The organism is Streptomyces sp. NPDC056061 (assembly GCF_042266885.1).
GTDB lineage: Bacteria > Actinomycetota > Actinomycetes > Streptomycetales > Streptomycetaceae > Streptomyces.
Window position 1 is genome coordinate 158900 of record NZ_JBHJWQ010000010.1, and the last position, 57671, is coordinate 216570.

Below are 57671 nucleotides of genomic sequence, written 5' to 3' on the forward strand. Positions count from 1 at the left end.
GTGTCGGTTTATCGTGGTGTTTGCTATCCGGGCCAACACACTTTTGACCACCGCCCGCCCCGCGGGTGGTTCCCCCGCCCGCCCGGGGGGCGGCGCGGCCCCGAGCACTCGGGGCCGCGCCGACGGGACGCCCGCAGCGCCGGACGGGACGGCAGGTGCGAGAAGCCGGACGCCGGCCGGCGGGCGACCGTCGCGGGCAGCCGTCATTCCATCGGGTAGATGTCCCCGCTCGCCATACCGCTGACCTGTTCGCTCTCCGCCTCGATCCTGCGGGCCTTGTCCTTCAGCCGCTGACGTTCCCTGGGATCGGTGGTGCGCTCGGCCGCCTCCTGGAGGTCCTTCGCCTTGGCGCGCATCTCCCTCACCCGACCACGGTACGCATCCGACTCGCTCATGATCACTCCTCGGGCCTGTGGGTGGAGCCGCCTCCGTCGCGGAACTGGGTTTCCCGGGGCACCGCACTCCGGACGACCACCCGCCGCCGCTCCGGTCGGAACGGGGGCGGGGCGGTCGTCGGCCCCGCGTCCCGGGCGGTCGGCGTCGCCCACACCCGGATTCCCCCTCCCAGCGTAATGACCCGGGGAGCGACAGGGGGCGGATCGGTGAGCGGTGTCATGCGGCATCGCATCCACGGCCGCCCGGGCGGCGGCACCCGGGCCTCCGGCCCCGCCCGTGCCGGAGGCCCCACGCCGGCCGCGTCGCCGCGCACCGGTCCGCCGGGGAGCGGTGATCACCCCCGGCACCGGCGCCACCGGCACCGCGGTCCTCGGGTGCCGGCCCGGCGAACACCCGCGCTCAGGAATCCGAGCCCGATCCCCAGCATCCAGGAATCCTTGGCCATCGGGATGCCGTTCTGCGTGGGCCGCAGACTGCGGGGCTCCCGCATTCCCGGTACCCGCAGGTAGAGGCCGAGCAGGCCACCGGAGAACCCCGTGAGCGCCAGTCCGGCCAGTGGGGTCGGCACGAAGGGGGCGAGCAGGGCCCCACCGACCGCAATCTCCGAGCAGGCGAGCATCCGGGTGAACCGGCGGGGTTCGATCCCCTTCAGGAACGGGTACGCGATGCAGGCCATCTCGTGCACGCCGCGCGCGGTCTCCTCGTCCGCCTTCAGCTTGCCCAGACCGGAGTTCAGGATGAACGCGCCGGTCGCGAGCCGTGGGGCCACGTCGCGCAGTTCGCATGTCGTTGTCATCGGAGCCTCCGTCGAGTCTGATGCCCGGGCCCCTCGTCGAGCTTAGCCAGAAGGGGCAGGTGCCGCTTCACGGAGAGTCCGGACGGACGCACGGCACGCTCGTCCGAGCCGCCCGCGCGAACGAAGTCGGACACGAAACGGCCGATGTTCGACTTCTGTTGTTCATGGAGCAACCTCCGGCGCCCGACCGCCGTCTTGATCCACAACAAGGCGGTTCGCCGCCGGTGACACCCTGTCCGACCCCCACGAGCGCCCGGCTGCGACCACCAGGCAACTATGCATGGAATGTATACATGGCATGTATAGCCGACCTGTCGCTGGACTGCCCGGCCGCGCGAAAGGCTTCCATGCACAGCAAGGCACTGGCGCCCGAGTACCAGGGCGCCCTCACCAAGATGTCGGTGAACTCCTCACTCACGGACGTACTGGCGGAAGGTGTACGGCACTTGAGAGAGGCAGAGCTCTCCGGATCGCCGCAGGAAGTGGCTCGGTGCGGACTCGCGGTCGCCGAGGCGCACCGCCGGCTCGGCAATGTCGAGGATGCCGACCGGGCGTGGAAGGCCAGTTACCGGTCCGCCCGTTCGGTGGACGACGAGGGGGCGATGGCATGGGCGCTGTGGAGCGGCGGGACGCTCGCCCGGCAGCGCGGTCGACTCAGGCTCGCCTTCCGCCTGTTGGAGCTCGCGGCCGACATGGGCAAGCGCGGCGGGGACGTCGTCGCCCGCGGGTACTCCCTCGCGGGCCTCGCGGAGACCGGCCGAATACAGGGCGACTACCGGACCGTCGCCGTGCTGCACGAGCAATTGCTGGCCGAGGCACGCGCCCGCGGCGAGGCGCGCCACACCGTGTGGGCCCTGGAGGGCATCGCCCAGATCCACCGCAACACCGGATCGCTCGACAGCGCACTGGCCATGTTCGAGGAAGCGGCCGAGCTCGCCGGGAACGCGGACGACCGGCGGGGCCGGGCGTGGGCCCTGCGCGGCATGGCCGACATCATCTCCCTGCGGGACGACCCGGAACGCGCCCTCGCCCTGCTCTCGGAGGCCGAACTCACCTGCCGCGAGATGAAGTTGTCCAGCGCGCTGGCGTACAACCACAAGATGCGCGCCAATGTGCTCTTCCGCGCCCACCGGTACGAGGAGGCCCGCCGGGGCTACGAGGAGGCGCTCGCCGAGTTCCGCGCCATGACGGAGCCCCGGGGCGAGGCCCTGGCCCGGCTCGGCCTGGTCAAGTCGCTCGCCCGGCTCGGCCGCGACCGGGACGAGACGGCCGCCGATCTCGACGAACTGCGCCACACCCTGGACCGGATCGGCCTGCTCAACGCCCGCGAGATGGTGGAGAAGGCGTACGCCGAACTCGGCGTGGCACCGGTCGGCACAGCAGCGGACGAGCGGAGCGGGCGACGATGACACCCCCGTCCGTGACCCGACGGTCCACCGCACCGCAGGTGCTCGCCCGCTGCCGCGACCTGGTCCGCCCGGCGCTCGTGCGGGCCGTGCAGCAACTCCACCCGTGGCATGCGGAGATGTCCGCCTTCTCGCTCGGCTGGTGCGCGGCGGACGGCAGTCCCGTCCAGGGCTCGCAGGGCAAGGGGGTCCGTCAGGCGCTGACCCTGCTCGCGGCCGAGGCCGCGGGCGCGCCCGCCGAGGACGCCGTGGTCGGCGCGGTCGCCGTCGAACTGATCCACGTCTTCTCGCTCCTCCACGACGACATCATGGACGGCGACGAGACCCGCAGGCAGCGCGCCACCGTCTGGAAGGCGTACGGCACCGGCCCGGCGATTCTGGCGGGGGACGCGCTGTTCGCACTGGCCGTGCGGACCCTCGCCGACGCGCCGGGCGCGCACAGCGCCGAGGCGGTGCGGCATCTCGGCGCGGCGCTGACCGACCTGGTGCACGGCCAGGCAGAGGACCTGCTGTTCGAGAAACGGCCGTGGACCGGCCCGGAGGCCGTGCGTCCGCACGAGTACCGATGGATGGCCGAGCACAAGACCGGCGCGCTGCTCGGTTGCGCCGCGGGGCTGGGCGGCGTGCTCGCCGGTGCCCCGCCCGCGACCGTCGACGCCCTCACCGACGCCGGACGCCATCTCGGCGTCGCCTTCCAGGCCGTGGACGACGTCCTCGGGATCTGGGGCGATCCGGAGCTCACGGGCAAGCCCGTCCACAGTGACCTGCGCCGGCTGAAGAAGACGTACCCGGTGCTGGCGGCCCTGGCCGCGGACGGTCCCGCCGCCGGGCGGCTGGCCGCACTGCTCGGCACCGGCGTCCCGCTCGACGACGGCGCGGCACGGCGCGCCGCCGATCTCGTCGAGGAGGCCGGCGGGCGGGCCGCGACCCTGGCCGAGGCCCACCGGCAGCTGGACAGCGCCCGCCGCAGTCTGGAAGGCGTTCCGCTGGCCCCCGCCGCGCTCGACGAGATCCTGGCGCTGCTGCCGTTCCTCGTCGACCGCACGGGGTGAATCCGGCACTCAGCACCGTTCGCGCCACCGCTTCGCGGCCCGTCACCCGAACGTCGAGGGCGGGCCCGGGCCGGTCGGAGCGCAGCCGGGCCGGCCGCTCGGCGACGGCGGGGGTCGGCGCGGAGTGCCGGTTCCGGACGGCCCGGGCCACGTCGGCCCTTGCCGCGTCGAGGCGGCGCAGCAGTGGCGACGCGTGTTCCATCAGCCGTTCCCCGGCTGCCGTCGGGCCGACCGGGCGGCGCTCCACGAGGCGGGCACCGAGATCGTTCTCCAGGGTCGCGATGTGCTGCGACACGGCGGACCGGGTGAAGCCGAGGACCCGGGCGGCGGCCGAGATGCCGTCGGTCGCCCGGAGGGGTCCGCCGGGCGCGGGCCGTACGGGCCTACCAGTAGTACCGGCGGCCGCCCACCGCGTGCCCCGCGGCGCCCAGGACCCAGAGGACCAGGCCGATCACCATCAGCGCGATGCCGATGGTCCACAGAATGGAGATGCCCGTCACCAGGCCGAGGATGAGGAGAATGACACCAAGGATGATCATGGATTCCTCCCATCACGCGTCTCGCTCCAGTATGCGGCCGCCCCTGCCGGGTGGCGCGGAACGCGCGGCGGGACGGTGAGCGGCCTCCCACCGCAGGTTCCCGCCGGGGCCGGCGTCACGGGATTCGGCCGTGTCCGGAATCCGCCCGTAGGGTGACTTCCCGCGCATGTCGCCGCAGGAGCTCCGCACGAGCGGGCCCGTGCTGGTACCAGCGGGGAATGCCCAGGCCATCGCATCCGCAGCCCGACCGCACGGACCCCGGAGTGCCGCCCGAGGGACAACGGGCGCGGGTTCGTGCCGTGCCGCGCCGGACACCGCGCGGCACGCGCCGACGCCCGCCGCGGAACCGGGGTGCGTACCGAGCCCGGTCCGCCGCCCGGCACGGCTCCGGCGTGAATCCCACGCTGCGGACGGCCGCCGCCTACGCCTGGCGCGTCCTGGTCGTGGGAGCCGTCGTGTACGCGCTCTTCTCGGTGCTGGGAAGGTTCCACGAGGTGGCGGCGGCCGTCTTCCTCGGTCTTGTCGGCACGGCGATGCTGCGCCCCGTCGCCGATCTCCTCGCCCGGCTGGTGCCGCGGCCGTTCGCCGTCGCCGCCGCGCTGGTCGGCAGCATCGTGCTGGTGCTCGGCGTCCTGAGTCTCGTCGGCGAAACGGTCGCCGGGCAACGTGCCGGGCTGGGGCGGGAGTTCGGGGACGGCATCGACAGGATCAAGCAGTGGCTGGAGACGTCGCCGTTCCGCCTGGATCCGCACACGCTCGACGATCTCCAGTCCCGCATCGGCGAGTTCCTCTCCAGCCACCGCGCCGCGCTCATCAGTACGGCGGTCAGCGGGGCCGGCCGGCTCGTCGAGGTGGTGACGGTCCTCGCTCTCGCCCTGTTCTGCGCGGTCTTCTTCATCCACTCGGGGGACCGGCACTGGGGCTGGTTCTGCGCGCAGCTTCCCGAGGCGGCCCGGGGCCGGGTGGAGGTGGCGGGTCGTGCGGCGTGGCGGACGTTCACCGGGTACACCCACGGCATCGTCCTGGTGGCGGCGACGAACGCCGTACTCGTCGGGCTGGCCCTGTTCGCACTCGGCGTCCCGCTGGTGCTTCCGCTGGCCCTGCTGGAGTTCCTCGCCGCGTTCGTTCCGCTGATCGGCTCACCGATCGCGCTCGCGATCGCCGCCGTGGTGGCCCTTGCTGCGAAGGGCCCCGTCGTGGCGGGCGTCGTCATCGCGCTGATCGTGGTGATCGGCCAGATCGAGGGCCACCTCCTCCACCCCCTCGTGATGAGCTGGGCGGTCCGGCTGCATCCCGTCGTGGTCGCGGTGGCGGTGATCGCCGGCGCCATCGCGGCGGGGGTGCTGGGTGCCGTGGTGGCGGTGCCCCTCGTGTCCGTCCTCTGGTCGGCCCATCAGGCCCTGCGCCGGGCACACGCTCCCGCGCGGGTGAAGGGGTGACCGACGACGACGCGGGAGGCGGAGTCGCAGGGCCTGTGGAGCCCACCCTCTCGTGCTCCCCAGGTCGTTAGACTCGGCGGATGGCGAAGTACTTCGACGTACACCCCGAAAACCCGCAGGCCCGCACCATCCGTACCGTGGCCGACAGCATCCGGTCGGGGGCGCTCGTCGCGTACCCGACGGACTCCTGCTACGCGCTGGGATGCCGAATCGGAAGTCGGGACGGCATCGACCGCATCCGCTCGATCCGGAACCTCGACGACCGTCACCATTTCACCCTGGTGTGCCAGAACTTCGCCCAGTTGGGCCAGTTCGTGCACATCGACAACGACGTGTTCCGTGCGATCAAGGCGGCGACACCCGGCAGCTACACCTTCATCCTCCCGGCGACGAAGGAGGTGCCGCGTCAACTGCTGCATCCCAAGAAGAAGACGGTCGGCGTCCGGATCCCCGACCACGTGGTCACCCAGGCGCTGCTCACCGAACTCGGTGAGCCGCTGCTCTCCAGCACGCTGCTCCTGCCCGACGAGGACGAGCCGCTGACGCAGGGCTGGGAGATCAAGGAACGGCTCGACCACGTGGTGGACATCGTGGTCGACTCGGGAGAGTGCGGTACCGAGCCGACGACGGTCGTCGACTTCTCGGGCGGCGAGGCCGACGTCGTCCGTCGAGGGGCCGGCGACATCACTCGCTTCGCGTAGCAACCCCCGCTTCCGCGGCGGGCGCCGGTGGCGCGGGATCGACCGACGACCGCCCGGCGGCCCGGCACCGGCGCGGCGGCGCGCCCGTTGCGGCGCGGACCGCTTCGCCGGTGCGACCCGGTCGCCGCTCTCCGTGACCGGGCGGGTCAGACGGGGCGCGGGAGCCGGTCCGACTGCTCCCAGAGCGCACCCAGATGCGCATGAAGAATGCCCTGCGCCTCCTTCGGGGTGAGTCGGCCGATGAGGACATGCGTGGTGAGGCCGTCCGCGAGGGCGAGCAGGGTACGGGCCTCCCGGCGCGGATCGATGACCGTGCCCCGGTCCGCTTCGTCGGCCGCCTCCGCCACCAGACGGACGACCGCCTCCTCCAGCTCCGCGTAGTTCGCCCTCAGCGTCCGGGCGAGCGGCTCGCCGACGGCGGCCTGCGCGACGAAGGCCAGCCATACCCTGGCCTCGGCACGGTGCTCGTCCCGCAGCAGCGAGATCTCGGTGGCCGCATGGCCGACGGCGGTACGGGCCGACTGGGCCGGGCTCCGGACGAGGCGGGCCCGCACACGCTCGTTGACGCGCTCGCCGATGTGTCCGAGGGCGAAGACGAGCATCTCCTGCTTGGTGCGGAAGCACCGCTGGACCGCCCCCATCGACACCTCCGCGGCGGCGGCGACGTCGCGCAGGGTCGCGCCCTCCAGTCCGCGTTCGTCGACGAGCCGGCAGACGGCCTCGGCGATGCGACGGCGGCGGTCCGCGTGATCCACCTGTCTCGGCATTCGGGTCGGCCCCCCTGGTTCCACGGCGCTCCTGTGCGCAGCGCACTCCGTTCCGTCCTCGTCGCACTGTATCCGCCGCACCGCAAAATTCGATGCACCTGCATCGCTTCCCGGCTACCGTTCCGATACGCATGCATCGGAACGCTCCCGGAGAGGACATGAACAGGTGCAAAGCCCCTTGTGGAGGATGACGGCCGCCGCGCAGGCCGAGGCCGTGCGCAGTGCACGGGTCTCGGCCGTCGAACTCGTCGACAGCCATCTGGAACGCATCGCCGAGGTCAACCCGCACGTGAACGCGGTCACGCAGCTCCTTGCCGAGCGCGCACGGGACGCCGCGGCCCGGACGGACCGCCGACGGGCGGCCGGCGAAACCCTCGGGCCGCTCGCGGGCGTGCCGTTCACGGTGAAGGAGAGCACCCCCGTGGAAGGCGTGCCGACGACGTTCGGCACCGCGCGCTTCCGCGATCTCGTCGCGTCGGCCGACGCGCCCCCGGTGGCCCGGCTGCGCGCGGCCGGGGCCATCCCCCTCGGACACAGCAATATGCCCACGCTGATCCTGGCGGGCATGCACACCCGCAGCGAACTGTTCGGCGACACGGTCAACCCGTGGAATCCCGCCCGGACCCCGGGCGGCACCAGTGGCGGCGACGGGGTGGCCGTCGCCACGGGCATGGCCCCGCTCGGCCTCGGCAACGACTCCGGTGGATCGGTGCGCATCCCCGCCCAGTTCTGCGGCGTGGCGGGGCTGAAGCCGACGAGCGGGCGCTTCGCCTCGGACCACCGCGTCATCGGCCCGGACGACCCGGGGCCCGCGTCGCAGATGCTGGTCACCGACGGGCCGTTGGCACGGAGCGTCGCCGACCTCCGGCTGGCGTACGAGGTACTGGCGGGGGCCGATCCGCGGGACCCGCGGGCCGTGCCGGTGCCCGTGTACGGACCGCCCGTGCCCGGACCCGTCGAGGTCGCGGTGGTCGCGGACCCGGGCGGGCACGGCGTCCATCCCACGGTGCGCAGTGCCGTCGAGGCCGCGGCGGAAGCGCTGCTCGACGCCGGGTACGCGGTACGGGAGGTGCGGGACGTGCCGCGGCTGGACGAGGCGCTCGACGCGTACGGCCGGATCACGGTGACGGAGTTCGCCGCGAACTGGCCCGCCGTGCGACAACTGCTCGGGGCCGGCGGGGACCGCTACATCGCCATGTCGATGGCCCGGACACCGCCCGCGAACGCGGACGAGTTCATGAAGCTCATGGGAACCTGGCTCAACATCCGCCGCTCGTGGGCCGAATTCCTGGACACCTACCCGCTGCTGCTCGGCCCGGTGTTCACCGAACCGCCGGTCGAACCGCGGCTGGAGTCGCGCGACGAGGCAGGACGGGACCGGGTCGCCTCGGCCATGCGCCTGTGCACCGTCACCAGCTTCGTGGGTGTGCCCGGCGTGGCCGTCCCGACCGCGGTGGTCGACGGGTTGCCTACCGGGGTCCAGATCGTCGGCCGGGCGTTCCGTGAGGATCTGTGCCTGGCCGCCGCCCAGGCGGTCGAGGACCGGGTCGGGGTGTTCGCGCCGATCGATCCGCGCGGGCACCGCTGAGGGCCGGGCGGCGTCGGCCCGCCATGGGACCGTCCGCCGCCCGCCCCGCCCCGCCCCGGGTTCCCGCCCCGCCCCGGGTCGGGAACCCGGGGCGGGAGCCGTCTACCGGGCCGGAAGGGACTCGTTCACCGCCTGCCGCGCGGCCGAGACGAAGGCGAGCTTCGCCTCGACGACGTCGTCCGGCGCCTCGTGACGGCGCAGGCGGTCGGCGAGGACCTGGGCCGCGGAGGCGACCTCGGCCGGCCCCTCCAGGAGAACCGTGCCCAGCGCACGTTCCAGGAGGCCCTCGTCTCCCCCGCCGCCCGCTCCGGACCGTTCGGCCAGGATCCTGGTCTCCGCTGCTTCGAGGAACCGCACGTACGTCTGGCGCCGGAGGTCGAGCACGCGCACGGCCGCCTGTTCCCGAAGCGTCATCCGAACCGTTTCCAGCAGTGCGTCCGCCTGCCGCTCGCCCGCCCGTCGTGCCGCCTCGGCCTGCCGGAGACCCGCACTGCGGGTGTACCAGCCGGTGGCGATGCTGCCCACGATCGCGGCCCCCGCGGCGATCAGCGCGATTCCCAGCTCACTCATTCCGCCATCCTCCGGCCGGACGGCCGCCCGCGCACCGCACTTGCCGAATGTGCGATGCGGATCACCGGGCCTCGGCCGGAACCGGCGCGCGGTACCATCGCCGCATGGCGCCCGGCGAAGCGGAGGATCCTCCCGGCCTGCGGGAACGCCGGATTCCAGCAACCCTCCCGGCTAGGACGGATGCTTGTGGGCGACGGGCGACGCACCGTACTGTTGGCCGCGCGTTCGGCGGTGGCCCTGTACCGGCTCCTGGACACACTCCCGGTCTTCTCCGGTGACGACCGCATCACACGCCTCTTCACCCTGGTTCCCGGATCCGACTTCGGCGTCGACGCGCTGTCCGTGATCGATGCCGTCGGCGGCCGGACCGTGCCGTGGGACGAAGCGTGCCGGCAGCGCCACGATCTGGTTCTCGCGGCGAGCCCGAAGGGCGAACTGAGCCTGCTCCGGGGCGCGCATGTGCTGCTCCCGCACGGGGCCGGGTTCAACAAGTCGATTCCGGGCGAGGGCTCGGCCGACTCCGCCTCCGGGCTGGATCCCCAGTACCTGCTGTCGGCCCACGGCGACGCACCCGCCGCCCTGCACGCGCTGGCCCACCGCACCCAGATCGCCCGGCTCGCCGCCACCAGCCCGCGCGCCGCCGCACGCGCCAAGGTCGTCGGGGATCCCACGCTGGAACGCGTCCTCGCCTCGCTGCCGCTGCGCGACCGCTACCGCACGGCGCTGGGCACCGGACCGCGCACGCTGCTCGTCCTCGCCTCGACGTGGGGGCCGGAGTCCCTGCTGCGGCAGCGCCCCGGGCTCCCCCTGGAGCTGTCGACCCAACTCCCCCACGACGAGTACCAGTTGGCGCTGATCGTGCATCCCAACGAACGGAGTCTGCTCGGCAGTCACGAACTGGCCGAGCGTCTGGCACCGGCCCTCGACGCCGGCCTGGTGCTCGCGGGCCCGTACGAGGAGTGGGCGGCCGTCCTGGTCGCCGCCGACGCCCTGGTCACCGACCACGGCTCCACGGCCCTGTACTACGCCGCGGCCGGGGACCGACCGGTCGTGAGCGTCCATCACGACGGTGTCGAGTTGATCCCCGGCAGCCCGATGGACGCCCTGCTGCGCCGGGTTCCACAGCTCGGCCCCGCGGCGGCGGTGCGGGAGGCGCTCGCCGCGTACCCGCCCGGCAGCGGCCCCGCCGCCGCCCGGGCGGCGTTCGACGAACGCGGCGAGGCCCTGAGCCGGCTGCGCACCGAGGTGTACGCCCTCCTCGGTCTCACACCGCCCTCGTTCGACGCCCCGCCGCGGGTGCTGCCCTCCCCCGCCGCCCCCGCCCGTCGGCCCGTGGCATTCGACGTGCACGCCGAGGTCTCCGGCTCCTGGGTCCGCATCGACCGGCGCCCCGCCGGACTCGGCCCGCCCGGCCATCACCTGGCGGTGGAACACGGTGCCGCCCGCGAACAGCTCTCCCGTTCGGCCGGTCTGCTGTACTGCCGGGTGCTCTCCCCGGTACCCGTCGGGCCGGCCGCCGGGTGGACCGCGTCCGGGTGGATCCGGCACGCCCTGTCCGCGTACCCGGGTTGCCGTACGGCCGCGGCCGTACTGCTCTCGGGGCTGTCCGTACTGGGGGCACGCGGCGACGCGCGCACCCACGCCGTGCTGGTCGAGCCCCGGGAGGAGGGCGGCCGCGTCATGCGTGCCGACCCCGCCGCCGCGCTGTCCGCCGTCCACGCCTGGCTCTCCGGCCGCCGCGCCCTGCCCGAGGGCGAGGTCCGGCTGGCCTGCCGCATCGGCGACCGGTCCTTTTCCGTGCTGGTCCGGCCGGCCACGGACGAGGAGGCCGGACAGACGATCGGGCCCGCGGCGTAGAAACCGCTGTCGGCCTCCGCGCGGCACCGGGCCGCACGACGGATGCCGCACGGCCCGTGAGCAGTCCGGTGGGACGGCCTACCGCCGGTCCTCCGGATCGGGCGGGAGCAGGCCGTTGCGCCGTCGGATGTCCCGCGCGGCGGCCCGGTGCTCCTCGGCCTCCGCGCCCAGCCCCTCGTCCCCGGCCATCTCGGCGAAGGCGTCGTGAATCCGCACCTGGTCGAAGGCGGAGCCACGTCGGCGCGCCCCCTCCAAGGACTGCCGGTACAGGCCACGGGCCTCGTCCGTGCGGCCGAGTCGCCGCAGCACCCCGCCGAGCACGAACCCGGTGCGCGCGCTCATCCTCGCCCGGTGGTCCGCCACGGCCGCCGCATGCGCCTCGGACAGCAGACGCCGCGCCGCGGCCAGATCACCGAGCTCGGCGTGCGCCTCTCCGAGCCGGTACGTCTGCACCAGGACGCCGTACGGGTTGGGGATCGTGAGGTGCATGTCGCGGGAGCGGGCGAAGTCGACGGCCGCTGCGTTCCAGTCACCGCGTGCGGAGTTGAGCATGCCGCGGAACTCGATGGCCGAGGCGTGGAGCTTCCTGTCCCGCTCCGATTCCCCCAGCAGCTCGACGGCCGACAGCGCGCCGTCGAGTTCGCGCCCTGCCTCGTCCAGCCGTCCCGCCTCCCACAGCGGGCGCGCGAGCTGGCATCGCATCCGCACGATCGACGCCAGGTTGCCGGACCGGATCGCGGAGGCCACACCGAGCCGGAAGACCTCGGTCGCGTCGGACTGGTGCGGGTGGTCCAGCGCGTGGGTCCACACCGGTTCGCACAGCGCCACGGCCTCGGCGTCCAGACCTCGCGCATGGGCCCGGCGCACGCACGCGTACAGCGCGTGCCGTTCCGCGTGCAGCCAGCGGGAGGCCCGCGTGGTCCGCGCGGCACGCACCGCGAGGTCGTCGGTGGCCCGCGGGTCCTCCAGGGGAACGTCCGGGGCGCCGGGAACGGGATCGAGGAGTTCCGCAACGACCAGGCGCCGGCCTGCGGTGTACCGGTCGGCGAGCTGGGCCTGCCGCACGTACCAGCGCAGCAGGCGCGTCCGCGCGTCGGCCGACTCCCCTCGCGCATCGTGCGCGCGGGCGCGGCGCCCGGCATGTGCGTGCAGCGGCCCCAGGAGCCGCATCCGGCCGTCCTCCTCCTGCCACGTCGCGGAGAGTTGCAGCAGCCCCGCCCGGTGCAGCTCCTCCAGCGCGTCCTGGCCGGCCTCGGGCCCCTGCCCGAGCAGCGCGGTGGCGGACTCCTGGGTGAAGGTCGGGCCGGGGTGGTCCGGCAGCAGCCGGTAGAGCGCCGCCGCCGGAGCGGAGAGGCCGCGGTAGGCCGCGTCCCAGACGCGTTCCACCCCGGACGACACGCCCTTCTCGTCGAGTTGGGACCGGAGGTCCGCGATCAGGCGCGGGAGCGGCCGCACCCGGTGGGCGCGCACCCATCGTCCCGCGACGTGCAGGGCCGCGGGCAGGCCGTGGCACATCTGCACCATGGTCCGGGCCGCCGCCGGATCGGCGGCCAGCCGCGGGTCGCGGACGACGAGCTCCAGGAGTTCCGTCGCCACGGGGTCCGCCAACGGCGGCAGCGCCATGTCGACGGCGGCGCCGTCCTCCAGGTCGTACAGCGGACCGTGACTCGCGACGATCACCAGGCTGTCGCCCGACGCCGGGAGCAGCGGAACGACCTCCGAGGCGTAGCGCGCGTTGTCGACGACGACGATCAGCCGACGCGCCGACGTCACGTTCCAGTACTGCCGGCACCGTGCGCCGAACTGGCGTTCCAGCAGGTCCGGTGCCACGTCCAGTGACACCAGCAGTCGGGCCAGCACCTCGCCGGGATCGAGTTCGCCGCCCGCCCGGAAGTCGTCGAGGTCGACGGTCCGCACGCCGTCCGGAAACCTGTCGCACAGGGTGCGGGCGATGAGGAAGGCCAGTTCGGTCTTCCCCAGGCCACCCGGCCCGCTCAACGACAGCACCAGGGGCCGGGACCGGCCCTGCCACTCCTCCACCGCGCGCACAGCGCGCCGCCTCTCCTCGTCGCGGTTGACGAAGTGCACTGGCTCCGGCGGCAGTTCGACCCTCATACAGGCTCCGATCCGATGTCGTCACCCGACATTACCCCGATCCGCCCATGAGGATCCGTCACCCGGAGAGCGGGCACGGCGACCTGCTCAGCGCTCGTCCTCGGTGCGCCGGACGGGGGTCGCGGCGGGCATCGGGAAGAGGGCGGCCCAGCGCGACTCCGCCTCGCGCCGCTCCTCGCGGCGCCGCAGCCACGCCCGGCCCGCCAGGGTGAGGGTGGCGGCGAGCCCTGCGGACCCCACCCCCGCCACCACGTGACCGGCGACCGGTGCCAGCAGCAGGAGCATCGTGGCGGCGGCGGACACCCACCCGGTCAGCACGGCGGCCGCGGCGGGCCGGCGGGAGCCGGGGCGGTCCTGGGACGCACGCAGGTCGATGCACGCGGGCAGGTACCAGACGTGCCCCGATACGCAGATCGCGGCGACGCCGAGGGCCAGGACACCATGGGACATCGGGCAGCTCTCCTTCTCGGTGACGGGGGGGCACGGACCGGTCGTCGACGGGGTCAGTGCTGCGGTGCGGCGTGGTCCAGCGCGGCGATCTCCGGATGGTGAAGATCGAAGGCCGGGGACTCGCTGCGGATGCGCGGCAGCGAGGCGAAGTTGTGCCGGGGAGGCGGACAGGACGTCACCCATTCCAGGGAGCGGCCGTAGCCCCAGGGGTCGTCGGCGGTGACCCGCTTGCCGTACTGGGAGGTCTTCCAGACGTTGTAGAAGAACGGCAGGAAGGACAGTCCGAGCAGGAACGAGCCGATGGTGGAGAGGGTGTTGAGGGTGGTGAACCCGTCGGCGGCCAGGTAGTCGGCGTAGCGCCGGGGCATGCCCTGGGCCCCCAGCCAGTGCTGGACGAGGAAGGTGAGGTGGAAGCCGACCGTGAGCACCCAGAAGGTGATCTTCCCGAGGCGTTCGTCCAGCATCTTGCCGGTGAACTTCGGCCACCAGAAGTGGAACCCGGCGAACATCGCGTAGACGACGGTGCCGAAGAGCGTGTAGTGGAAGTGGGCGACCACGAAGTAGGAGTCGGAGACGTGGAAGTCGAGCGGCGGCGCGGCCAGGATGACGCCGGTCAGTCCGCCGAAGACGAAGGTGACGAGGAATCCGGTGGCCCACAGCATCGGGGTCTCGAAGGAGAGCGACCCCTTCCACATCGTGCCGATCCAGTTGAAGAACTTCACCCCGGTGGGCACGGCGATCAGGAAGGTCATGAACGCGAAGAACGGCAGCAGCACACCGCCGGTGACGTACATGTGGTGGGCCCAGACGGTGACGGACAGTCCGGCGATCGCGATCGTGGCGGCGACCAGGCCGATGTAGCCGAACATGGGCTTCCGGGAGAAGACCGGGACGATCTCCGAGACGATGCCGAAGAACGGCAGTGCCAGCACATAGACCTCCGGGTGCCCGAAGAACCAGAACAGGTGCTGCCACAGCAGGGCGCCCCCGTTGGCGGGGTCGAAGATGTGCGAGCCGAACTTGCGGTCCATCTCCAGGGCGAACAGGGCCGCGGCGAGGACCGGGAAGACGAGCAGGATGAGGACGGCGGTCAGCAGCACGTTCCAGGTGAAGATCGACATCCGGAACATGGTCATGCCCGGTGCCCGCATGCAGATGATGGTGGTGATGAAGTTCACCGCGCCGAGGATGGAGCCGAACCCGGAGAGCGCGACGCCCATGATCCACATGTCGGCGCCGATGCCCGGCGAGTGCGTGGCATCGGACAGCGGGGCGTAGGCGAACCATCCGAAGTCGGCGGCGCCCTGCGGCGTGAGGAAGCCGGCCGCCGCGATCAACGAGCCGAAGAGGAACAGCCAGAAGGCGAGCATGTTCAGCCGAGGGAACGCCACGTCGGGCGCGCCGATCTGAAGCGGCATCAGCCAGTTCGCGAATCCCGTGAACAGCGGCATGGCGAACAGCAGCAGCATCACCGAGCCGTGCATGGTGAACGCCTGGTTGAACTGCTCGTTGGAGATGATCTGCGTTCCCGGGCGGGCGAGTTCGGCCCGCATCACCAGAGCCATCACGCCGCCGATCAGGAAGAAGGCGAACGAGGTGACGAGATAGAGGGTGCCGATCTGCTTGTGGTCGGTCGTGGTGAGCCACGAGACGACCCGGCCGCGTGCGGGGCCGGTACCGGGGAGGGCCGCGTGGGCGTTCCCGGTGCCGGGGCGGTCTGCGCCCGGTGTGGGCTCGGGCGTGGGCCCGGGGGGCTTGGGGCCCTGTGCGGGGATGGCCTCGCTGCCCTGCGATTCCGTTGCTTCCACCGGACTGTTTCCTCCAGTTGTTGCGGTGCACCGAGCGGGCTCCCGGCCGCGCGGGGCGGGCCGGAGCGGTCGGGAAGGTCCGGCGTCTCACGGGGGACGGTCCGGCCGGACCTTCCCGGCGCCGCACCATGGTGGTCCCGGGCCGGGACTCGCCCCAGGGGCCGACGGTCACCTTCCGCGAGGGCCGACCGGCCCTGCCGCGGCCCCCGCCCGGGGCCGGTGGTCCCCGCGCCGCGCCCCGCGCCAACCGCGCACCGCCGAGCCGCGGCGTCACGGGCTGCCGTAGGCTGACAGGTCGTGTACCGGTTCCAGCCCCGCGGTGATCCGGTGAGCAGATCCCGGCGTACGGCACACGCGTACGGCGCACGGCCCCAGAGAACGGCACCCGATGGCAGAGTCAGCACCTTCCGCTCCCCCCTCCCCGGACTCCGCCGTGCCCGTGCCCGGCCCGCGGTCGGCCTCGTGCCCGGGTCGTACCGCGTGGCCGCAGCCGAGTCGGCCGGACCGGATGCGCGGTCTGCTGGACGCCGTGATGAGCCTGGGGCGCGGCCTGGAACTGCCCGAGGTGCTGCGCGGCATCGTCGAGGCGGCGGTGAAGCTGACCGACGCGGAGTACGGGGCGCTCGGCATCGTCGGCGACGGGCAGAAGCTGCTGGAGTTCCTGCCGGTGGGACTGTCGCAGGAGGTCGCCGCCCGGATCGGGCAGTCGCCGTGCGGGCGCGGCATCCTCGGCGAGCTGATACACCATCCGAAACCGCTGCGGCTCACCGATCTGGGCAGTCATCCGCGCAGCTTCGGCTTTCCGCCGCACCACCCTCCGATGCGCACGTTCCTCGGGGTGCCGGTCCGGGTGCGGGACGAGGTGTTCGGCAACCTGTACCTCACCGAGAAGCGGGGCGGAGCGGGGTTCGACGACGACGACGAGGCCGTGCTCACCACCCTGTCGATCGCCGCCGGGGTCGCCATCGACAACGCCAGGATGTACGACGAGAGCCGCCGCAGGGAACGGCGTCTGGAGGCATTGGGCGAGATCACCCGCTCCCTGCTCTCCGGTGCGGACGCCGACGAGGTGCTCCATCTGATCGCCGAACGGGCAATGGAGGTGGCGGGTGCGGACCGTGCGGCGATCCTGCTGCCCCCGAGCCGGCCGGGGACGGCGGCTCAGGCGCAGGCGCCGGGGATGTCGGAGCCCGAGGTGCCGGGGGCCGAGGAACGCCTCACCGTCACCGTCGCCCACGGCAGGGACTGCGACCGTGTGACGGGGTTGTCCGTACCGGCGTCGGGGTCGCTGGCCGGTCTCGCCGCGCGTACCGGAACACCGGCGCACTGCGCCGACGTCCGCACGGATCCGCGGGCGCATCCGTTCGGGGACGGCGCCGAGGACGGTCTGGGCCCGGTCGTCGCGGTGCCGTTGCGGGTCGGCACCGGGGCGATGGGGGCGCTGCGCCTGGGACGCCCGGCGGGCCGTCCGCCGTTCGACGACACCGAGGTGGCGCTCGTGTCCGGCTTCGCCGACCAGGCGGCGATCGCGTTGGAACTGGCCCGGGGGCGGGCCGAGTCCGAAGAACTCGTCGTGATGCACGACCGGGACCGGATCGCCCGCGATCTGCACGACCTGGCGATCCAGCGGCTGTTCGCCACCGGAATGACGCTCCAGAGCACCACCCGGGCCATCGCGGACCGGCCGGGCGCGGCGGAGCGGGTCAGCCGGGCGGTGGACGACCTGGACACCACGATCCGGATCATCCGGTCCACCATCTTCGATCTGCGCACGGCGGACAGTGCGGGCCGCAGCGGACTGCGGCACCGGATGGCGGAGACCGCGCGGACCGCGGCACGCGCCCTCGGCTTCCGGCCCTCGGTGCGGATCGACGGTCCGGTGGACACCACCGTCCCGGACGAACTCGCCGAGCACGTGGTGGCGGTCGCCGCCGAGGCGGTGTCCAACGCCTCGCGCCACGCCGGTGCGAGCCGCATCGACATCGTGCTGTCGGCGGAGGACGCGGTGACGCTGACGGTCACGGACGACGGCATCGGCATTCCGGACGACCGAGCCGTCGCCGGTGCGCACGCAGCGGCCGATGACGGCGCGCGGCGGGCTCGGGGCGGCGGGCTCGCCAATATGCGGACCCGGGCGGAGCTGTGCGGCGGCACTCTGACGGTGGAGCGGCCTGCGGACGGCGGCACCCGGGTCGTCTGGCGCGCCCCGCTCCACGGCTGACGCGCGGACGGAGGCCGGCCGCGGCGGCGGCCCCCGGAGCCGACGCCGGTCCCGGAGCGGGCGCCCGTCCGGGGTGGGACGCGTGCCGTGGGGCCGGTGTCAGTTCCGCCCCGGAGCGTTCCCCTCGCGGTCCTTGATCCGGCCGACGAGCATCGCGGCCTGGATCCGGCGGCCGACTCCCAGCTTCGCCAGGATCGAGGAGATGCGGTTCTTGACGGTCTTCTCGGCCAGGAAGAGGCGTTCGGCGATCTCGCGGTTGGTGAGGCCCTCGCCGATGAGGTCCAGGATCTGACGCTCCCTGGCCGTGAGCCGGTCCAGTTCCGAGAGCTCCGGCTCCTCGGCGGGAGCCGGCTCGGGCCCTCTGAGCCGTGCCATGACCCGAGCGGTCGTCCGCGGGTCCAGCATCGACGTGCCGGCCGCGACCGTGCGTACGGCGGCGATCAGGTCGGCTCCGTTGATCTGCTTCAGCACGTAACCGGCCGCGCCCGCCATGATGGCGTCGAACAACGCCTCGTCGTCGTCGAAGGACGTCAGCATCAGGCAGGCCAGTTCGGGCATCAGGGCACGCAGCTCCCGGCACACCTCGATACCGGCGTGGTCGCCCCGGGGGTCGTCGCCGAGCCGTACGTCCAGGACGGCCACCTGGGGTCTGGTCGCGGGCACCCGGGCCAGTGCCTCCCGGGCGTCCGACGCCTCCCCGACCACCTCGATGCCGTCCTCCGCCTCAAGCAGGTCGCGCACACCGCGTCGTACGACCTCGTGGTCGTCGAGGATGAAGACGCGCACGGGGTCGGTCGGCCGCGGCGGGGTCGTGTGCGGCGGGGTCTTCACTGGATCGTTCACACCATGCTCGATCGGCTCGGGGAAAAGGTGGGCGATCCCCAGTATGTGCGTCCGTCCGCCGACCCGTCCGGCGGGGTTTCGAAGCAGGGAAAACAGCAGATGAACAGGGCCGAAAGTCCCTGTGACCAGGGCCGGTCGGCGAAGTGTCGGCGGTGCCATACTGACGCGGCCGAGATCGTTTCGGGTACCACCGATGTCCCCCCGTCCCGGCCCCCACCCCTCCCACCGCGCCATTTCGAGGAGAAACCCGTCCATGAACACCCCGAGCGAGGACTACCACGCACTGCTCGCCCGGCACGACGCGATGCGGCTGAGACGACGCATCCTGTCACCGGCCGGCGCGGAGAGCGAGCCGTCGTGCGCCCAACCGCCTCGGACGTACGACGGCACGGCGGACCAGCGGCTGATCGGCGACTGTCTGCCGCTGGTCGGCCCGCTGGACGGGCTGATCGCCGAGCTCTACCGGGCCCTGTTCGAGCGGCACCCGTATCTGAGGTCCTTGTTCCCCGAGTCGATGGCCTTCCAGCAGGCGCACCTCGCCGAGATCTTCCGTTACCTGATCGGCAATCTGCACCGGACGGAAGAGATGATCGGCACCCTCACCCAGTTGGGCCGCGACCACCGCAAACTCGGCGTGCGCCCCGCGCACTTCGAGGCATTCGAGGCGGCGTTGATCGAGGCGCTGCGGCTGCGGGCGGGCTCCCGGTGGACCGACGAGCTGGAGGACGCCTGGCTGCGAATGCTGCGCCTTGCCGTCTCGGCGATGGTCAGGGGCGCGGACGAGGCGATCGCCGAACCTTCGAGCTGGGACGCGACGGTGACCTCGCACGAGCTCCGCTCGCCGGATCTCGCGGTGCTGACGGTGCGCCCCCATCAGCCCTACCCCTTCACGGCCGGACAGTACGCGTCCGTGGAGTCGCCGATGCTGGAGCAGGCGTGGCGCCCGTACTACCTGGCCCGTGCGCCGCATCCGGACGGGGAGCTGGAGTTCCACGTGCACGCCCGCGGCGCCGGCGGGGTGAGCGATGCGCTGGTGCACCGCACCCGGGAGGGTGACACCGTACGCATCGGCGCACCGCGCGGCGAACTGTCGCTGCCGCGTCACACCCCGTCCGCCGATGTGCTGTTGATCTCCTCGGGCACGGGCTGGGCCGCTATGAAGGCACTGCTCCAGCAGATCGACGCCGAACGGTCGCGGGCCCACCGGGTGCGGCTGCTGCTGGACGGCGGGCCGGGCGGGGGCATGTACGACGCGGCGTACCTGGAGACGTTCCGGCGCGGACGTCACTGGCTGACCGTGCTCCCCACCGGACCCTTCACGGACCAGGGACTCCGCAACCTGTGCGGCGGGGCGGCGCGGGGCAGCGGGGAGACGTCCCGGCAGCACGTCTTCCTGGCCCTGGCCCCCGAGGTGTCCTCGTCGGACCCGACGGGGGCCGTGGCGGCCCGGCTCGCCGCCGCCGGTGTCCCGGCCGACCGTGTCCATCACGACAGCACCGGCGTCGTGATGGGCGGGGGTGCGGTCGGCGGGGCGGCCGGATGCCCCGCGGCGGTGACGATCGGGGAACCGGTCACAGGAATGACACCCAGTACGACCAGAACCGGGTTGCTATCAGCATGACGATGACCAGGCACCAGGTCACCGGCGGCACCAGCGGGAACTCCAGTACGGCGGCGACCAGCGCCCGGGGTGCGGGCAGCACCCCGTGGCGCAGGTTGTGCACGGTGGTGTGGCAGAACATGAAGACGGTCGTCACCCACACGAGAACGCACCACAGGCAGAGCGCGCCGATCTCGTAGAGCGCCTGCGTCATCAGCCACATGCAGAAGCCGGCGCCGAGGAGGGTGCCCAGGTTCAGGCCCAGCCAGTAACAGCGCCGGTAGCGGGCACCGGCGAGAAGACCGGCTCCGATCCCCATCACCACCCCGAAGCCGATCAGCCCCAGCAACGGGTTCGCGAAGCCGAACACCGAAGCCTGTTCGCTGCGCATCACGTCCGTGCAGGACAGCACCGGGCTCAGGGTGCAGGCGGGGACGAAGCCGGGGTCGGCGAGCAGTTCGAACTTGTCGACGGTGATCATGAAGGAGCCCAGCAGCCCGAGAGCGGCGGTCACGATCAGCAACCACCCGAATCCGGGCCGGGCGCCGATGTGTTCATGGGCTCCGCCCGTGCGCGGCGTGCCGTCGTCCGCGCCTGGCGGGGCCTCGTCCGCCCCGTCGGCCCGCCGGTCGTCCGTCGTCGTCCCGACGCCCCCGTCGTACGGGGTCCGGGAGGGCGGGGCCGCCGTCCGCGGCCCCTGGGCCGACGTCCTCATGCCCTCCTCCACTCGCAGCCCGTCGGCCAGACGACATCCACGTGGATCCCGCGCGCCCGGGCGAAGGCGACCAGGTGCGCGGTGGCGTCCCGGCCGTCCGACGGCGAGCCGTCCCACACGGCCAGTACGGACCGGGACGTCGCCACCACCCGTTCGTCGGCGCCGACACACGCGTTGCGGTCGGCCGGATCGAAGGCGAGCAGCCGTACGTGCTCGGCCAGAACCAGCAGTTCCCCTGCGGCACGCCGGTCCCGCTCCGGCAGCACGGCGGGCACCGCCCCCTGGGCCGGCAGCAGCACCGTCAGTTTCCGCCCGGCCGCCCGGACGGCACGCCCGAACGCCAGGGGCAGGCCCGCCCCGACCCGCACGAGGGCGGCAGCGCCCTCCGCCAGGCCGTCCAGCCGTGCTCTCAGTTCCGCTTCCACCAACTCCAGAGTCCTGCTGTCGAGATCCCTGTGTCCGACGACCGCGATCACCGCGTTCCCCTCCTGCGCACTTCCGCACCACCGATCCGATCGAACGCTCCGCACGCCGGGACTCGGCCCCGGTTGCCGACGTCGGGCCGGGCCGCGGCGTACGGGCCCCCGCAGTGAAACCATCGGGGGCGGCACACCGCTAGGGCCGTTCGGCCCTGGGCCGTTCGGCCCTGGCGGCGGGGAGCGGTACACGATGTACTCGTACCGCAGACGAGCAGATCAGGAGACGAGGCCCGCCCCATGAGCCACGCAGGTCGACAGTCATGAGCAACGCAGGCCGCAGGCCGCCCGGATCATCCGTGCCCGTGGCCCCGGGCAGAACCGTGCGCGGGCGGCAGGAGGGCGGCCGGGACCGCGGGCCGGACGCCGCCCGGCCGCGCCGCACCGTCGAGTTGACGGATGATCAGGCTCTGCGGCTGCTCGCCGGGACGTCGCTCGGGCGGATCGTCTTCACCCAGCACGCGCTGCCCGCGATCCGGCCGGTGAACCACGTGCTGGACCGTGGGCGGATCATCATCCGCACGCACCGGGACTCGGATCTGTTCGCCCAGGCCGGGCTGCACGGCGACCGGGGCGTCGTGGTCGCCTACCAGGCCGACGACATCGATCCACTGACCCATCTGGGCTGGAGCGTCGTCGCGACGGGCTACTGCCGGCCGGTGACCGACCCCGACGCGCTGATGCGCTATCAACGGCTGATCAGGCCCTGGTCGGACCAGGTGATGGAGTGCGCGGTGCACATCCGGCCGCATCTGGTCACCGGCATCCGACTTGACGAGACCGCGGCGAACGAGTGACCGGGAAGCCCGAGGTGCCCCGCTCGGGACGCACGGCTCCGGCCGTGCGAGGAGATGGCCCCGGTACGGACGCCCGGTGTTCTCACCGGGCGGATCGGGCGTGGACGGCGCCCGCGTGTCGTCCCGGTGCCGTGCGGGCCGCGGGACACCGCTCGCCCCGGCCGCCGCGACGGCGGCACGGAGCCGACGGCCGGGGCGGCCGGGCCGATTCCTCGGAGGCCCGGCCACGCACCGGTGCGAGGCTCCTCGTCACTACTTGCTGACGGCGAAGCGCATCAGGGCCTGTTCGTCCCCCTGCTTGATCTTCCCGGTCTCGTTGATCACCTCGAGCTTCCAACCCGTGCCGACCCGCATCGCCTTGGCCACGGCGCACCCGTTGTCGTTGGTGAGCAGGCTCGGCCAGATGTCGGCGACCTGCTGGCTGCTGCCGCCCGTCGCGTCATACACCTTGAAGCTGATGTTGCGCGCGTTCTGGAAGGCGCTGCGCTTCTTGTAGGCGGCGGCGACGAACACGATGGAGGTGATGTTGGACGGTATCCGCGCGAACTCGACGGTCACCGTCTCGTCGTCGCCGTCGCCCTTCCCCGTCTGGTTGTCCCCGCTGTGCACCAGCGAGCCGTTGCCCATCGGGTCCAGGGAGTCCAGCCCGGCCAGCCGGACCGGTTCCGCTCCCTGCATGGCGATGGCGATCAGGTCGAGGTCGGTGCCGACCTTCTGCCGGAGCTTGCCCAGCAGCCCTCCGCTGCTCCCCGCCGTCGGGTCCCAGGACACCCCGATGGACAGATGTGTCACCCCGTCCAGATCGGCCGGGCCGTCTTCCTTCTTCAGCGTGATCATGCGTGATCCCTCTTGGTGGTCAGACTGCTACCCCTGAAGTGTGCCTGGTGCCGTCGCCGCTCAGCCCACCCGGGTGGTTTTCGGCCATGCGTGTACGGTCCCGGAGACCGGCGGACCGTCAGTCCCCGTTGTCCGTCCCGGCCGCGACGAGACCGTGGTCGGCGAGCGGGCCGACGGTCAGCCCTGCGGCCCGGATGTCGTCCACAAGTTCCGGCAGCATGGTGAGCGCAGGGACCCAGCGCCCCGACGCCGACAGGTCCGCGTCGTGCAGGAGGAGCGTGCCACCGCCGCGCAGATCGCGGCGCACCGTCGTCAGCACGCCCTGGGGGGTGGCGTCCTCGTCCCAGTCCCGTCCCCAGGCGGACCACAGGACCGGCCGCAGTCCGCAGCGCCGGGCGGCGGCCCAGCGACCACCCGTCAGAATCCCGAACGGCGGCCGGTACCAGAGCGGTCGGACGCCCGCGACCGTGCGGACCGCCGCCGCGGCGCGGGAGACCTCGCGCGCGTCCCGGACCGCCGCGGGGAACCACGGCCGACTGTGCGTCCACCCGTGCACGGCGAGTTCGTGGCCGCGGCGGACCATGTCCCGGCCGAGCTCCGGATGGCGCAGCAGGCTCTCCCCCAGTACGAAGAACGTGGCACGTGCGGAGAGCCGGTCCAGCGCGTCGAGGAAGAACGGGGTGGAGCCGGGATCCGGCCCGTCGTCGAAGGTCAGGGCGATGTGACGGGGGTGGCCGAGCCCCGCCAGGGCGGGGAGGCAGGTCCGGCGCAGACCCGGCAGCCAGGTGGCGGCGGGCACGACATGGGCGGTCAGTGCCACCGCCGCCGCTGCCAGCGGTGCGCGGAGGACGGCGGGCAGCAGCTCGCGTCGGTCGTTCATCGGTTCTCGTCCCTCCGTCGGTACGACTGTCGGTCCCGGCCCCTCGGGCTCCGGTGCGATGCGGTTCCGGTCGGGTCCCGATGCCCCGCGACCGCCGGGGGACGCGGGAGGCCCGCGGCCCCGGCGGCCACCCGGCGGGGTTTGAGCACGGCCGGCGTCGGACGGGCTCCCGGCGCGACCGGTTCACCGCACAGCGTCGCCCCCGGCGCCACGCTCACCACGACGTCCCCCGGGGTGAGGACGGGCTGCGAGACGGCCGTCGGGCACCGGGGCCGTCGCCCGCCGGCTCGCCCCCGGCCCGGTCCATGGCGGCCCGTCGTTGCGGCACGGAGGCCGCGCCATTGGCGGGAGCGGCCGGCAGCGCCGGGGCCACGGCGAGGACGTCCACGTGGCGGCGGCTCAGCCGAAGCGGGCCGCGAGCCGGTGGTAGAGACCGGGTGCCACGGCACGCACGCATCCCGGCAGCCGCAGCCAGCCGGGGACGAACACCTCGTCGCGGCCCGCCACATAGGCGTCCCAGAGCGCGTCGGCGACCTTCTCCGGCGGCATCGGCCGGGGCCACGAACGGGCGTACGGCATACCACGCCGTTCGAAGAACGGGGTGTCCACGACGCCGGGGACCAGGTGGGTGACGCGCACACCGGTTCCGCGCAGTTCGTGGCGCAGTGCGGCGGCGAAGGTGGCGATCGCCGCCTTCGCCGCCGAGTAGACCGCTTCGCTGCGGACCCCGGTGGATCCCGCCACCGATCCGATCAGCATGACGTGTCCGCGTCCCGCGGCGAGCATCTGCGGGAGCAGGAGCCGCACCAGGTGGACGACGGAGACCAGGTCGACGGTGAGGACCCGGTCGGCGTCGGCGGCCGGCATGGCGTCGAAGGCTCCGGCCCAGCCGACCCCGGCCGCCGCGACCAGCAGGTCCACCCGACCGGCCGTACCGAGCGCCGCTTCGACGAGCCGCTCCGTACCGCCGAGCGACATCAGGTCCGCGTAGAGCGCCGTCGAGGACGTCGCCGCGGCGACGTCCTCCAGCCGCTCGCGGTCCCGGCCGGCGACCAGGAGCCGCCAGCCTCCCTCGGCCGCGATCCGGTGCGAGACCGCGGCTCCGATGCCCGAGGAGGCTCCCGTCACGAGGGCCACGTCGGCCCGGGTGACGCGGCCGTCCGGCACGTCGCCCTCCGGCACGCCCCGGTAGGCGGTCCCCGGACCAGATGACATGGCCTCTCCCCTGTGTCGGCGCGGTGCGGCTGTGTCGGCGCGGTGCGGCGCGATGCCCCCGCCTCCCGGGGTTCGGGTCCGGGAAAGGATCGGTGGCGCGGGGCTTCGCGCCACCGGGTCTGGTTAGGAGTAGCCCGGGGACGCCCGGGCAAAACCGTCGGGGCCCGGACCTCACTGGACCGCACCGCACCGCTCGCGCCCGCAGAATGGGACCGACCACGTTCAGTGCCCGCTGCCGCACGGCCGCCGGGCGCTGCCGGAGCGGAGGTGATCGTGTTGTCCGCTGCTCATGCGCATGGCCCCTCGGGACCGCGCCGCGGCATCGGCCGATCGGCGGAGTCCGCCCCCGTGCCGGGGCGGTCGGCCGAATCGGCACCTGCCCGCCCCCGACGGCGCGGACCGACCGCCCGCGCCGGACGACGGTCCGTGCCCCGACGACGGACGGGAGCGTGCGCCCGGTGAGCACGGCATCCGGACGTTTCCTCGTCCTGAGCGCCGGCATGGGCTCCGGGCACCACGCGGTGGCAGCCGAACTGACCCGTCGGCTGGAAGCGGGCGGGGGGCGGACGACGACGGTGGACGTCCTCGATCTGCTGCCCGCCGGGGTCGGCTCCGGCCTTCGCGCCTTCTACCGGACGGTCATCCGCCGTCTGCCGGCCGTGTACGCGGGTCTGTACGCGGCGTTCTTCCAGGGGTCGGGCGGGCCCCGGCCGGGCAGCTCACCGTTGGCCGCACTCGCCGAGCGCCGGCTGCTGGAGCTGGTCGCGCAGCAGGAGGCGGACGTCGTCGTGCCGGTCTTCCACCTCGCCGCCCAGCTCACCGGCGGACTCCGCGCACGCGGCGCGCTCACGGCCCCGAGCGCCGTCGTGATCACCGACTTCGCCGTTCACCGTCAGTGGCTCCACCCGGGCAACGACCTCCATCTGTGTCTGACGGCCGATGTGGCCCGCCGGGTGCGGCGGGCGGTGCGGCGCCCGGCCGTCGTCTCCGGCGCGCTGGTGGCTCCCCGGTTCCACGTCCCGGCGCCCTCGGCGGCGGACTGGCGACGGCGCATCGGCTCGCCGGGCCGTCCGCCGGTACTCGTCTCGACGGGTGCCTGGGGGGCCGGAGCCCGGGTCGTGGACACGGCGCGGCTGTTGGCCTCGGCGGGGTACGGGCCCGTCGTGCTCTGCGGGAACAACGCCCGGCTGCGCCGCGGTGTCGCCCGCGTCGATCATGCGAGGGCCCTGGGCTGGGTCGACGACGTCCGGGGACTCATGGCCGTCTCCCGCGCCCTCGTCGACAACGCGGCGGGCCAGACGGCGCTGGAGGCGCTGGCCGCCGGGCTGCCGGTGGTCGGCTACCGCGCCATCCCGGGCCACGGGAGCGAGGGCGTGCACCGCATGGCGGCGCACGGGTTCTCGGACCACGCCCGGGATCCGTGGGCGCTGCTGCGGGCCCTGGACGACGTGACCGCTGCGGGCCCGGTCCGCGAGCGGCGCCTGTCCGCGGCCCGCGCCCTGTTCTCCGGTACCGGGGTGCTCCCGCTCGAAGACCTCGCGCGGGGGAAGGGCGACCACTGCGTCCGGTGACGGACGCGCGTCGGCGCGAGCGCACGGAGGCTCTCGTTCCGAGGGCTCCGGCGCCCGCGCCGCACGACGGACGTCAGTAGCGGAGCGTGCCCGCGATGCCGACCCCGTCGGGAAGTGTTCCGTCGGGGACGAATCGCACCTCCGTGTCGGCGTCCAGCGCCTCCTCGATGAGACTGTCGAGGATGTCCGTCTCGACGCCTTCGGGAGCCGGCTCACCGGCCGGTACGTCGACGATGTGCAGTTGATGGTTGGCGTCGGCGCGGCCCGCCGCGCGCAGGCCCTCCTCCACGAGAACAAGGGCGGCGCGGTGCTCCATGACCGTGTGCCACACCTCCGCCGGCCCCGCGACGTACGCCTTGCGGCCGCGCGCCGCGTCCAGGTCCGCGCGGGCCTGTGCGGCCCGGTCCTCGCGGATCTTCCCGAAGACGGGCTCCAGCCGCTGCTCCAGTTGGGGGATGGCGTGCTTGTCCGCGCCGGTCAGGTCGAGCCTGCCCGCGACGGCTCCGGTGTGCCGCAAGACCTTCTCGAAGGCGGTGGTCAGCTCCGGGCTCCCCACCAGGACCAGCGGCAGCCGCCGCTCGGACATGGCCGCGGTGAAGCGCTCCTCGATGTCCGTGACGTACTGGGCGATGCGTTCCGCGCGGTAGCCGGTGCGGTCGCTGCCGTACGCGGGGCCGGGGATCGCGTCCTCGCGGGACGGCACCTGCGGCCGGGCCGGGAATCCGTGGTCGTCGACCTCGGTCAGGTTTCCGGCGTGGGCCAGGTACAGCTTGCACTCCTCCTGGTCGAGGACCAGGACCCAGTACGGCCGTGCGTACAGATGCGCCGCGACCAGGTTGCGCGTGAGAAAGGTGTCCGTGACCTCGATGCGCTCGGGGATGTCGTGCGGGGAGCGGAACTGCCACGCCTGCGGGTCGTCGTCCGGTGCGAGCAGCACCAGCAGTCCGTCCTCGGGGCGCTGGGCGTCGAACAGCCGCCGGACGGCGTCCTCGTCGAGCTGCCGTTCCAGCCGCATGCGGCCCTCGCGGTCGACGGACGGATCCTCCTTGAGGCGCCGTACTGCCTCGCCGAGGAGGTTGCGCAGGCGGATGGGGTCCTGCTCGTTGGCCGGCCTGGTCCGGTGCGTCGGCATGAGGAGCGAGATCGCCGGGAAGGGGCGCGGGCGGCGCAGGTCCTTGAGTACGGCCGGGGTCAGGTCACTCGTGCGCATCCGTGTCCTCCCTGGGGCGGCTGGCAACTGGTGATCGCATTCCAGGGGACCACGGCACGCCACGACCCGCGATCGGGACGGGGCCGCGGGCACGCTGGGGGGGTGCCCGCGCCGCCGCTGCCCGGGGCCGATTGCTCAGCCCACCGCCGCGGGCGACGAGCCGCCGGGCACGGCCAGACGGGGTGTGCCGGTACCGTCGGCGGGAACGGTCCAGATGTCGCTCGTCCGTCCGGCGGCGCCCGGCCGGGCGTACCCGACCGCGGAGTCGTCCAGCCAGGCCGCCTGGTCGTCCACGCTGTGCGTCTCGGCGAGGGGTGTCTCGCGCATGGTCCGCAGGTCGAGAACGTACAACCGCCAGGGCGCGGCCGGGTCGTCGGAGACCTTCTTCTTGAAGGCGAGCCGGGTGTTGTCGGGCGACAGGGACGGGCACTCGACATTCTGCCGCAGTGCCGTGGCCGACCAGTTCCTCATGTCCCCCTCGACCAGGTACGTGCGGCCCTTGGTGGAGACGGTGGCGTAGAAGCGGTTGTCGTCCCGGGCGAAGGAGACACCCCAGTAGTTGACGTCGGGGGCGTGGTAACGCTTGCCGTCGATGGTCAGGGGGATCTCCTCGATGGACTTGATGAGGTAGCCGGTGCGCAGGTCGAGGACGGCGGTCCGGGTGGAGAAGGCGGTGGTGGCATACGAGTCGCCGGTGGCGAACACCGTCCAGGACAGCATCCGTCCGGACGCCGAGACCCGGGCACGGGTGGGAATGCCCGGCACGGTGATCCGGCGCTTCTCCCGCAGGTTCCGGTCGAACACGATCGCCTGGGTCCTCGGCAGCACACCGGGCCGGGTGCGCAGGCAGATGGCGCTGTCACCGGCGGCGTAGAACCGGTCGCAGGCGGGACCACCGGTGGTGCGGGCACCGGCCGTGCGCGTGCCGACCGTCCGGGCCGCGGTCGCGCGGTCGTCGGCGGTTGCGGCGAGCGGCTGGCGCGCGACGCGGCCCGTGTCCGAGTCACGGAAGTAGAGCGCGGGCCCGACGACGGTGAACGAGGCGTCGGCGTCGGCCTGTTGCCCCTGTGAGCGGTGTTGCGCGTGCAGGGCGTAGCCGACGGATCCGCCCGCGAGGAGCAGTACCGCGGCCACCACGACGGCGATGCGGGACCGGGGGCCCAGCGGCGTCGTGGGCTTCGGGAACCTGGTGCTCATGCGGTCGGCCTTTCGGTGGTCGGGGCTTCTGGCCGCCCGGCGGCCGGGTCGGCGGAGGGGTCGCGCGGCAGCAGCGTCCAGCCGACCGCGAGCGCGGCGAGCAGCGCCGACACCGCGGCCCACAGTGCGGGACTCGGCCCCCACACCGTCCAGGCGGCGCCGAAGCCCGCGGCGGCGAGCATCCGGGCCAGCGCCTGGCCGGTCTGGAGCAGGGCGAGTCCGCCGGCCCTGCCGTCGGCGGGCAGCACGGGTGAGGCGAGGGCCATCAGCACGCCGTCGGTGGTGGCGTAGAAGACCCCGAGCAGGACGAGGACGGGGACGACGAGCAGCGGGACCGGGCCGCCCGTCGGGGCGAGGAGTGCGACGTACACGCCGAGCAGGGCGACGTGTCCGTACAGGAACGGCAGCCGTCGGCCGACCCGGTCCGCGATCCGGCCCGCCGGGACCGCGAGCAGCAGGTAGCACGCCGCCGCACCGAGCGGCAGCAGCGGGAACCAGCCGATGGGGAGGTCGAGGCGCTGCTGGAGCAGGAGGTAGACGAAGGCGTCGCCGATGGTGGCGGCACCGAGCAGGGCGGCGGCTCCGAGGATCTTCCTGAAGCCCCGGTCGCGGAGCGCGCCGAACACCTCGCGCCGTCGGGGTGCCGGTCTCGTCGTGGGCACTGCCCGGTGCCCGGGCACGTACAGGACGAGGAGCAGCACGCCGAGCAGGCCGACGCAGAAGCTGACGACGAACACCGCGTCGTAGGCGTCGGCCGTCGCCCAGAGCAGGGCGAACGCGGCGAGCGGGCCGAGCAGGGCGCCGGTGGTGTCCATCGCCCGGTGGACGCCGAAGGATCGGCCGAGCGTCTCGGGCCTGCTGCTCAGCGTGATCATGGCGTCGCGGGGTGCGGTGCGGATGCCCTTGCCGACGCGGTCTGCGGCGAGTGCGGCCGCGATCCCGGCGGTGGCGCCGCCCGCGAGGAGCAGGCCGAGCCGGGAGAGGGCGGAGAGGGTGTAGCCGATCCCGGCGACCCGCTTGTGCCGGTGCCCGCGGTCGGCGGCGTGCCCGCCGACCAGCCGGACGATGGCGGTCGCACCGTTGAACAGGCCGTCCAGGAAGCCGAATTGGAGGGGTGAGAGACCCAGTCCGAGGACCAGGTAGAGCGGCAGCACCGCGGTGACCATCTCGGAGGAGATGTCGGTGACGAGGCTGACCGTGCCGAGTGCGAGGACGGTGCCGGGGACACGGCGGCCCGCCCCGCCATTACGGGGCGGGGCCGACGTGTCCCGGCGGCCTGTGGTCGCCAGGTACATCAGTGGCAGGTGTACTTCGGGCTGGTGTCCTTGGCCTTGCCGTCGGTGCCGACGTAGCTCCAGCTGTACCCGGAGTCGGTGAAGTCCAGTTTCAGGACGCCGTATTGACCGCTGATCCGCTTCTGGCTGTTGGGCTGGACGTCCTCGATGGGGTAGGGCTCGGCACCGCCCATGCCGCCGATGATCTCGGTGATTCCGTCGGCGGTGGCCTTCCCGTCGGGGTTCTGCGGGGCGAAGCGTTCGTAGTGGTGGTCGTGTCCGTTGAGCACGAGGTCGGCCTTGGCCCCGTAGAGGAGTTTCCAGACCGGCCTGCTGACCGGGTCGTTGCCGTGTCCGCCCGAGGAGTACAGCGGGTGGTGCCAGAAGGCGGCGATGCACGCCTTGTCGTTGGCGGCCAGGTCGGCCTTGAGCCAGTCGATCTGGGCGCTCTTGTCGAGGGAGTTGGAGTCGAGGGCGATGAAGTGCCAGTTGCCCTCGTCGAAGCTGTAGTAGGTCTTCCCCTGGGGGTAGGCGATGGCGCCGAAATACGCCTTGTAGCCGGCCAGGGATCCGGCCGGGTCGTAGGTCTCGTGGTTGCCCGGGACCGGGTGCGTCTTGTTCTTGAAGGCGCCCCAGGTCTTGTCGTAGTAGGCACGGTAGTCGGCGATCCGGGCGTCGTCGTACTGGTTGTCGCCCATCGTCAGGTAGAACTTCGGGTTGATCTGCTGGGCCAGCGCGGCGGTCCTGGGGTGGGCGCAGTCGCTGTCGGAGGCGGTGCACTGGGCGGCGATGTCACCGGCGGCGACCACGGTGAAGGCGCCGGTCTCCGGGGGTGTGCCGTCGCCCCTGCCGTACACCTCGGCCTCGTGCAGCGAGTAGCCGTACGAGGTGCCGCGCGCGGTTGCGTACACGCGCAGGTAGCGGCCCCTGCCGGTGAGGTCCGGCCAGTCGTCGGTGCCGCCGTTGCCCGCCTTCTCCTCGGCGAGCCGGGTCCAGGACGTGCCGTCGGCGGAGATCTCGATCCGGTACGCCTTGGCGTACGCGGCCTCCCAGTTCAGCTTCACCCGTGTGACGTCGGCGGTGGCGCCGAGGTCGACGCGGATCCACTGCGGGTCCTTGCCCTCGACGCTCGCCCAGCGGGTGTCCGGGTCGCCGTCGAAGGCGTTCTGCGGGCCGAGGCCGGAATCCTCGCTGGAGGACGCGGTGGCCGGTTTGCCACGGGAGATGAGGGGGTCGGCGGCTGCGTCGGCCCGGTCGGGGTGCGCGAGCAGCAGGGCGCCCACGAGGGCGAGGACGGTGGCGAGGACCATGCCCGCCGTGCGGCGCCGTGTGGGGGTGAGAAGGGGAACTGGGCCGTTCAGGTGCATACCTGGACTCCTGGCCTGGGGGGTGGCGAGAGCTGGGCATCGGTTCGATCGCGCGCCCCTCCCGGACGGGCGGGGGCGCATCCCGGCGGCCGGGGCAGAGCTCTCGCTGAGCGCGTCATGCCCACGGGTCGGGCACCGCGCCAGGCCGCCGCCCGGAATGCTAGCGAACAGTAAAGTTTCCTACCAGTCCTCAACTCGCTTTGTTCCGCGACGCGTTGAAGCACGTGGACAGCTTGCACACACCCGTTCGACAGGGTGTCGCCGCCTTCACACCCGTTCCCGCATCGCTCCCGGTCGCCGCACGGAGCCGTACACGGGCACGACAGGACGGGGCGGATCACCGACGGGCGCGCAGAGCCGGCCGCCGCCTCACCCGGCGGCCTCCTCCTCGTCGTCGCCGACCGTGTAGGCGTCCTTGACCTTGACCTCGGTGACGCCTCGGCCCTCGGGGAACACGCGACGCCAGTCGCCCGTGACGTGGAGTTCGTCGGTGCCCATCGCCCGCACGACGACGAGGCCGCCCTCGTGCGCCCTGAGCGCCTTCGTCCAGAGGTTGGCGAAGGCCTGCGAGCGGATGATGTGCATCCAGTCCGGCCGGTACAGCTCCCGGTTGTAGTTCGACTCCCCCATGGTGGAGACGAACTTCGCGTACATCGCCTTCACGTACTCCAGCGTCACCTCGTCGCCGGAGGCGATCGCCGTGTCCCTGGCGTCCTTGAGCGCGACGCGGAACTTCTCCAGCAGGTTCTCGGTGGCCCCGGAGGTGAAGGACTCGTGGATCCGCGGGGGGGCGCACAGTCCGTACTTCGGACCCGACAGTCGCAGCAGCAGACGCAGCGTCGGCTCGGTCACCCACAGCGGCCCGGCTTCGTCCCGGTTGCCGATCGGATTGGGCAGCACCGCCGCGTGCTCCCACTCGGGCGGGGTGATCAGGTGGACACCGGCGCGGCGGCGGTCGTGGTCGAATCCGGTCGAATGCTCCAGCTGCCCCAGCGGCAGATGGGTCTTGAGCGCGGAGAGGTAGGCACCGTTGATGTCGAGTGCCGTCACCTCGTGGCGGCCGGGCGGGAGTTCCGGGCGGGTCCATTTCGGCCGGGCCTCCCAGATCTGGTCCGCGCCCCGGGACGTCCGCTTCTTCAGGATGTCGGGAATCCAGGGATGGGCGATCACGTCGTAGCGCGCACCCTTGCGGGTCTCGTCCAGCAGTCGCATCGCGTCCGGGATCGCCCGCTTCGACAGGGCGGCGCCGGCCGCCTCGACGTCACCGCCGTGTTCGTCGAGCGCGCTGCGCACCGCCTGGTGAATCAGGCCGACCGGGCCGGACGACTCCTGCGACGCGCGCCGGGCCGCGGTGCGCGGTGCGGCGGACCGTCCCGATGCCTGCCGGGGGGATGCCCCGGCACGATGACCGGCAGGGGTCGGCAAAGGCGCCGCTCCGGCCGTCGCGGCGGGCGGACGGCAGTCGGCCGCGTCCAGGTGCTGGGCGAATCCCGCGACCCGTTGCGCGGCGGGGTGCCCGCACAGCACACACGGCTCGGCGGCGGCGAGGGGCTCCACGTCGTCCGCCTCCTGCCCGGAACCGGGGGCGGCGGCATCGGCGGGCGTGGCGGTGCCGGGTGCCGGGACAGGTGTCCCGTCCGGTGCCGTCGCAGGTGCGGAGCCGGGCTCCGGGTCGGGCCCGGCGTCCGGCTCCGGGTCGGGCTCGGGGCCCAGCTTGGCGCTCAGCCCGTCCAGCAGGTACGCGTACCTGGCACGCGTCTCGCCGGAGGGATCGCGGCCGCTCTCCCATCCGGCCACGGTCGACGGGCCCACGCCGAGCGCCCGGGCCACCTGTGCCCGGGACAGCCTGGCCCGTTCCCGCAACGCGCGCCGCATGTCGGCGGCCGGGAGCCGGGCCTCGGGGCCGACGGCGGCCAGCAGCGAGTCGATCGCGTCGAATTCACTCACCGGAGCGCCCGCCTCGGATGTAGGTGACGGGATTGCGGGACAGGTGCGGGCTGGGGGTGGGGCGGCCGACGCGCGGATCGCCGAGCAGGACCTCGCCCTCGAGCGCGTAGCGGTCGCCGTGCTTGGAGATGCCGGTGATCCGCGCCACCGCGAGCACGGTGCCCGCGGTGTTGATGATCTGCACCTCGCTCTGGGACAGGGCACGGTCGGCGTTGAACTTCCAGATGCCCCGGCCGGCTTCCCACGCCTCGTCCTCGCTCATGCCGGAACGCCAGCCGAGGACGGTGCGCGCCAGGGAGTCACCCTCGCCGGCGGCACGCTCCGCACCGATCCGGATCTGCAGCACCCGTCCACTCCTCCCGAACTCCTCAACTTGTTACGAAGTTAACATCACCACCGCAGCGACCCGAACGCAGCGCGCCCGCCCGGCCGCCGCACCGCACGACCGGACACCCCGACCGGTCCGTCGCGGTGCGGCTCCGGCGTCCGGGATCGCGGCGGGCGGCCGGAGAACCGGCGGAAATCACGGCGGACCGGATGTCGGCGCGTCACGGAGGAACGCCGCCCCCTCACCGGAGAAACTCCCCTTCATGACACACACAGCCAAGGCATACCTCGTGGGCGGCCCCGACGATCTCCCCGAGCGAATCGTCCCGATCGGCGCCCCGGGCGGCGACCTCAAGATCTCGTTCCGTGGCGGATACGAGCACTTCAGAGTCACCACCCGCCGCCAGGAGACCTCGGAGGGCCCCCTGCCCGTCTACGAATGGTGGGAACGCACGGAGTTCCCGGGCTGAGCACCGGCCGCGGCGACCCGCCGCCCCATCGACGCCCCTCGGTCGCCACGCCGGGTGCGAGGCCGGCCGCACCGACCGGTACGGCCTCGCACACCTCACAGGAAACAGCAGGTCAGAGGCCCGATGCCGCGCACCGCGGCAACCGCGCGAGTCACTTTCCCGGCGTGTCAACGACGGACACGCCGTCACCGGGGTGAGCGGGCCTCAGAAAGTCGCCCGGACGGGTCAACGATTTATCAACCCGCCCTCTTTTATGGGCAGTTGAGAATTCATCAGATTATCCGCAAATAGCATTTGGCGTACTTTCTATCCCTCGATCGGCGTTCCGGCGGCACGAGCCAACGTGTCCGATATGACAGCTATGGGGTCCGTCAGTACGTTCAATCTCGGGCCGACTGCTCAGCCGGCCTCACTGAGACAGGAGAAGTGACATGGTTACCCGTTCCACCGTTGTGACCGCCGCCGTGGCGGGTGCCGCGGCCCTGGCGGCCACCGGCATCACCTACGCCTCGGCCGCCACCACCGAGCCGCCGGTCCAGGCGGCCCCTATCGTCCAGCAGGCCCCCGCCCCCACCACGGCCCTCACCGGCGGCGACGCCGGCAAGGGCAACGAGGGCAAGGGCAACGAGGGCAGGGGCAACGAGGGCAGGGGCAACGAGGGCAGGGAATACGGAAAGGGCCGCGACCGCGGACGCGAGCACTACGAGGGCCGCATCCACATCAACGAGCGCACCTACTCCGACGAGCGCGGCGGCTGCATCACCGTCGTCAGCGGGCTCGGCTCCAAGAGCCTCAACATCCGCAACGAGAGCCGCCGGACCATCGAGGTCTTCCGCGGCGCCACCTGCGACAACGGCGCCCCGATCGCCACCGTCGGCCCGCACAGCTCCAGCGACGGGGTCTTCCCCGGCCACGTCAAGGGCGGCGTGCACGTCCACGACGGCGTCGTCGGCAGCTTCCGCGTGATCGGGCACCACGGCGACCGCGAGGACGACCGCGGCGGCGACCGTGGCGGAGACCGCTACTGACCCGACCATCCATCCGACCGCACATCACACACGCAACCCCGGCCCGCCGGAATCGGGCCGGGGTTCCGTGCGCTTCGGGCGCCCGGGGAGGTCCGGGACCCGGCGGTCCCGGACCCGGTCAGCCGACGTTCACGTCGATGCAGGCGTAGAAGGCGTTCGCGGTGTCGGCGATGTTCCACACCGCGAGGACCTTCTGCTTGCCCGTCAGCCCGCCGAAGCTCACCTGGTGGGTGACCGTGGCGCCGGGCTGGGCACCGTTGTCGTTGAATTCCGCGATCTTCCGGCCGCCCGCGAAGTACTGCCAGGTGCTCGTGGCGTGCCGGGCGGTCAGGACCCACTGGAAGGAGGTGGTCCCGCTCACCGGGGTCACCTTCCAGCCCTTGGAGTCGTCGTCGAGTTCGGCGAACCCGGCGTTGCCACCGCTGCAACTGGTCAGCCCCTTGGGGCCTTCCACGCTCTGCGGCTCGTACTTGATCGCTCCGCAGCTCACGGTCCCGGCGGCGCACTGGGCCTGGCGGCTCGGCGGCGACGAGATGTATCCGTGGCCACTGGCGGAACCGGTCGGCAGGCTCAGGGCCAGTACCGGGGCGAGCAGAGCCCCTACGGCGGCGGCCGTCTTCCTTTTCGCGTGCATGTTTCTCCTTCACATGAGGCGTCGCCGCACACAGTCGGATTGTGGGGACCCGGTGATGGCGGACCGGCCTCTCCAGTGTGGGGACCAAGAGGCGCGAAGGGCACGGCAAGATCCACCGGAACGTACGCCCGGCAGTCGCAGGCGTCCGAAGGCGGCCTTGCACTTGGACTAGACCATAGCCAATGGTGAGTCGGCGTCAAGGGTGCCGGCACGGAGGAAGTTCACCGGCACGACATCAGGGCGTCCCCCGCCGTCCGGCCCGCGCGACGCGCCCCTCGTGGCGTCCCCCTCGTGACGCGGCACCGGCCCGTCGCACCGCCGAGGCGCTCGCGCACCGACTCCGCGCGACCGGCTCGCCGCGCCGCATCGCGGGAGGGTCGGCCCGATCGGGCACGGCCGGGCCGACAATGGCGACGTGTCCACCGTTTCCCCCTCCACCGGTCACGACTCCCGGGGCGAATGGACCCCGCTGCTCCTGTCGGCCGCCTCGGGGGCGGCGGACGCGTTCACCTTCCTCTGCATCGGCCAGGTCTTCGCCGGCGTGATGACCGGAAACCTCGTCCTGCTCGGCGCCTCCGCCGTCGGCACCGGCGAGCACGGGGTGGCCCCGCGAGTGCTCACCTCGCTCGCCTGGTACGGCATCGGGGTCGCGTTCGGGGCGTGGGCGGCCGGACGTCTGCGGTGGCCGCCGCCGGTGACGCTGCTGTGCGAGGTGGCGCTGCTGACGGCGGCGGCCGCGTTGTGGGGGCTGGGTGTGATCACCTCCGACGGCGACCGCCTGGGGCTGCTGGCCCTCGTCGCCACGGCGATGGGCATTCAGGGCCGCATCCTCGGTACCCCCACGAACTACTTCACCGGCACGCTCACCTCCCTCGTGGGCCGCGCGGCCCTGCGGTCGTGGACGCAGGAGGACCGCTGGGCGTCGGCCCGGCTGGTGGCGGTAGTGGCGGGTGCCGCCGTCACCGCGCTCGCGGTGCGAATACGGCCGGAGGTCGCGGCCGCGGTCGCCGTGGTACCCGCGGCCGGCGCCCTGTTGGCCGGGACCGGACCATCGCCGCGGTCGCGCGACTGAGCCCCGGGCCCGTGCGGACGGGTACGCCTTCCGGACCGGGGCGCACCGCGTCCGGCGAGGGAGCCCCGGCCGGATCGGGGGTGTCCGGCCGGGGCGATCGAGGTGGGGCGCAGGGAGCAGCCCCTACATAGATGAACGATAAACCATCCTCTCGCCCCGCGGGACCGCCCCCGGTCCGTGATCCACGACACGCGACCACCGATCCGCGCGACACCCCCGCACGGACCTCCGGGCGACGAACGGACCCCTGACGACCGCCGCCGGAATCACTCGCGCACCCGCCTCCACTCCGGCCGCGCACCGTCCGCCGACGGCACCCGACGGACGCACGGGCACACACCCGCCACTCATCCCCATGAGTCAACGTCCCTCCACAGAAAGACCGTTCGACAGAGACTCACTCCGTGGCGCCTGTGGCATATGCCAGAAGCAACAACATATCGAGTGTCGCCAAATCCCTTACGCACCCCCGCGGCCTGTGCCAGAGTCGGTTCCGGTCCACCCTTCGGACCTGGTCGCGCCGCGCCTGTATCGGAGTACGAGATGCCGCCCCCTCTGTCCGCGGACCGCCCCTCCCCCGGGCCACCCGAATATGACGCCGTCGATGTGCTGATCGATCGGACCCGTCAGTTGCGCGGCGCGGTGGACGCCGTGCGGCGGGATGCGGTGCTGATCGACGACGAGGATCCGCAGGCACGTTGGCAGCGGGCACTGTGCGAACTGGCGGTCCACCACCTCGACGATCTCGGCGCACAGCTGGGGCAGCTCAGGGAAGGATGCGCGCGGGAGCCGGCCCGGACGGCGGAGCGGGCCGGGCCGGCTCCCGTCGGGAACGGCCCCGCCGACGACGCGCCCTCCCCCTCGGATCCCCGTTCGCCCATCGGCAGGGTGGGCAGCGCCGAGTGGAATCTGCTGACCGACGAAGTGGCCTGGTCCGAAGAGCTGTTCCAGATTTTCGGCAGGTCACCCGCCGCAGGCCCGCTCTCCCTGGACGAGCTCCCGTCCGTGCTTCTTCCCGAGGACCAGCCCCTGCTCACCGCGCTGGTCACGGACTGCCTGGTGGACGGAAAGCCGATAGACGGCGAATTCCGCATTCTGCGGGCCGACGGAGACACGCGCACGCTCCACATGATGGGCGAACCCGTTCTCGACACGGACGGCTGCACCGCCTCCATGTGGGCGGTCCTGCGCGATGTCAGCGAGCTGCGCCGCAGCCAGCGGACCGTACGACGGACCCGGGACTCGCTGCACCGTCGGCAGCACATGGCACGGACCGAGCGCAGGATGGCCGTCGAGCTCCAGGAAGCCGTGCTGCCTCCGTGGCGGGGGTCGCTGCTCCTGCCCTCACATGGCGCGGGCGCTCTGGACATCGCGGCCCACTACCTTCCGTCGGCGTCCGGCTCCCTGATCGGGGGCGACTGGTACGACGCGCTGGAACTGCCGGACGGCAGGACGGTGCTCACCGTCGGCGACCTGACGGGCCACGGCATCCGGGCGACGTCGTCCATGGCGATGCTGCTGGGTGCCCTGCGCGGGATGGCCGTGGCCGGAATCGAGCCCGGGGCCCTGATGGGCCATCTCAACCAGTTGCTCGAATCCTCCGCCCAGCCGGCCCTCGGCAGCGCAATGTGCTGCCGCTTCGATCCGGCCAACGGCACTCTCGCCTGGGCGCAGGCGGGGCACCCCGCACCGCTGCTGTTCCGCAACGGAGAGGGGCGCCCGCTGCCGTCTCCCGACGGCGTCCTGCTCGGCGCGACGTCCGAGGTCGCCTACGAGCAGGACGAAGTGAACCTGCTGTCGGGCGACGTGCTGGTCCTGCACACCGACGGACTGAACCGTCACGGCGACCGGGACGAGGGACCGGACCCCCTGCTCGCCCTCGCACCGCGCTTCGCACACGCCCGCACGGCACAGGAGTGCGTGCGTACGATCGTCGCGGAGTTCGGTGGCGCCCAACGCCTGGACGACGCGTGTGTGCTGGTCGCCCGCATCGACGCATAGGGCACGACGGCACACGTACGCGGACACCGACGAACGCCGCGGAACGACGCACGGCACGGGAGGACGGGACCGCCCGCGGGCACGCTGCCCGGGCAGCCGGTGGCCGAACAATGATCCGTTCGGGCGGCGGTCGACCCTGCTCCATGACCGGCCCGCTCACGCGGTGCCCGCGTATCAGATCTCGGACGAACGCCTGGGCTGCTTGATGACGGAGTTCTGCGGCATGGAGACCTTGATCTCCTCGCGCAGGTCCTCGATCTTCGCGTAGCCCGCGAACTGGCCCGTCAGCCGGTACATCTCGCGCAGCCTGTCCCAGGTGCGGTGCGAGGAGGTCTCCCCCATCGTCACCAGCGCCAGTCGGGCATAGCGGTCGGCCTGTTCGGGATCGTCGGCGATGAAGCACGCCGAGGCGAGCGAGATGTAGTCGAAGATCTTGGACCGCTGGCGGCCGTTGACCCGCAGTTCCAGCGCCCGCTTGGCATGGCGCTGGGCCACCACCGCCACCGACGGGTCGTGCTCGGCGAGCGTACGGAACGCCAGGGCCTGCATGCCGTGCAGGTCCGCCTCGTCGAACATCTGCATCCAACTCGGCGGTGGCACATCGGTCCGGTCCGAGACGAAGAGCTCCTCGGCCTTGCCCAGCGTGCGCCGCATCGTCTGGCCCCGTCCCATCGACGCCTGTGCCCACGCCTCGATGGTGTACAGCATCGCCCGGGTGCGCGGCAGGACCATGTCGCCGGAACCGGACTTGGCGAGCTTCATCAGGTCCAGTGCCTCGTCCGGACGGCCGAGGTGGATCATCTGGCGGGCCGCCCGGGACAGTGCCTCGCCCGCACGCGGGCGATCGCCGCCCTCACGTGCGGCATGGGCGGCGATGACGAAGTACTTCTGCGCGGTGGGTTCGAGACCGATGTCGTGGGACATCCATCCCGCGAGCACCGAAAGGTTGGCCGCGACGCCCCACAGGCGGCGTTGCAGGTGTTCGGGATGGCGGTAGGCGAGCATGCCGCCCACCTCGTTCAGCTGGCCCACCACGGCCTTGCGCTGGAGGCCGCCGCCCCGGGACGCGTCCCAGGCGCGGAACACCTCGACGGAGCGTTCGAGCGCCTCGATCTCCTCCGACCCGATGGGCGCCGCCTCATACCTGTCGAATCCTGCGGGGTCGGCGTGCGTCGGGGTTTCGGTTCGTGGGATGTCGGCCGCGAGCACGGGGTCGCTGTGCAACCAGCCGTGCATGGGTCCGGTGATGGTCGATCCTGCGGCGAGCGCGGCGCCCGCGCTCACCAAGCCGCGTCGGTTGAGCATGAGGTCCATTCCCGTGAATTCGGTGAGGACCGCTGCCGTCCGCTCGGGCGCCCACGGCAGTCCGTCGGGATTGTTCTCCGCCCCGACCTCCCGCCGTTTCCCCACACGCCCGCGTCGGCCGAACCCGAGGTCCTCGATGGTCACGACACGGCCGAGCCGCTCGGTGAACAGGGCTGCCAGCACCTTGGGCACGGGATCACGCGGGGACTCCCCCGTCTCGATCCAACGCCGCACCCGCGAGGTGTCGGTGGCCAGTTGCGGATGGCCCATGGCCGCCGCCTGCCGGTTCACCAGCCTCGCGAGTTCGCCCTTGGACCAGCCGGCGAGGCCGAACAGGTCGGACAGGCGGGTGTTGGGTTCTCCGGTCACGTCAAGCCCCCAGGTTCTCGGCTGTATCGACAGTAACCCCCTGTCAGATGCGTCGCGACTATTCGCCAGGGTTCGCCAGGGTGCGCCAGATGGTCTGCCACCCGCGCGCCGGTGTCAGGTAGGAAAGCGCCTCCCCGCCCGGCAGCCCTCGGTACTCCCCAGGGTGCCGAACGGCCGTCGGCGGGGCGGTGCACGCAACTTGTCGGCGCACGAAGGGATCTGTCTCGCCCATGTACACAGCATCGTCCTCCGTGACCGCCCCGCCCCGGCCGCTTCGTCCCCTGGGGGCGGGCGGTGGACCGTACCTCGCTCCGCATGCCGCGGCGTCGGCGTCCGGAGGGGTCCGGCCGAGGCGAGCGGCGGGGGTGGGCGGCGCGCCGCTCAGCGGGCGGCTGGACCTGTCCGGTCCGCAGGGCGCCCAACTGAGGATGGTGATCGCCTCGGTGCAACGCATCTGCCCGGAGTTCAACCCGGTGCAGGTGCTGCGTCGCAGCGGCCGTTCGGTGCTGCTGGTCGGCTCCACCGGACGCACGACCGCGGTCGCCAAGTGTTTACTCGATCACTCACCCGCCTGGTCCGAGCGGTTCCGTCACGAAATAGCTGCATATCGCGCGTTCGTCCGGCACCGTCCGCCGGTGCGGGCGCCCCGGCTCATCGCTGCCGACCCGGAGAACTGCGTCCTGGTGATCGAGCGGATGCCCGGCCGGGTGGCGGCGCTGACCCGCCACCCCTCGGAGGCGCCGCCCCGGGCCGACGTGCGGACCGTGCTGGGAGCGGTCGCCCGCGTCAACTCGTGGCGTCCGGCCCCCGGTCTGTTCGAGGCCCCGCTGGACTACGCCTCGCGGATCGCCCGCTACCACGAGCTCGGGCTGTTCACCGATCGTGATCTCGGGGACCTGCAGAAGCTGTTGCACGGCCTGGCGCACACGGGCGGCCGGCAGACTCCGTGGCAGTTCTGCCACGGTGACGCGCTGCTCTCCAACATCCTGCTGTCGCCCACCGGCCCGGTGCTGGTGGACTGGGAGCACGCGGGCTGGTACCTGCCGGGGTACGACCTGGCGACGCTCTGGACCGTGCTGGGCGACGCCCCGGCGGCACGGCGTCAGATCAGCCAGTTGGCACAGGCGGCGGGCCCCGCGTCGCGCGACGCGTTTCTGGTGAACCTGATGCTGGTGCTGACGCGGGAGATCCGTACCTACGAGACGGCGGTCCAGCGGGCCCTGCGCGATCCGGTGCCACCGGGCGCCGGTCAGGACCGGCCGGGTGCGCTCTCGTCGAGCGAGGAGCAGCGGTTGTTGCTCCGTCGGCTGCACGACGACTGTGCGATGGCCCGTCGGGCCGTTCGTGCCGCGGTCGGCACTCGCTGACCATTCCAGGGGGGAAACGCTGCGGGTCCGGTGCCGACACACCGGGCCCGCAGCGTTGTCGTGGGGCCGCCCGTGGCCTCCGGTGCGCTCAGTGCGCGCGCACGATGTCCACGTCGGACGCCTTGACGAAGGCGATGCGGTGACCGATCTGCACCGTCACGTACTTCTCCGCGCCCCGGAAGTACGCGTGGTCGAACGGGTAGGAGGAGTCGATCGTCGGGGCGTAGAAGTAGCCCGTGGGTGCCTCGCCGCCGCCGGGGTAGGACTGGCCGGCCTTGATCGTGTACGGGAGCGGCGAGCCCACCGGCCCGCCCGCGAAGCCCGCCGGGTACTCGGACTTCTCCGGGTACGCCACACCGTAGACCGGCACCTCGCCGCGTCCCGCCCTGGGCCTGACCAGGTACCCGGCGGTGGGCGTGGTGGTCCGGGTGTGTGCCGGGGTCCGGAACCACGCCTTCTGGCCGTACCACCAGATCGCCGTCCAGCCCGGGACGCGGTCCGCGACGACGGCCTGCTGGGTGGAGCTGATCTTGCTGCCCCAGTCGGCGGCGCAGTTCGTGCCGGGTGAACCGTCCGTGTGCAGGCCGGGGTCGGAGAACAGTGGGGCGTCGGCGGACGGCGCGGTGTGGAGCGGAACGGCGCCGGAGCCCTGCACCGGCAGGTCGACGCCCTTCTCGCAGTCCCGGAACGCCTGCTTGTTCCGCTTGAAGTCCGGGCTGACGGTGACGAGTTCGCTGTTCTTGCCGGCGGTCGGCACGGTGGGCCCGCCGAGCAGCGCCATGAAGCGGTTCCAGTCCCAGTACGGGCCCGGGTCCCAGTGCATGTTCTTGGTTCCGGCCGCACTGGTGGGCGGTACACCGTCGTGGCCGATGATGTGCTGGCGGTCGAGCGGTATGTCGTACTTGGCGGCGAGGTGGCGCACCAGCCGGGCGGTCGAGCGGTACATCTCGGGGGTGTACCAGGTGGCGCCCTCGACGGCGACGCCTTCCTGCTCGATGCCTATGGAGTGGCTGTTGATGTACCAGTTGCCCGCCTGCCAGGCGACGTCCTTGTTCTTCACCATCTGGGTGACGTGGCCGTCGGCGGAGCGCACCACGTAGTGGGCGGACGTCTGTTTCAACGGGTTCTGGAAGATCTTCAGGGTGGTGTCGAAGTCCTCCTCGGTGTCGTGCAGAACGATGAACTTGATCTTGTTGGTGTGGGGGCGGTCGGAGGTGTCGTAGTTCCCGTACGTCTCCTTGTCGGCCGGATCGCCCGTCTGCCGATAGGCCGCCGGCACCCAGTCGCAGGCGAGGGAGCGCGGGCACTCGGGCCGTACTTCTTCCGCGCCGGCCTGCGCGGTGGGGCTGAGCAGTGCCACGCTCAGTGCACCGACCGTCGTCAGCGCGACTGCGAGTCCGGTCCTCTGCTTGGACGTCATGACAACCTTTCCTGGAGACGTGCGTGGAGCTGGGTGTGCCTGAAGCCGTGCGTGTTCCGTTCTCACGTGTTCCGTTGTGCGCGCACACTCTCCGACCTGAGATGACAGCACGTCAAGGGTTCGGCGGGCACGGCGGATCGAGCCAGTGGACCAGACCACTGGCACCCCCTCCGACCTGCGAGGGGAAGACATCGGGGCGGATTCGGCGATGCGTGGTTCCGACGGTCCCGAACGGATCGGACCGGTGGCCGCCGCATACGCGTGCACCGCGACCGAAGCGACCATTCATGTGACTAATCCTCACTGTGCGTACCCGGATCGGCCGCAGGGTAGGGCTCGCGCGGACAACCGGTTCGTGCGGTCTGCGCACGGCGACATCTCGAAAGGCCCGACACACATGGCTCAGCCCTTCACCCTGCCGGACTTCTACGTCCCGTATCCGGCGCGGCTCAACCTCCATGTCGAGGAGGCGCGGCGGCACACCAAGGAGTGGGCGCGCGGTATGGGGATGCTGGAGGGGTCGGGCATCTGGGAGGAGAAGGACCTCGACTCCCACGACTACGCGCTGCTGTGCGCGTACACCCATCCCGACTGCTCGTCCGAGGCGCTGTCGCTGGTGACCGACTGGTATGTGTGGGTCTTCTTCTTCGACGACCACTTCCTGGAGCTGTTCAAGCGCACCCCCGACCGTGCGGGCGGCAAGCGGTACCTGGACCGGCTGCCGGCCTTCATGCCGATGGACCGCGGGGCGCCGATGCCGGAGCCGACGAATCCGGTCGAGGCGGGCCTCGCCGATCTGTGGACGCGGACGGTACCGAGCATGTCCGACGCCTGGCGGGCCCGGTTCGCCGAGGCCACGAAGAACCTTCTCGACGAGTCGTTGTGGGAGCTCGCCAACATCGACGAGGGACGCATCGCGAATCCCGTCGAGTACATCGAGATGCGGCGCAAGGTGGGTGGTGCCCCGTGGTCGGCGGGTCTCGTGGAGTACGCGGCGGGCGCGGAGGTCCCCGCGGCGGTGGCCGACGAGCGCGCGCTGCACGTGCTGCGGGACACCTTCTCCGACGCCGTGCACCTGTGCAACGACCTGTTCTCGTACCAGCGGGAGGTCGAGGACGAGGGCGAGAACAGCAATGGCGTGCTGGTGCTCGAACGCTTCCTCGGGTGCTCCACGCAGGAGGCCGCCGAGGCGGTGAACGACCTGCTGACCTCACGGCTCCAGCAGTTCGAGAACACCGCGCTCACCGAGCTCCCGCCGCTGTGTGCGGAGAAGGGACTCGACCCGGTACGGACCGCGGCGGTTCTGGCCTACACCAAGGGATTGCAGGACTGGCAGTCGGGCGGGCACGAGTGGCACATGCGGTCCAGTCGTTACATGAACGACGGCGGCGCGGCCGGGAGCGTGCCCGCCTTCGGCATGGCCGCGGCGTCGATCAGGCCGACCCTCCGCTCGGAGTCGGCCCGGCTGCGCAGTCACACCCATGTGCCGTACCAGTATGTCGGTCCTTCCCGGCTGCCCGACTTCGATCTGCCGTTCGGTACGACGCTCAGTCCGCATCTCGACGGGGCACGGGTCCGGATCGTCGACTGGTCGCGGCGGATGGGGATCCTGGAGGCCCAGCCGGGCGTGCCGGGATCGCACATCTGGGACGAGGACCGGCTCATCGCGTTCGATCTGCCGTTGTGCGCGGCGGGGCTGCACCCGGACGCGACCCCGGAGGAGCTGGATCTCTCCTCGCAGTGGCTGACCTGGGGAACGTACGGCGACGACTGGTTCCCGGTGGTGCACGGGCGGCCGCGCGACCTGGCTGGGGCCAAGCTCGCCAATGAGCGGCTCTCGCAGTTCATGCCGCTGGACGGGGGCGGGACGCCCGAACCGGTCAACGCGCTGGAGCGCGGGCTCGGCGATCTGTGGGCGAGGACCTCCGCCCCGATGGACGCGGCCGCGCGGCGCGCGTTCCGCAAGGCGGTCGAGGACATGACCGCGAGCTGGGTGTGGGAGCTCGCCAACCAGGTCCAGAACCGCATCCCGGACCCGGTGGACTACATCGAGATGCGGCGCAGGACCTTCGGATCCGATCTCACGATGAGTCTGTGCCGGCTGGGTCACGGCAGGAAGGTGCCGGAGGCGATCTACCGCAGTGGTCCGATGCGCTCGCTGGAGAACGCGGCGGCGGACTACGCCTGCCTGATGAACGACCTGTTCTCGTACCAGAAGGAGATCGAGTACGAGGGCGAGGTGCACAACGGCGTCCTGGTGGTGCAGAACTTCTTCGGCGTGGACTATCCCACCGGGGTCGAGATCGTGCATGACCTGATGAAGTCGCGACTGCGGCAGTTCCGGCATGTCGCCGAGCACGAACTGCCGGTGCTGTACGACGATTTCGAGCTGGACGCGGAAGCCCGGGAGACGCTGGCCGGGTACGTGCTCGAACTTGAGCACTGGCTCGCGGGCATCCTGATCTGGCATCGCGACTGCCGCCGCTACCGCGAGCAGGATCTACGGCGGGGCACCGCCACCGCATCGCATCTGAGCGGGCCGACAGGGCTCGGTGTGTCGGCGGCCCGGGTCACGGCACTGTTCGCCCCGCTCTCGCGCAGCGGCGTGTAGCGCCCTCCCGCACGCCTTCTCATCACTCCCGAACAGCAGGCTGCGGACGGCCGGTTCGTGGCTGCGGCCCGCCGTGATCACCACACGGCGGGCCCGGCCCACGGCCGAGCCGGTGTCGGCCGTGCACAGCAGCGCATCGCACAACTCGGACAATGCGTCGCCCCGGGCGGGCGGACACATGTACGGCTCCGACCGGACGTGTGACACTTCCGCGAACGCATCCCGCAGCACACGCTGACGCACTGATGCATTGATGCACCGGACTCACTCCCACGGCCTTCGCGCCGGCCCGCTCCGTGACGGAGCACGGGATCGGACGGAGGCCGCGTTCGAGGCCGGGCCATGGACGACGAGCTCGACGAAAACACAACACCCCCGGGCCGGGCCCCGTCCCGGAAGGTGGTGGCCGAACGGAGACACCCGCCTGGCCGGTTCTCGTGAAGTCCCGGCTGGACCGAGCGGCGCTCAGTACGGTGCGGACCATGGCGAATCGGGGACGACGCGCGGCGGGTCCACCCCGCCGCAGACGGTGGACGCTCGGCGCATCCGGCGCGACCAGCCCGGACAGGACGCCGTTGCGCGGACGCTGTCGGACCGCGCGGAGGTGCGACGGGCCCCGGGTCGTCCATGGACGGCCGCGCGAAATCCTGTGCCGGTGAGCACAGGATGGCAGGGACGACCGGTGTCCGGGCTGTGCCCCGTACACGGAGAACCGGAGAGCACGGGCTGACGGGCAGAGGGGTGGGACCGTGAGGGATACCGGAGTGCAGTGGCAGGCCGGAGCTCTGGAAGGGCTGTTGCGGGAGGTGAGGCTTCAGGAGTCACGCGGGGGCGGGCCCGGCATACGGAAGGTTCTCGACTGGCTGCACCGGCAGGCCGGTGTCCACGTCGCGCTGGTCACCGACGACACGGGCACGGTCGAGTCGTCCACCGCGGGCTTTCCCCACGAGGTGCTGGCGCCGCTCGCTCCACTGCTGGCACGCATGTCCGGCGGGCAGTTGGCCGCAGCCGTGACCCGATCCGGTGCGCTGCACGTGCGATGCGAGGCTCTCGGGCCACACGAGCCCCGTCCGGTTCTGGTGGTGGCCGGCCCCTCGAAGCCGACCCCGGATGCGATCGCACTGATCTCGCACACCGGCAGCGTCCTCGCACTGCTGCGCCGCGCAGCGCGCAGTGATCGCATCTGGCACGATTACCAGCACAGGACACACCAGTTGAGGTTCGCGGTGCTGTCGGCACTCCTGTCGGGAGAGCCGTTACTGGCCCGGCGGATGACCACCGGTGCCATTCCGCCGCTGTTGGACGCCGACCGGCTACGGCTCTACCTGTTGCAGTGCTCGCCGGAAGACCGCGACAAGATCGTCCGGGCGTACCAGGATCCTTCCGGCTACCACGGCTCGGGCCTGATGGTGCGATGCCCGGTCTTCAAGGATCACGTCATCTGCCTCCTCGCGGACGACGAGGAACCGGACGGTTCCGGCATGCAGTTGCTTGGTCACGCCCAGACCCTGCACCGCCTGGTGCACGACAACCCGCGCTATGCGCTGGGTATCAGCGGCGGCCATCCTCTTCACGCCGCGGCCGAGGCATACAGCCAGGCGGCCCATGCCCTGGCCGGCGCCCGCACCGCACCCGGCCGCGTGGCCTTCTATCACGGCCGGACCGCGCTGGCGGGCGTGCTTCCCCACCAGGCCGCCCAGGAATGGGCCCGCACACTTCTGCGGCCGCTGGACACCACCATGAAGACCAGCACCGACATCACCCGCCTGGCCATGAGCATGCCCCGGTCCGCCGTGGCCCAACTCCTCGGCCTCAGCCGCAACACGGTTTCCGCGCACCTCAAACGCACCGAAGTATCCCTCGGCCTGGACCTCACGGACGTCCGCTGCCGCGCCGCCGTCAACCTGGCCCTCGTCCTCAGCAGTTCCTGCTCCGCCCCCGAACCCGGCCACGACCAACCATTCTCCACCCTGGACGACCTGCTGCTCACCGAACGCGCCGCTGCCTGGGCCGCAGCGCTTCTCCGTCCCCTTCAGGCCCGGCACCGACGCACTCTCCAGGCATGGATCGACGCCAACACCGACGCCCAACAGGCTGCTTGCAGCCTGGGCATCAGCCGCAACACGGTCCGTACACACCTGCGCACGGCCGAGTCCGTCCTGGGCCTCGATCTCCTCACCGCCGGCACCGGCATCCACGACGTGGTCCACGCACTCCACATCGCCAGGATCCGGGCCGTCTGAGCACCGTGCACAATCCGCACCCGACGTTGGGCATTGTGCACGCTGGTCCGGGAAAACCGCGCCTTCTAGTGTTTTGGCAGAGCGATCGAGCCACCACCTACAGGGCAGTCCGAGGCCCATCACAAGGAAACGGGGAAACATGAACAGGAATCGCCTCGCCGCGCTCGTAGTCGGAATCGCACTGGCTACCAGCGGTCTCGCCACCACGGCTTCCGCATCCACTCACACCACCGACTCCCACGGGAGCCAGGCGGCTTGTGGAGCGAGCAAGTACGCGAAGCCGGCGAATACGCACTCCACCCGAGTGATCGTCACCGGCAGCTGCGGTTTGATCAGGATCAAGCCCGGTACCACCCGAAACGTGAAGGTGTGCTTCAAGCCCAGCAGCGGCGGAACTCAGTGCGTCAACAAATACACGTATGCGAAGAAGGGACAGTGGACCACCCTGGCCACCGACGTCAAAGCCGGTACGAAGTACTTGCTGAACTTCAAGGCGACCAATAAGTCGTCGGGCCTGATCGCCGACTGACGGCCCAAGGGCTGTCCCGTAATCCCTGACGCCGCGCGCCGACCACCTCGGATTACGGGACAGCGCTTGCTCAGGTGCGGGTGGTAATCCAGAACTCCGCCGCGCACTTTCGTGTTCTCCCCGGCTCAAACGGTCCGGGGGGAACGTGCGTCGGGCAGTCCTTGCGCAGGGGGCCGCAGCTGCGGACCGCACGGGCGAGGATCAGGCTGTCCGTGTCGATCGTGGCTCCGTGCCCACAGTCGACCGCCTGCGCCGGGACACGTGCTGGTTCCCGGGACTGGGCTTGTCGGGAGACGGCTGCCGACGGAGCGAGCGTGTACGGGGCCGGGCTGCGGGGGACGGCACGGCCCGCCCGCGCTCCGTGGCACGGAACTCGCAGTCCATCACGGCCGACAGCACCGGGCCGGGGCAAGGCGGCCGCGCGTGCGCGGGCAGCTGCGCGCCGAGCGCCTCTCGGCCGTACGGGGCAGGGGGCGGGTGCGTCGGTGGAGGGACGTTTCAGCCCTGCTGGAACAATTCCGCGGGCAGGGGCTTGAGCAGGACGTACAGGTCGTCGGTGATCGGCCGGTCCCAGCTCGCGATGGTGACGAGCACACCGTCGCTCCGGTCGAACTGGACGCAGGAGATCCGGCTCTCCGAGAGCTTCACCCGGCGCACGATCAGCAGGTTGTCACCCTGCATGACCGGCATGTCCTCGGTGCCGGTGACCTCGACCGGTTCGTCGTTCTCCAGCGCGAGCAGCAGCTGGGCGACCTCGAACGGGACCTGGCCCTCCTCGGTCTCGCGGGCGGGCGAGCCCTCCGGGAGGTTGCCGATGATCATCGCGGGGCCCCGGCCGCCGAACAGGTCGTAGCGCAGGAAGACGCCCTGGCAGCTCCCGTCCGGCGCGGGCAGCAGACCCGCACCGAGGTTTCCGGGCCAGTCCCCCGGGTCCATGGCCAGGACGTCGAAGTCGGGGCCCGCGGGTGTGGCGGCGCTACGGCGGCGGAGGAAGGACATGCGGACATGGTACGTGGCCCGGCTCACGTCGCGGAGCCGGGTCCGGGCGCACCCGTTCCGCGGCACGGCCCGCCGGGCCGGTCGGACGTCGTGCCGAACCGGTGCCGCCGTGGCGATTCCGTGGCCGGTCGTCTCCGGTACCGGCACGGTCCCCGCGGCCGGGCCGGTGACACGGCAGCGGGCCGTCCGGGTGGTCCGGCCGGGGGCGGGACCGCACCGGGGCCCTCCCCCGCCCCCGGCGGCCCCGCGGTCAGTTGCCGGGCGGTTCGGCTCCGACCAGCCACATGGAGAAGAACTGCGCCCCGCCGCCGTAGGCGTGGCCCAGTGCCGTGCGCGCCCCGTCGACCTGGTGCTCACCGGCCCGTCCCCGTACCTGCAACGCGGCCTCGGCGAAGCGGATCATGCCCGAGGCGCCGATGGGGTTGGTGGAGAGCACACCGCCGGAGGGGTTCACCGGGAGATCGCCGTCGAACTCGGTGACGCCGGACTCGGTCAGCTTCCAGCCCTCGCCCTCGTCCGCGAAGCCGAGGTTCTCCAGCCACATCGGCTCGTACCAGGAGAACGGCACGTACATCTCCACGACGTCGATCTCCCGGCGTGGATCCACGATGCCCGCCTGCCGGTACACGTCGGCGGCGCAGTCCCGGCCGGCACGCGGGGAGACGAAGTCCTTGCCGGGGAAGAGCGTCGGCTCGCTGCGCATCGCACCGCCGTGCACCCAGGCGGGCGGGTGCGGTGAACGGTCCGCTCCGGCGCGGTCGGTGAGGATCATCGCGCAGGCCCCGTCGGAGGACGGGCAGGTCTCCGAGTAGCGGATGGGATCCCAGAGCATCGGGGCGGCCCTTACCTTCTCCAGGGTGATGTCCGGGTCGTGGATGTGCGCGTACGGGTTCTTCAGCGCGTTGCGGCGGTCCTTGTACGCGACGAGCGAGCCGATCGTGCCGGGTGCGCCGGCGCGGCGCATGTAGGCCCGCACGTGCGGGGCGAAGAAGCCGCCCGCCCCGGCGAGCAGCGGCTGCTGGAAGGGGATCGGGAGCGAGAGGCCCCACATGGCGTTGGACTCGGACTGCTTCTCGAAGGCGAGGGTGAGGACGGTGCGGTGTACCCGTGCGGAGACCAGGTTGGCGGCGACGAGCGCGGTGGATCCGCCGACCGAGCCCGCGGTGTGCACCCGCAGCATGGGTTTGCCGACCGCGCCGAGCGCATCGGCGAGGTACAGCTCGGGCATCATCAGGCCCTCGAAGAAGTCGGGGGCCTTGCCGATCACGACGGCGTCGATGTCCGTCCAGGTCAGCCCCGCGTCCTCCAGCGCCCGGAGGGCGGCTTCGCGGACGAGTCCGGCGATGGAGACGTCGCGGCGGGCCGAGGCGTGCTTCGTCTGGCCGATGCCGACGACGGCCACGGGCTCCTCAGGCATGGGCGCTCTCCCCCTCGAGTACGGCGACCAGGTTCTGTTGCAGGCAGGGCCCGGAGGTGGCGTGGGCGAGTGCCCGGTCGGACTCGCCGCGGTGGATGCGTGCCGCGGCCTCGCCGAGCCGGATCAGTCCGGCCGCCATGACGGGGTTGGCGGCGAGCGCGCCGCCGGACGGGTTGACCGTGACGGTGCCGTCGAGCCGGAGTGCCTTGCGCAGCACCACTTCCTGGGAGGTGAACGGGGCGTGCAGCTCGGCGGTGTCCACGGGGCGTTCGAAGGCACCGGCGCGTTCGGCGGCGAGCCGGGTGGACGGCGACTCGGTGAGTTCGCGCACCCCGAGGCCGTGCGCCTCGATGCGGTGGTCGATGCCGCGGATCCAGGCGGGGCGCGGGCACCGGGCCCGCGCGGTGTCGTCGGCGGCGAGGATCACGGCGGCAGCGCCGTCGCCGACGGGTGGGCAGTCGCCGGTGCGCAGCGGCCGTACGACGTAGTCGCCCGCCGGGACCGGCCCGGTGAGCTGGGCGTGCGGATTGTCCGCGGCGGCGGTGCGGCTGCGGGCGGCGATCGTGGCGAGTGCGGCCTCGTCGGTGTCGCCCGCGTCGATCAGTGCCTGGGCCTGGAGCGCGGCGAGCGCGACGGAGTCCGGCCAGAGCGGGCCGACGTAGTACGGGTCGAGCTGGCGGGTGAGGACGTCGCGCACGGTGCCGGGCGAGGACTTTCCGTAGGCGTAGACGAGTGCGGTGTCCGCCTGACCGGTGCGTATCTTGACCCATGCCTCGTACAGCGCCCAGGCGCCGTCCATCTCCACGTGGGACTCGGAGATCGGCGGGTAGGCGCCGACCCCGTCGAGCGCCATGGTGAAGGAGAAGGCGCGTCCTGCCAGGTAGTCGCTGGAGCCGGAGCAGGTGAAGCCGATGTCGCCGGTCGTGAGGCCGGTCGCGTCCAGGACCCGGTGGAGCACCGGCATCAGCATCTCGACCTCGGAGAGTTCGTCGGTGCGCCGCAGGTGATCCGTCTGGGCGAAGGCGACTATCGCCACGTCTCGCATCTACAGCAGCTCCTTGTAGGTGTCGTAGTCGGCGTCCGGCTCCCCGGTCGGCCGGTAGTGGTCGGGGTGGCGTCCTCCTCCGGTCCAGACGGGTTCGACCCGCAGGCCCATGCGCACCCGGTCGTACGGGATGCCGCCGATCCGGGCGTGCAGGGCGAGGTCCGCCCCGTCGAGGGCGACGTGCGCGTAGACGTAGGGGACCTCGATGTCGAGATTCCGGGCCTTGATGTTGACGACGCAGAAGGTGGTGACCGTGCCGCGCGGGCCGACCTCGACCCGTTCGGTGGTGGCGACGCCGCAGGTGGGGCAGGCGCCTCGGGGCGGTACGTGGACCTTGGCGCAGGACGGGCAGCGTTCCCCGACGACGCGGCGCCCGGACAGCGCGTCGAGGTACGCGCTCTGGGCGCGGCCGGGGGTGTACCGGTAGTCGAGCCGGGCCGGGGTCACGATGCCGAGCACGGGGTCGGCGAACTCGCCGCTGTGCGGGGCCGCTTCGCCCGCCTCGCCGTCGTGCGGCTCGAAGCAGGCGATGTCCGTGATGGCGCCGGTGCGCTCGGCGGCCCAGCGGATCCGGACCCGCATGCCGCTGCGGACGGTTTCGGGGCCGGGGGCGGCCAGGGCGTGCAGCAGGGAGGTGTCGGCGCCGTCCAGGCGCACCAGGACCCAGGCGAAGGGGGTGCCGAGCGGCTGGCCGGGGCGCGGGGCGGGGTTCCAGGCCCAGGTGGTGACGGTGCCGGTCGGGGCGACCTCGGTCAGGTCGCGGATCTCCGCCGCGGTGACGGGGTCGTACTCGACGGGCGGGACCAGGACCTTTCCCGCCTCGGTCCGGACGCCGAGGACGGTGCGTTGGCGCAGTCCGGTGAGGAAGGCGCTCTGGACCGGTCCGAGGGAGCGGGTGAAGGGGAATTCGACCACCAGGGGTGCGCTGAGGATGTCGGGCACGGTTGCCTCCTCGTTCAGGAGCGCCGGTAGACGGGCGGGCGCTTCTCGGCGAAGGCGCGGGCGCCTTCCTCGGCATCGTCGGTGGCGAAGACCGGCCACCCGTGTCTCAGTTCGGCCGCGAGGCCCTCGGTCTCGGTCAGGTCGGCGCTCTCGTACACGGATGCCTTGACGGCCTCTACGGCGAGCGGTCCGCAGGCGTTGATCCGCTCGGCGACGCCGAGGGCGGCTTCCAGGGCGGTGCCGTCGGGCACGACCCGGCCGATCAGCCCGATGGCGGCGGCCTCCTCCGCGCTGTAGGGGCGTCCCGTGAGGAGCATTTCGAGCGCGTGGGTACGGGCTATCTGGCGCGGCAGCCGTACCGTCGAGCCCCCGATGGGGAAGAGGCCGCGCCTGACCTCGAAGAGTCCGAAGGTGGCGCCCGCCGCGGCGATGCGGATGTCGGTGCCCTGGAGGATCTCGGTGCCGCCCGCGACGCAGGGGCCCTCGACGGCTGCGATCACCGGTTTGCGCGGTCGGTGGTGGCGCAGCATCGCCTTCCAGTGCAGGTCGGGGTCGGCCGTCATCCGGTCGCGGTACGCCTCGCCCTCCATCCCCCTGCCTGCCAGGGCCTTGAGGTCCATTCCGGCACAGAAGCAGCCGCCCGCGCCGGTGAGGACGATCGAGCGGATCGCGTCGTCCGCGTCCGCGGCCAGCCAGCCGTCGTACAGCCCGACCAGCATCGGCAGCGAGAGGGCGTTCTTCGCCTCGGGCCTGTTCAAGGTGAGCACCAGCGTCGCGCCCTCGCGCCGCACGGTGAGGTGTTCGGTACCGCCCATGGTTCGACTGCCTCCCGTCTCACGACCTGGCGGCCCTCCGGCGGGCCCTGCCGATCGCAGCACTGGAACAGGTTGCAGTAGGTCGATGGCCAGTTCAATAGTTTTCTGACAGGTAGTCAGATTTATTCGGTGGCGCCCTTCCCACTTGCGCCTCCCGGCGCTCTAATGACGCCGTGTCAGTCAGCAGCCGGGGTCAGGAGGAACGGTGGAGTACAACCTTGCCGACCTGTTCGAGTCGGTCGTCGACGCGGTCCCGGAACGCGAGGCGCTCGTCTACGTGGACCATCCGGGTACGGGCGCGGAACGCCGGCTGACGTACGCGGAGCTGGACGCGGCGGCCAACCGCATCGCCCACCACCTGCTGGACAGCGGGATCACCGCCGGTGAACACCTGGGGCTGCACCTCTACAACGGAATCGAGTACCTCCAGACGTTACTCGCCTGCCTCAAGGCCCGTGTCGTCCCGGTCAATGTCAACTACCGCTACGTGGAAGACGAGTTGGTCTACCTCTACCGGGACGCGGACCTGGCGGCCCTGGTCTTCGACGCCGAGTTCGACGACCGGGTCCGGATGGCCGCCCCGGAGGCCCCGGCTCTGCGCCACCTCATCCGGGTGGGTACGCCCGCGGCGGGTGTGCGGGGCCCGGACGCCGTGGCGTTCACGGACGCGGAGGCGGCCGGAAGCCCGGACCGCGGCTTCCCCCGGCGGTCCGCCGACGACCAGTTCATCATCTACACCGGGGGCACCACCGGGATGCCCAAGGGCGTGATGTGGCGCCAGGAGGACCTCTTCTTCTCCGGCCTCGGTGGGGGCGCGCCGACCGGCGAGCCGGTGCGGACCCCGCAGGAGCTGGCCGAGCGGGTGGCCGCGGGCGGGGACGGGATCACCTTCTTCCCCACTCCCCCGCTGATGCACGGGACATCGACACTCACCGCGTTCATCGCCTTCGACTTCGGCCAACGGGTCGTCCTCCACCGCAAGTTCGCACCCGAGGAGGTACTGCGGACGATCGAGAGGGAGAAGGTCACCAGCGTCTCACTGGTGGGCGACGCGATGCTGCGACCGCTGATCGACGCGCTGCGGGGGCCGCTGAGGGGCACCGACTGTTCGTCGCTGTTCTCCGTCTCCAGTTCGGGCGCGATCATGTCGGACTCGGTGCGCGCGGAGTTCCGGGCACTGGTGCCCACGGCGATGCTGCTGAACAACTTCGGTTCGTCGGAGTCCGGTTTCAACGGCACCGCGACGGCCGACTCGGGGCCGGAGAAGGGGTTCCGGCTCCAGGTCAACTCCCGTACGGCCGTGGTCGATCCGGCAACGCGCGAACCGGTGGCGCCCGGCGAGCCGGGGCGGCTCGCCCAGTGCGGCCACGTGCCGCTCGGCTACTACAACGATCCGCGCAAGACTGCCGACACGTTCTTCGAGCGGGAGGGGCAGCGCTGGGTCCTGCTCGGCGACATGGCGACCGTGGACGCGGACGGCATCGTCACCGTCCTGGGCCGGGGCTCGCAGTGCATCAACACCGGGGGCGAGAAGGTGTATCCCGAGGAGGTCGAGCAGGCACTGAAGGCGCACCCGGACGTGTACGACGCACTGGTCGCCGGAGTGCCGGACGAGCGGTGGGGCAGCCATGTCGCGGCCGTGGTGCAGTTGCGCGAGGGGGCGGCCGAGCCCTCGCTCGACGACGTCCAGACCCACTGCCGGTCCCGGCTGGCGGGCTACAAGGTCCCGCGACGGCTGGTGATCACCCCGCAGATCCGGCGCTCCCCGAGCGGCAAGGCCGACTACCGGTGGGCCCGCACGGTCGCCGCCGCCGGGCGCGAGGACTGACGACCCGGGAAGCACGCGGCGCCGGGGCCGGGAACGTTCCCGCCGGCCCGGACGTCCCCGTCGCGAGGCACCCGAACAGCCCTGCCCGGAGCCGTCGGACGAGCGCCCCGTCGCCACCGGGGCCGATCCCGCCAAGTGCCACGGCAGGACGTCCGCCTCCGGTGCGGGGCGGCGACACGTGCCGTGAGCCATTGCGGGGATACCGGGTACCCGACCGCTCACCCTATGTGGCAAAGGGGGTAGATCGCCCATAGCTTCGGCATATGAGAAACCGACACCTCAAGGCCCTGGTCCCGGTCGCGGTCCTCTCGACCGCGGGACTCGGGGCGTCCATACCGTCCGCCTCGGCCACGGCCCCCCATGTGGTGCGGCCGGGCCAGTCGATACAGAAGGCGGTGGACGCGGCCGCGCCGGGTGACACCGTCCTCGTCCAGCCCGGAACGTACCGGGAGACCGTCCTGGTCACCAAGCCCGGACTGACCCTGCGCGGCCACGGCGACCGGACCGTGATCCGTCCACCGGCCGGGAAGACGCCGAAGGCGGGGGCCGCCGACGCCTGCACGAAGGCCGGCAGCGGCATCTGCGTCCTGGGACGGTCCGGCGGGACCGTCGACGGCGTGACCATCGACTCGCTGACCGTCTCCGGCTTCCCGAAGCACGGCGTGTGGGCGTCCTGGACGGACCGGTTGTCCGTGCGGCGCGTGACCGCCGACCACAACGGTGTCTGGGGCATCGCCCAGGAACGTTCGACCCGGGGCTCGTTCGCCGGCAACACGGCACGCGCCAACGGCGACGCGGGCATCTTCGTCGCCAACACCGTCGACGAGGAGGGCGGCGCCACCGACACCCGGGGCACCGAGCTCCGGGACAACACGCTGACGGACAACCGCATCGGTTTCACCGCCAGGCGCGTCAGGAACCTCTCGGTCCACGACAACACGTTCACCGGCAACTGCAGCGGTGTGTTCGTGGTGGGCGACGAGGGCAGACCGCAGGCCGGGGCCATGACGATCCGGGCGAACCGGATCAACGCGAACAACAAGTACTGCGCCAAGACGGAACGGCTGCCCGCCATCCAGGGGTCCGGCATCGTGCTGACCGGCACCGTGGACACGCAGGTGCGGGCGAACACGATCAGCGACAACGTGGGCGCCACACCGATGTCGGGCGGCGTCGTGCTGTTCAAGAGCTTCGTGGGCGCGAAGAACACCGGCAACACCGTCAGCGGCAACGTCACGCTCGGCAACAAGCCCGCCGACCTGGCCGACGGCGACACCGGCAAGGGCAACACCTTCACCACCAACGTCTGCGCGAGGTCCGCACCGGCCGGGATGTGCTGACCGGGGCACCCGCACGAGGAGAAGCGATTCAGCATGACCACTGTGAGTCCCACCCCCGCAACCACCCCCGCCTCGACCACCGTCCACGCCTCCGTCCCGCACCCCGTCGCACCACCGCAGCCGGCCATGCAGCTGCGCGAGATCGTCTTCGGGGCGGCCCGCGCCGCCGCCGTGCGCGCCGCGGCCCGCCTCGGCGTCGCCGACGCACTGGGCGACACACCCGCCGACGCGCAGGAGCTCGCCACGCTGGTGGGGACCGAACCGGCGCCGCTGCG

The 57671-nt window shown here is 72.1% G+C and carries 49 protein-coding genes (1 of these 49 cut by a window edge); 21 read left to right on the forward strand and 28 right to left on the reverse strand.

From position 1 onward, the window contains the following. Nucleotides 1-203 precede the first annotated feature (203 nt). Together ACFC79_RS17260 and ACFC79_RS17265 are read right to left on the reverse strand one after the other, a co-directional pair. Nucleotides 204-395 (reverse strand): DUF6381 family protein, encoded by a 192-nt coding sequence (locus ACFC79_RS17260; protein WP_376240891.1) that lies wholly within the window; start codon nt 393-395, stop codon nt 204-206. A 335-nt stretch (nt 396-730) separates the two neighbouring features. Further along, nucleotides 731-1192, reverse strand: coding sequence for a hypothetical protein (locus ACFC79_RS17265; RefSeq protein WP_376240893.1), 462 nt, complete (start codon nt 1190-1192; stop codon nt 731-733). Between the two features lie 347 nt (nt 1193-1539). Here ACFC79_RS17265 and ACFC79_RS17270 point away from each other — a divergent pair, with 347 nt between their 5' ends. Together ACFC79_RS17270 and ACFC79_RS17275 are read left to right on the forward strand one after the other, a co-directional pair. Next, a complete protein-coding gene (locus ACFC79_RS17270; RefSeq protein WP_376241020.1) occupies nt 1540-2601 on the forward strand; it encodes a tetratricopeptide repeat protein in 1062 nt (353 codons plus the stop codon). After that, nucleotides 2598-3650: a polyprenyl synthetase family protein gene (locus ACFC79_RS17275; protein ID WP_376240895.1), complete on the forward strand. Its 1053-nt coding sequence runs from the start codon at nt 2598-2600 to the stop codon at nt 3648-3650. Before ACFC79_RS17270 ends, ACFC79_RS17275 begins: the two co-directional genes overlap by 4 nt. 383 nt (nt 3651-4033) lie before the next feature. Here the strand turns inward: ACFC79_RS17275 and ACFC79_RS17280 are convergent, their stop codons facing one another. Then, nucleotides 4034-4189 (reverse strand): DUF6131 family protein, encoded by a 156-nt coding sequence (locus ACFC79_RS17280; protein ID WP_376240897.1) that lies wholly within the window; start codon nt 4187-4189, stop codon nt 4034-4036. Between the two features lie 392 nt (nt 4190-4581). On the opposite strand from ACFC79_RS17280, the gene ACFC79_RS17285 reads away from it, so the two are divergent. Both ACFC79_RS17285 and ACFC79_RS17290 read left to right on the forward strand, forming a co-directional pair. Next, nucleotides 4582-5628, forward strand: coding sequence for an AI-2E family transporter (locus tag ACFC79_RS17285; protein ID WP_376240898.1), 1047 nt, complete (start codon nt 4582-4584; stop codon nt 5626-5628). An 80-nt stretch (nt 5629-5708) separates the two neighbouring features. Then, the gene (locus tag ACFC79_RS17290; protein WP_376240899.1) at nt 5709-6329 is read left to right on the forward strand and encodes an L-threonylcarbamoyladenylate synthase; all 621 of its coding nucleotides are present in this window, start codon (nt 5709-5711) and stop codon (nt 6327-6329) included. Nucleotides 6330-6475: 146 nt separating this feature from the next. Here ACFC79_RS17290 and ACFC79_RS17295 read toward each other — a convergent pair whose 3' ends face one another. Beyond that, complete coding sequence (locus ACFC79_RS17295; RefSeq protein WP_376240901.1) at nt 6476-7096, reverse strand: TetR/AcrR family transcriptional regulator; 621 nt, start codon at nt 7094-7096, stop codon at nt 6476-6478. A 166-nt stretch (nt 7097-7262) separates the two neighbouring features. On the opposite strand from ACFC79_RS17295, the gene ACFC79_RS17300 reads away from it, so the two are divergent. After that, entirely contained in the window at nt 7263-8684 is a 1422-nt protein-coding gene (locus ACFC79_RS17300) for an amidase (RefSeq protein ID WP_376240903.1), read from the forward strand. A 102-nt stretch (nt 8685-8786) separates the two neighbouring features. On the opposite strand, the gene ACFC79_RS17305 is transcribed toward ACFC79_RS17300, so the two are convergent. Beyond that, a complete protein-coding gene (locus ACFC79_RS17305; protein WP_376240905.1) occupies nt 8787-9254 on the reverse strand; it encodes a hypothetical protein in 468 nt (155 codons plus the stop codon). A 186-nt stretch (nt 9255-9440) separates the two neighbouring features. Here ACFC79_RS17305 and ACFC79_RS17310 point away from each other — a divergent pair, with 186 nt between their 5' ends. Beyond that, on the forward strand, nt 9441-11111 hold the full coding sequence (locus tag ACFC79_RS17310; protein WP_376240907.1) for a translation initiation factor 2: 1671 nt from the start codon (nt 9441-9443) through the stop codon (nt 11109-11111). A 78-nt stretch (nt 11112-11189) separates the two neighbouring features. On the opposite strand, the gene ACFC79_RS17315 is transcribed toward ACFC79_RS17310, so the two are convergent. From ACFC79_RS17315 to ctaD, 3 genes are all read right to left on the reverse strand, one after another. Next, a complete protein-coding gene (locus ACFC79_RS17315) occupies nt 11190-13226 on the reverse strand; it encodes a tetratricopeptide repeat protein (RefSeq protein ID WP_376240909.1) in 2037 nt (678 codons plus the stop codon). Nucleotides 13227-13313: 87 nt separating this feature from the next. Then, nucleotides 13314-13676: a hypothetical protein gene (locus tag ACFC79_RS17320; protein WP_376240911.1), complete on the reverse strand. Its 363-nt coding sequence runs from the start codon at nt 13674-13676 to the stop codon at nt 13314-13316. 53 nt (nt 13677-13729) lie between these two features. Then, nucleotides 13730-15484: a cytochrome c oxidase subunit I gene (ctaD, locus tag ACFC79_RS17325; RefSeq protein WP_376240913.1), complete on the reverse strand. Its 1755-nt coding sequence runs from the start codon at nt 15482-15484 to the stop codon at nt 13730-13732. 508 nt (nt 15485-15992) lie between these two features. Between ctaD and ACFC79_RS17330 the strand changes: the two genes are divergently transcribed. Further along, complete coding sequence (locus tag ACFC79_RS17330; protein WP_376240915.1) at nt 15993-17705, forward strand: GAF domain-containing protein; 1713 nt, start codon at nt 15993-15995, stop codon at nt 17703-17705. Between the two features lie 99 nt (nt 17706-17804). On the opposite strand, the gene ACFC79_RS17335 is transcribed toward ACFC79_RS17330, so the two are convergent. Next, nucleotides 17805-18548 (reverse strand): response regulator, encoded by a 744-nt coding sequence (locus ACFC79_RS17335; RefSeq protein ID WP_376240917.1) that lies wholly within the window; start codon nt 18546-18548, stop codon nt 17805-17807. A 253-nt stretch (nt 18549-18801) separates the two neighbouring features. On the opposite strand from ACFC79_RS17335, the gene ACFC79_RS17340 reads away from it, so the two are divergent. After that, nucleotides 18802-20169 (forward strand): globin domain-containing protein, encoded by a 1368-nt coding sequence (locus ACFC79_RS17340; RefSeq protein WP_376240919.1) that lies wholly within the window; start codon nt 18802-18804, stop codon nt 20167-20169. Here ACFC79_RS17340 and ACFC79_RS17345 read toward each other — a convergent pair. Beyond that, nucleotides 20120-20863 (reverse strand): vitamin K epoxide reductase family protein, encoded by a 744-nt coding sequence (locus ACFC79_RS17345; RefSeq protein ID WP_376240921.1) that lies wholly within the window; start codon nt 20861-20863, stop codon nt 20120-20122. The genes ACFC79_RS17340 and ACFC79_RS17345 overlap by 50 nt on opposite strands. Then, nucleotides 20860-21339 (reverse strand): hypothetical protein, encoded by a 480-nt coding sequence (locus tag ACFC79_RS17350; RefSeq protein WP_376240922.1) that lies wholly within the window; start codon nt 21337-21339, stop codon nt 20860-20862. Before ACFC79_RS17350 ends, ACFC79_RS17345 begins: the two co-directional genes overlap by 4 nt. A gap of 263 nt (nt 21340-21602) precedes the next feature. Between ACFC79_RS17350 and ACFC79_RS17355 the strand changes: the two genes are divergently transcribed. After that, nucleotides 21603-22136: a pyridoxamine 5'-phosphate oxidase family protein gene (locus ACFC79_RS17355; RefSeq protein WP_376240924.1), complete on the forward strand. Its 534-nt coding sequence runs from the start codon at nt 21603-21605 to the stop codon at nt 22134-22136. 252 nt (nt 22137-22388) lie between these two features. Here the strand turns inward: ACFC79_RS17355 and ACFC79_RS17360 are convergent, their stop codons facing one another. The 3 genes from ACFC79_RS17360 to ACFC79_RS17370 all read right to left on the reverse strand — a co-directional run bounded on the left by ACFC79_RS17360 (nt 22389) and on the right by ACFC79_RS17370 (nt 25068). Beyond that, nucleotides 22389-22973, reverse strand: a complete 585-nt coding sequence (locus ACFC79_RS17360; RefSeq protein WP_376240926.1) for a TerD family protein — start codon at nt 22971-22973, stop codon at nt 22389-22391. A 118-nt stretch (nt 22974-23091) separates the two neighbouring features. Next, a complete protein-coding gene (locus ACFC79_RS17365) occupies nt 23092-23853 on the reverse strand; it encodes a polysaccharide deacetylase family protein (protein ID WP_376240927.1) in 762 nt (253 codons plus the stop codon). A 399-nt stretch (nt 23854-24252) separates the two neighbouring features. Then, nucleotides 24253-25068 (reverse strand): SDR family NAD(P)-dependent oxidoreductase, encoded by an 816-nt coding sequence (locus tag ACFC79_RS17370; protein WP_376240929.1) that lies wholly within the window; start codon nt 25066-25068, stop codon nt 24253-24255. A 458-nt stretch (nt 25069-25526) separates the two neighbouring features. Here ACFC79_RS17370 and ACFC79_RS17375 point away from each other — a divergent pair, with 458 nt between their 5' ends. Continuing rightward, nucleotides 25527-26639, forward strand: a complete 1113-nt coding sequence (locus ACFC79_RS17375; protein ID WP_376240931.1) for a galactosyldiacylglycerol synthase — start codon at nt 25527-25529, stop codon at nt 26637-26639. A 73-nt stretch (nt 26640-26712) separates the two neighbouring features. Here ACFC79_RS17375 and ACFC79_RS17380 read toward each other — a convergent pair whose 3' ends face one another. From ACFC79_RS17380 to ACFC79_RS17405, 6 genes are all read right to left on the reverse strand, one after another. Then, nucleotides 26713-27849, reverse strand: coding sequence for a hypothetical protein (locus ACFC79_RS17380; RefSeq protein ID WP_376240933.1), 1137 nt, complete (start codon nt 27847-27849; stop codon nt 26713-26715). A gap of 135 nt (nt 27850-27984) precedes the next feature. Beyond that, complete coding sequence (locus ACFC79_RS17385; RefSeq protein WP_376240935.1) at nt 27985-29046, reverse strand: hypothetical protein; 1062 nt, start codon at nt 29044-29046, stop codon at nt 27985-27987. Continuing rightward, nucleotides 29043-30341 carry an MFS transporter gene (locus ACFC79_RS17390; protein WP_376240937.1) on the reverse strand — a complete coding sequence of 433 codons (1299 nt, stop codon included), beginning with the start codon at nt 30339-30341 and terminating at the stop codon, nt 29043-29045. Before ACFC79_RS17390 ends, ACFC79_RS17385 begins: the two co-directional genes overlap by 4 nt. Beyond that, nucleotides 30341-31687: a discoidin domain-containing protein gene (locus tag ACFC79_RS17395; RefSeq protein WP_376240938.1), complete on the reverse strand. Its 1347-nt coding sequence runs from the start codon at nt 31685-31687 to the stop codon at nt 30341-30343. The genes ACFC79_RS17390 and ACFC79_RS17395 overlap by 1 nt, the downstream gene beginning before the upstream one ends. A gap of 369 nt (nt 31688-32056) precedes the next feature. Then, nucleotides 32057-33634 carry a helix-turn-helix domain-containing protein gene (locus ACFC79_RS17400; RefSeq protein ID WP_376240940.1) on the reverse strand — a complete coding sequence of 526 codons (1578 nt, stop codon included), beginning with the start codon at nt 33632-33634 and terminating at the stop codon, nt 32057-32059. Then, nucleotides 33627-33980: a hypothetical protein gene (locus ACFC79_RS17405; protein ID WP_376240942.1), complete on the reverse strand. Its 354-nt coding sequence runs from the start codon at nt 33978-33980 to the stop codon at nt 33627-33629. The genes ACFC79_RS17400 and ACFC79_RS17405 overlap by 8 nt, the downstream gene beginning before the upstream one ends. A 244-nt stretch (nt 33981-34224) precedes the next feature. On the opposite strand from ACFC79_RS17405, the gene ACFC79_RS17410 reads away from it, so the two are divergent. Both ACFC79_RS17410 and ACFC79_RS17415 read left to right on the forward strand, forming a co-directional pair. After that, nucleotides 34225-34431 carry a DUF5988 family protein gene (locus tag ACFC79_RS17410; protein ID WP_376240944.1) on the forward strand — a complete coding sequence of 69 codons (207 nt, stop codon included), beginning with the start codon at nt 34225-34227 and terminating at the stop codon, nt 34429-34431. A gap of 431 nt (nt 34432-34862) precedes the next feature. Next, nucleotides 34863-35459, forward strand: coding sequence for a hypothetical protein (locus ACFC79_RS17415; RefSeq protein WP_376240946.1), 597 nt, complete (start codon nt 34863-34865; stop codon nt 35457-35459). A 118-nt stretch (nt 35460-35577) separates the two neighbouring features. Here the strand turns inward: ACFC79_RS17415 and ACFC79_RS17420 are convergent, their stop codons facing one another. Next, a complete protein-coding gene (locus ACFC79_RS17420; RefSeq protein WP_376240948.1) occupies nt 35578-36093 on the reverse strand; it encodes a lytic polysaccharide monooxygenase auxiliary activity family 9 protein in 516 nt (171 codons plus the stop codon). A 415-nt stretch (nt 36094-36508) separates the two neighbouring features. On the opposite strand from ACFC79_RS17420, the gene ACFC79_RS17425 reads away from it, so the two are divergent. After that, the gene (locus ACFC79_RS17425) at nt 36509-37165 is read left to right on the forward strand and encodes a DUF1275 family protein (RefSeq protein ID WP_376240950.1); all 657 of its coding nucleotides are present in this window, start codon (nt 36509-36511) and stop codon (nt 37163-37165) included. A 543-nt stretch (nt 37166-37708) separates the two neighbouring features. Beyond that, nucleotides 37709-39166: a PP2C family protein-serine/threonine phosphatase gene (locus tag ACFC79_RS17430; RefSeq protein ID WP_376240952.1), complete on the forward strand. Its 1458-nt coding sequence runs from the start codon at nt 37709-37711 to the stop codon at nt 39164-39166. A gap of 174 nt (nt 39167-39340) precedes the next feature. Here ACFC79_RS17430 and ACFC79_RS17435 read toward each other — a convergent pair whose 3' ends face one another. Further along, a complete protein-coding gene (locus tag ACFC79_RS17435) occupies nt 39341-40840 on the reverse strand; it encodes a hypothetical protein (RefSeq protein WP_376240954.1) in 1500 nt (499 codons plus the stop codon). A 230-nt stretch (nt 40841-41070) separates the two neighbouring features. On the opposite strand from ACFC79_RS17435, the gene ACFC79_RS17440 reads away from it, so the two are divergent. Then, on the forward strand, nt 41071-42207 hold the full coding sequence (locus ACFC79_RS17440) for an aminoglycoside phosphotransferase family protein (RefSeq protein ID WP_376240956.1): 1137 nt from the start codon (nt 41071-41073) through the stop codon (nt 42205-42207). Nucleotides 42208-42295: 88 nt separating this feature from the next. Here the strand turns inward: ACFC79_RS17440 and ACFC79_RS17445 are convergent, their stop codons facing one another. Next, nucleotides 42296-43627, reverse strand: coding sequence for an N-acetylmuramoyl-L-alanine amidase (locus ACFC79_RS17445; protein ID WP_376240958.1), 1332 nt, complete (start codon nt 43625-43627; stop codon nt 42296-42298). A 397-nt stretch (nt 43628-44024) separates the two neighbouring features. Here ACFC79_RS17445 and ACFC79_RS17450 point away from each other — a divergent pair, with 397 nt between their 5' ends. From ACFC79_RS17450 to ACFC79_RS17460, 3 genes are all read left to right on the forward strand, one after another. Beyond that, complete coding sequence (locus tag ACFC79_RS17450; RefSeq protein ID WP_376240960.1) at nt 44025-46238, forward strand: germacradienol/geosmin synthase; 2214 nt, start codon at nt 44025-44027, stop codon at nt 46236-46238. Between the two features lie 749 nt (nt 46239-46987). Continuing rightward, on the forward strand, nt 46988-48481 hold the full coding sequence (locus ACFC79_RS17455; RefSeq protein ID WP_376240962.1) for a helix-turn-helix domain-containing protein: 1494 nt from the start codon (nt 46988-46990) through the stop codon (nt 48479-48481). 139 nt (nt 48482-48620) lie between these two features. Continuing rightward, entirely contained in the window at nt 48621-49010 is a 390-nt protein-coding gene (locus ACFC79_RS17460; protein ID WP_376240964.1) for a hypothetical protein, read from the forward strand. A 498-nt stretch (nt 49011-49508) separates the two neighbouring features. On the opposite strand, the gene ACFC79_RS17465 is transcribed toward ACFC79_RS17460, so the two are convergent. The 5 genes from ACFC79_RS17465 to ACFC79_RS17485 form a co-directional block, all read right to left on the reverse strand. After that, nucleotides 49509-50009, reverse strand: a complete 501-nt coding sequence (locus ACFC79_RS17465; protein ID WP_376240965.1) for a hypothetical protein — start codon at nt 50007-50009, stop codon at nt 49509-49511. Nucleotides 50010-50259: 250 nt separating this feature from the next. Then, on the reverse strand, nt 50260-51426 hold the full coding sequence (locus ACFC79_RS17470; RefSeq protein ID WP_376240967.1) for a thiolase domain-containing protein: 1167 nt from the start codon (nt 51424-51426) through the stop codon (nt 50260-50262). Next, complete coding sequence (locus ACFC79_RS17475) at nt 51419-52471, reverse strand: thiolase domain-containing protein (RefSeq protein WP_376240969.1); 1053 nt, start codon at nt 52469-52471, stop codon at nt 51419-51421. Before ACFC79_RS17475 ends, ACFC79_RS17470 begins: the two co-directional genes overlap by 8 nt. After that, nucleotides 52472-53413 carry a Zn-ribbon domain-containing OB-fold protein gene (locus ACFC79_RS17480; protein ID WP_376240971.1) on the reverse strand — a complete coding sequence of 314 codons (942 nt, stop codon included), beginning with the start codon at nt 53411-53413 and terminating at the stop codon, nt 52472-52474. A 14-nt stretch (nt 53414-53427) separates the two neighbouring features. Further along, a complete protein-coding gene (locus ACFC79_RS17485) occupies nt 53428-54228 on the reverse strand; it encodes a crotonase/enoyl-CoA hydratase family protein (protein ID WP_376240973.1) in 801 nt (266 codons plus the stop codon). A gap of 205 nt (nt 54229-54433) precedes the next feature. On the opposite strand from ACFC79_RS17485, the gene ACFC79_RS17490 reads away from it, so the two are divergent. The 3 genes from ACFC79_RS17490 to ACFC79_RS17500 form a co-directional block, all read left to right on the forward strand. Then, nucleotides 54434-56056, forward strand: coding sequence for an acyl-CoA synthetase (locus ACFC79_RS17490; RefSeq protein ID WP_376240975.1), 1623 nt, complete (start codon nt 54434-54436; stop codon nt 56054-56056). 263 nt (nt 56057-56319) lie between these two features. Then, nucleotides 56320-57396, forward strand: coding sequence for a nitrous oxide reductase family maturation protein NosD (locus ACFC79_RS17495; RefSeq protein WP_376240977.1), 1077 nt, complete (start codon nt 56320-56322; stop codon nt 57394-57396). Nucleotides 57397-57429: 33 nt separating this feature from the next. Then, on the forward strand, nt 57430-57671 hold the 5' end (the start) of the coding sequence (locus ACFC79_RS17500) for a methyltransferase (RefSeq protein ID WP_376240979.1). 847 nt of this gene lie beyond the right edge of the window; the window shows 242 of its 1089 coding nt (coding positions 1-242); the start codon lies at nt 57430-57432; its stop codon lies beyond the right edge, outside the window.

Coding starts and splice junctions, on each gene's coding strand:
- ACFC79_RS17260 (WP_376240891.1), bottom strand. CDS start 395: ATGAGCGAGTCGGATGCGTACCGTGGTCGGGTGAGGGAGATGCGCGCC.
- ACFC79_RS17265 (WP_376240893.1), bottom strand. CDS start 1,192: ATGACAACGACATGCGAACTGCGCGACGTGGCCCCACGGCTCGCGACC.
- ACFC79_RS17270 (WP_376241020.1), top strand. CDS start 1,540: ATGCACAGCAAGGCACTGGCGCCCGAGTACCAGGGCGCCCTCACCAAG.
- ACFC79_RS17275 (WP_376240895.1), top strand. CDS start 2,598: ATGACACCCCCGTCCGTGACCCGACGGTCCACCGCACCGCAGGTGCTC.
- ACFC79_RS17280 (WP_376240897.1), bottom strand. CDS start 4,189: ATGATCATCCTTGGTGTCATTCTCCTCATCCTCGGCCTGGTGACGGGC.
- ACFC79_RS17290 (WP_376240899.1), top strand. CDS start 5,709: ATGGCGAAGTACTTCGACGTACACCCCGAAAACCCGCAGGCCCGCACC.
- ACFC79_RS17295 (WP_376240901.1), bottom strand. CDS start 7,096: ATGCCGAGACAGGTGGATCACGCGGACCGCCGCCGTCGCATCGCCGAG.
- ACFC79_RS17305 (WP_376240905.1), bottom strand. CDS start 9,254: ATGAGTGAGCTGGGAATCGCGCTGATCGCCGCGGGGGCCGCGATCGTG.
- ACFC79_RS17315 (WP_376240909.1), bottom strand. CDS start 13,226: ATGAGGGTCGAACTGCCGCCGGAGCCAGTGCACTTCGTCAACCGCGAC.
- ACFC79_RS17320 (WP_376240911.1), bottom strand. CDS start 13,676: ATGTCCCATGGTGTCCTGGCCCTCGGCGTCGCCGCGATCTGCGTATCG.
- ACFC79_RS17330 (WP_376240915.1), top strand. CDS start 15,993: ATGCGCGGTCTGCTGGACGCCGTGATGAGCCTGGGGCGCGGCCTGGAA.
- ACFC79_RS17340 (WP_376240919.1), top strand. CDS start 18,802: ATGAACACCCCGAGCGAGGACTACCACGCACTGCTCGCCCGGCACGAC.
- ACFC79_RS17345 (WP_376240921.1), bottom strand. CDS start 20,863: ATGAGGACGTCGGCCCAGGGGCCGCGGACGGCGGCCCCGCCCTCCCGG.
- ACFC79_RS17355 (WP_376240924.1), top strand. CDS start 21,603: ATGAGCAACGCAGGCCGCAGGCCGCCCGGATCATCCGTGCCCGTGGCC.
- ACFC79_RS17360 (WP_376240926.1), bottom strand. CDS start 22,973: ATGATCACGCTGAAGAAGGAAGACGGCCCGGCCGATCTGGACGGGGTG.
- ACFC79_RS17365 (WP_376240927.1), bottom strand. CDS start 23,853: ATGAACGACCGACGCGAGCTGCTGCCCGCCGTCCTCCGCGCACCGCTG.
- ACFC79_RS17370 (WP_376240929.1), bottom strand. CDS start 25,068: ATGTCATCTGGTCCGGGGACCGCCTACCGGGGCGTGCCGGAGGGCGAC.
- ACFC79_RS17380 (WP_376240933.1), bottom strand. CDS start 27,849: ATGCGCACGAGTGACCTGACCCCGGCCGTACTCAAGGACCTGCGCCGC.
- ACFC79_RS17385 (WP_376240935.1), bottom strand. CDS start 29,046: ATGAGCACCAGGTTCCCGAAGCCCACGACGCCGCTGGGCCCCCGGTCC.
- ACFC79_RS17390 (WP_376240937.1), bottom strand. CDS start 30,341: ATGTACCTGGCGACCACAGGCCGCCGGGACACGTCGGCCCCGCCCCGT.
- ACFC79_RS17395 (WP_376240938.1), bottom strand. CDS start 31,687: ATGCACCTGAACGGCCCAGTTCCCCTTCTCACCCCCACACGGCGCCGC.
- ACFC79_RS17410 (WP_376240944.1), top strand. CDS start 34,225: ATGACACACACAGCCAAGGCATACCTCGTGGGCGGCCCCGACGATCTC.
- ACFC79_RS17415 (WP_376240946.1), top strand. CDS start 34,863: ATGGTTACCCGTTCCACCGTTGTGACCGCCGCCGTGGCGGGTGCCGCG.
- ACFC79_RS17420 (WP_376240948.1), bottom strand. CDS start 36,093: ATGCACGCGAAAAGGAAGACGGCCGCCGCCGTAGGGGCTCTGCTCGCC.
- ACFC79_RS17430 (WP_376240952.1), top strand. CDS start 37,709: ATGCCGCCCCCTCTGTCCGCGGACCGCCCCTCCCCCGGGCCACCCGAA.
- ACFC79_RS17440 (WP_376240956.1), top strand. CDS start 41,071: ATGTACACAGCATCGTCCTCCGTGACCGCCCCGCCCCGGCCGCTTCGT.
- ACFC79_RS17445 (WP_376240958.1), bottom strand. CDS start 43,627: ATGACGTCCAAGCAGAGGACCGGACTCGCAGTCGCGCTGACGACGGTC.
- ACFC79_RS17450 (WP_376240960.1), top strand. CDS start 44,025: ATGGCTCAGCCCTTCACCCTGCCGGACTTCTACGTCCCGTATCCGGCG.
- ACFC79_RS17460 (WP_376240964.1), top strand. CDS start 48,621: ATGAACAGGAATCGCCTCGCCGCGCTCGTAGTCGGAATCGCACTGGCT.
- ACFC79_RS17465 (WP_376240965.1), bottom strand. CDS start 50,009: ATGTCCTTCCTCCGCCGCCGTAGCGCCGCCACACCCGCGGGCCCCGAC.
- ACFC79_RS17470 (WP_376240967.1), bottom strand. CDS start 51,426: ATGCCTGAGGAGCCCGTGGCCGTCGTCGGCATCGGCCAGACGAAGCAC.
- ACFC79_RS17475 (WP_376240969.1), bottom strand. CDS start 52,471: ATGCGAGACGTGGCGATAGTCGCCTTCGCCCAGACGGATCACCTGCGG.
- ACFC79_RS17485 (WP_376240973.1), bottom strand. CDS start 54,228: ATGGGCGGTACCGAACACCTCACCGTGCGGCGCGAGGGCGCGACGCTG.
- ACFC79_RS17495 (WP_376240977.1), top strand. CDS start 56,320: ATGAGAAACCGACACCTCAAGGCCCTGGTCCCGGTCGCGGTCCTCTCG.